Source organism: Rubritalea sp. (assembly GCF_051252225.1).
Lineage (GTDB): Bacteria > Verrucomicrobiota > Verrucomicrobiia > Verrucomicrobiales > Akkermansiaceae > Rubritalea.
In genome coordinates this window covers 171,663-228,415 of the sequence record NZ_JBPOGE010000002.1, presented here as the reverse complement: position 1 = coordinate 228,415, position 56,753 = coordinate 171,663, and the positions used below count along the sequence as shown (strand labels likewise).

Genomic DNA, 56,753 nt, shown 5'->3' with positions numbered 1-56,753 from the left:
GTTAGGGAATGCGAATCTTGTGGAAAGACGGTTGGGGTCGCCAGCGTAGATTCCGCTGACAAATGGACCTGCAGCCTTCTCTAAGATTTCTGGACCCAATCTACGACGCACGAAGTCAGCAAAACTTTCACTGCCAGATTCGGGTGTGCGTTTTTTCACAAAAGGTTCCTTGATAGCCCTCATTTTGGCCTTCATCGAAAATAGCGAGGAGCCGAGGAACTGTGCGGGTGAGCTGGGAAGTGAATGGAGCTTACGCTGGTGGATGATAAATCGCTTATTCGCGGAATCGTTTGCGACAACGACTTCTGGGCCGAGGCCTATCGTTTCAATTAACTCAGCGACTCTCTTGTCGTTCACCATGAGAGTGTTGGGTCCGTGTTCGTAGAGGTATCCATCCTTTTTACTGGTTTGGATGATACCTCCCACTCTGTCACTTTTTTCAAATATGACAGCACTGTGTCCAGCCTGCTGAAGGTAGTAGGCTGCACTAAGTCCAGTAATGCCCGCTCCAATAATGGCGACATTTTTGCGTTCCTGAGTTGGCACTGTCATAGAAAATAGGGAATCAGTGTGCACGCCCTAGCGGCTTTGTAAAGTAAAGGGGAGTTGTTTTGAGTTACCTATTTTTCTCATTGGAATAATGGGTAAATGAATGGCTGAAGTGAGTCTAGCTTGTTAGCTGAGGTGTAAGGTGATAATTAAGCTGAAGTGATCGAGAGAAACTATAAAGTTTGGTGTGAGAGTTTGGCTGATTCAACTCAAGTGATTGAAGCCTATTCGTTTCGCAAAGCGGCGGTAGCCTTTGTCGAGAATGAGGTGAGCGTGGAGGCACAAGACGTGGTTGTCGTTGAATTTGGTTCTGAGTCTCAGAAGTTTACTGCTTCTGAACTTGTTCTGAAGGATGGCTGGAAATTAGGTGAAATTGAGGAAGATTCAGCCGAAGAGGTAGAGCAAGGTGCGCTTCGAGCTTCGGCAGAAACTAATGGGGTCTCACTCGGGAGAAGCCTGTTACGTATGGAGTCTGCCTATTCTAGTATACGCGTAGCAATAAACATTCTTGCAGTGCTAGCTTATATTAGTGTGACAGTGACTTTGGTTATCAGCTTAGGAGGAGGGATCAAAATGGAGTCCATTGAACTTATGCTAATGGCTCTTTTTGGGGCTGTTGTGTCAGTGCTTTTGATTTATGTGCTTAAGCATCTTCTCCATGCTTTTTTAGACATAGCAGATGCCCATATTCGAAAATTAGATTAGACTGTCTTCGAGTGCTTTGCTTTGGACTTTGCGAGGTGGGCATCAAAGTGCATAGCTATATTGCGGATGAAGAGGGTGCCTTGTGGTGTGACTTGAAGAGAGTTCTCTGAGCTTTCTAACAACCCGTCAATTGCCATGTCGGCTAGTTGGTTGAGTTCATTCGAGAAGTGGTCTTTGAAGTCGATGCAGAGCTCGTTTGAGAGCTGTGTGAAGTCGAGTGAATGATCACACATGAGACGCATGATTGTGGTGCGGCGGATATGATCTTCAGGAGTTAAAATGTAGCCTTTTTCAACAGGGAGTTGGCCTATGATGAGTTTTTTCTCGTAGGCTTCGATGTCCTTGATGTTCTGCCGGTAGCTATTTTTTGTCTGAGAAATGGAAGAGATACCAAAGGCAGATATTTCGAGGTCTTTGAAAGTAGAATACCCTTGAAAATTACGTTGCATCGTTTTGTTACGCTGAGCGACGGCGAGGGAATCATCGACTTTGGCGAAGTGGTCCATGCCAATGTATTGGTAACCATTCGAGGTGAGTTCTTCGATGATCACTCCAAGCATTTGAATCTTTTGCTCCGCTTCAGGGAGTCCGTGGCGCTCAAGAATCTTCTGAGCGGGAGCCATCCAAGGGACGTGGGCATAGGAGAAGACTGCGAGGCGGTCGGGGCTGTATTCTAAGACCTGGTGAATCGTGTTTCGAATAGACTCTGGAGTCTGGTAGGGGAGGCCGTAGATGAGATCGATATTGAGTGAATCCATTCCAGCGGAGCGAGCCCATTGGATGGCATTAAGGTTTTGTTCATCGCTCTGCACACGGTTCACCGCTTTTTGGGTTTCGAGCTTGATGTCTTGGACGCCGAAGGAGACTCGGTTTACACCAAGTCTGCGGAATGCCTGAATATGTTCTTTCGTGAGGCGGCGTGGGTCGAGCTCGGCACTGATTTCGGCATTCGATGCAAAGTGAAAATTTTTGTGAAGTGTGCTTGAAAAATGGTCGATGAGGTCAGGGTCGAGGTAGTTGGGAGTGCCTCCACCGAAGTGTAGTTGCTGCACCTCACGGCCTGGCTGGATGTTCTCTCGGTAATGTCCGATTTCACGTTCGAGGAGCCTGATGTACTTTTCCGCTGGTTCGCGCTGGTTGCTGATGATTTTTGTGCAGCCACAAAACCAGCACATGGATTGGCAGAAAGGGATATGAAAATAGAGTGAGAGTGGGCCTGACTCATGGCTCGCCTCGAGGCGTAATTGCTCAATGTCTATTTGATCAGAAAACTGAGGAGCTGTCGGGTAGGAAGTGTAGCGTGGTCCTGGCTTATTGTACTTCTCGACGAGTCTGAGGTCGGGCTTGAGCATGTGGATATATTGCTCATCGAGCGAGTAAATCACTTTGCATATTCTGTAATCAGGATGACAAAATGCGCGCGTTTTGGGGTGTCAGTAGAAGTGGATATTTTTGTGAAATCATCTGACGTGGATAGTGAATGGAAACTTGTGGTAATAGAAAATGAGCGACTTACGGTAATCTCTCATGAAGTACTTGCTCACACTATTCCTGCTGATTCAGCCTTTGAGTGCCAAAGACACGTTTGCCATTCTCAAGGAAGGCGACAGAGTTCCACAAAACGTAATGGAGTTATGGGGGGATTTAGATTTGGAGTCTGAGCCTATTGAGAAGGAGGTAGTAAAGACCTATGAGGAAGATGGTATCGTGTGTGAGTATGTGCTCTATACCGTTGCGACGATCAAAGGAACCAAGTCGCGCATTGCTGCCTACTATACGTATCCAAAGGGCGGAAAAAATTTACCGGCATTCGTTTGGGCCCACGGTGGCGGGCAGCGAGCTGAAATGAAAAGGGGGCTGTATTTTGCGAAAAAGGGCTACGCGACTCTCGATATTAACTGGAATGGCCGTGAGCTCGACCCGGAGGTGGAACAGAATACGGACTGGGGAATGATAGACCCAACACAAGGAAAGCCTTATTACTCTAAGGCGCCCCGAGCAAAGAGACACACCGGGGTTGGACCTGACGAATTCACTATTGATGCGGTGGTTAGTCCGCGAAACCAGTACTGGTTCATGCTCGCCTATGCTGGACGTAGAGGAATTACTTTCCTAGAGCAGCAAGAGCAAGTGGATCCAGAGCGCATTGGTTTTACTGGATTTTCAATGGGTGGAAACATCACTTCTTACTGTGCTATCGATAAGCGTCTCAAAGCTGTTGCACCAATCGTGGGGGGCTCTGGTAGCCATTATGAGAAAATTGCTGGATACCCAAAAATTAGAAGCAATCCAGAGCATCATGAGTTGATAGACAATACGATCGCACCACAGGCATATTGGCCGCATGTGACCGCTCCAGTGATGTTTATCAGCGGGACGAACGATTTCCATGGTCGTCTTGATTTCTTGCAGCGTTGTGCAGATTCCTTACCTAAGAAAACTATTTGGACTATGTCTCAAACTATCCACAATAATCACGGGCCAGGTGCTAAGCAATTTCTAGCGCTGGAATATTGGTTCGATCATTTCCTTAAAGGGGACTCTAAGGCGGTGCCAGCGACTCCTCATTCCACATTTAATAAACTCTCAGAGGGCGGCTGGACGTTTGAGGTGATACCAGATGATCTCGAGAATGTGGACGCAGTGCATTTTTATTACAGCTGGGATACTGCCATCTCTAACAGATTCCATAAGCCCATAAAAGCGGAGCGCAATGGAGGTACTTGGGAAGCTGTGATTCCATCAGATGAGAGCCTGCCTGTTACTGCGTTTGCGAATGTTCTGTATAAATCTCACAGTGGGAAAGAGGAAGAATCACAGAGTGGCGAGACTTATGTGTTTGCCATTACTTCACGTTTTTACAGCGAGCAGCTTGAAGGGCTGAGTGATGACACGTTTACCAAAGAAGGACGCCAAGTGAAATTCGAACCTCAGTTTGCAGAATTCCCTAAGGATAACTTAATATGGGCTACTAAGGCGCGAGATAAGTCGATAGTCACTTATAAGTTTAATGACTATGCTCTCGAATTCCCTAAGGATAAGAAGTTAAAGTTTTTTGTAGATCCAGCGGGTGAAGAACTCACCTTGTCTGTGTCATTTGCATCTCAGAAGCACCTGATCAAAGATCAGAATGAATTTAAAGGGAATGTGACGATATCTAAGATCTTCAATGAGCCTGGTGATTTTACAATTTCGCTTGCTGAGCTAGTGAAAGAAGTCGAGGGAGAAGAGATTCAAAAAATAACTTCATGGCGTAATGTGTCTACCATGCAGGTGAGCCTCAGGAAGAATTCTTCGCGTGAGTATATCGATCTATTAGACGGGAAGTATCTCGAGCGTATCGAATGGGTAGACTAATAGAAACTGCTATTCCCCGCGCCAGATGTCAACGATGTGCTCGGGGTGGAAATTGAGCTCTGCACCAGGTGAGAGAATCTTGGTATAGCTAGGCTCGTTATCGAGGAAGCCTGTTAGGTAGTCTTTGTCAGTAGAGGTGATGACGACCCACATGTGTTCTGCATCGAACGACTTCCCTTGAACTTTGAGTGGTTTGGCGTAGTGAAAGATGAGTTTGACGATGTCACCCTCTTGGACATTGAATCGCTCATCGTCCGCTGGAACAGGGTGTTCCAGAAAGCCCTGATCCTGCCAATTATCTAGTTCGACAGGCTCGAGCTCGTAGCCCTCTTTTTCAAGAGATGCGTATGGGTATTCGTCTTCGCTCACAAGGGCTATTTGTAGTTGGTGATAGTCTCAACGAGAGCTGCCACATTCTCAGGTTTTGCGGAGGGAAGGATGCCGTGGCCTAGGTTGAATATGTGGCCATTACGTCCTTTCATGGAGTCTAACAGACGTGTTGCTTCAATAACTGTGCGCTCAGCAGTGCCATCAAGAATGGATGGGTCGAAGTTTCCTTGTACCGCGATCCCTTTAGGAAGCTCAGAGTGGAACTTCGGAAGGTCCACTGTCCAATCAACGGAAAGGGCTTTGGCTCCAGCTCCAATGAGTGCGGTGGAGTGGTGTGCCATTCCCTTTGCGTAGATAATCATCGGGTAGTTATCTGGCATGGCGTCAATCACACGGCGCATCCACTTGACGGACATTTCTTCGTAGTCGCAGGCTGAGCAGAATGCGCCTGCGGAGTCGAACATCTGAAGCGCATCCGCTCCGTGAGCGATCTGCATAAGGAAGAGGTCAATGAGAGCTGTAGAGATTTTCTCCATGAGCTTTTCGAAAAGTGGTCGATTTTCGTAGAAAAGGTGCTTGAGGCGTGAGCAATTTTTAAGCGAACCTCCTTCAGTCATGTAGGCAGCGAGGGTCCATGGAGAACCACCGAAACCTAGTAGAGCCTTTTCATGACCTATTTCCTTACGGATCGATTCAAGTGCATGGCCCATGTAAATGAGTTTTTCAGCGGTACCCATTTCATCGAGTGCGTCGATTTGAGCTTCAGTCTCGAGGATATAGTCCATGCCGATACCTCCGCCTTCACGGAAATGGTAGGGCTGCCCCATTGCTTCAGGGATGACGAGGATGTCAGAGAATAGGATCGCAGCATCGAGGTCATAGCGACGCAATGGCTGCATGGTGACTTCAGTCGCTAGCTCTGGAGATTTCACCATTTCAGTGAAGGAGTAGGATTCCTTTAGCTTGCGGTATTCTGGGAGGTAGCGGCCAGCTTGGCGCATGATCCATACGGGTGGACGCTCTAGTTCTCCGCAGTTGGCGGCGGTTAGGAATCGTTCTCTGCTGTTCATAATGGTGTTTAGAAAGGAAAAAGTGGTGAGGATAAAGGAAAAAGTAATTTCGAATTCCGAGATGTGAATTCGGAATGGGCTGAGTTGGGCGCTTTAAGGGTTCTTTAGGAGCTTCTTACTCCCAGATCATGTGTTCCATTTCGAGGGCGCGGGCGCGTTTTTGATAGGACTCAGTCTCTGGACCACCAGACGCTGCAATTTTTTTTGCGACTGCGACCGCGGCGCGGTAATCTTTATTTTTTTCTAACAATGCAATCGCTTTGAAACCGCATTGGTAGAACCATTTCCACTCTTGTTGACCGTCGGCAGCACCTAGGTTTTCTCGATTGATCACGATATAGTAGGAATCGAGAGCAGCGGCGTCATTCCCCATGCTTTCGAGGGTTTGTCCTTTCATGTAGTTAATTTGATTACTCCAAGATAGAGGTAGGCTGGGGTGTTTAAGTAGCTGGTCGTGGATGGCTACAGCTTTAGCATATTGTCCACTATCTTCGCTTCCTTGGGTGTGGAGCGCGGTTGCTAACAGGATGCCAATTTCTCTTTGTTGGGAGCTTGCTGATGCAGGGTCATACACTTCATGAAGAGAAATTTTAGCTTCTTCTGTGCGGTTGACGTCGAGTAGCAGGCGCGCTTGTTGAATACGAGCTTCAGTAGAGAGGGTGGACTTAAGACCGATTACTTTCTCGAAGAGGTCGATACTCTCTTTTAGAGCTTGGGGAGTCCCTTCTAGTCGGGCAGCAGTCCCGGCATAGTAGTAGCAGAATGGGACGAGCGGGCTATCTGGTTGGTCTAGTGCAATTTTTACAAGCAATTGACGTGCTTTGTTGTGCTCGCCATTTCGGTAAAGGGAGATGCCTTGTCGTAAGCGAAATTCTGCCGCGTCTTCATTAGTAGGATAAGTGTCTAAGAAGGATTGTGTAGCTTCAACCGCAGCCGGCCAATTTTGCTTAAGTTCAGCTAACTGGTACCTAGTGCGTGAGTATTCAGTGTATTGCTTCTCTGAAAGAGTGTCTCCTTTTACGGTGTCTAACAGGGCTGTACATAATACTGGGTCAAGAGGTGCTTGGGTGGCACAAATCGAAGCTAGGGAAATGCGTGCATCGACCGCTCGCTCGTGATTTGGATTTTTTAATAGGAAATTAGAGAGGGCTTCACGCGCATTTTGGTGTTTTTGGTGCGCCATCCAGAGAGCTTTCTCTACCTCGAGTTGAGTACGTATGTCTTTGTCTTTGATCTTTGTTTTTTGGGCATCAAAAGCAGCTAGGTTTGAACTGCGGAGTGCCGCGAGACCTGCATTGATGGTCGCATATTTAGCAACGTCGATATTGTTAGAGTGTGTTGCTAGTTCAAATGCATTGAGGGCATCGGCATAGTTTTCAGCCTCTACGCTTAGTAGGCCTGCGATGAAGCCGGCTTTAGTTTGAGCTACTGGGCTGAGTGTTACTTGTTGTTTTTTTACTAGGTAAGCAAGAGTGCGGAGTGTTTGCAGGGCTTGGAGCCGTTGCTGTAACTGAAGTTCGATCTTTGCTGTTTCTAGAATAGAGCTTCCAAATAGTGGGTGTAGAGGATATGCGAGCCTATATGTAGATAGGTCAAATTGCGCTTTAGCAAGCGCACCAGGGGTGTTGAGTCGGGCAGTGTGCTTGGCGTAGTAATAGAGAGCTGTAGATCTGAGGTTTTCACTTACAGATTGAAGAGTGGCAGCACTGGGTAGTGGTGGAACGATGAAATTTGAGTCCCTTTGTTGAGATAGGATTGAAGGGGCATCGAGATCTCTGCCTGCCCATCTCTCTAGTTGTTTATAGAAAGGGTCGGTTGCTGATAACTCGTTTGATGACCAGGCACTGAGACGTTCAAAAATAGGGAGTAGAATAGGTGTATCTTGGCGCTCACTGACAAAAGAGAGTAATTCTCCGATTGCTTCTTGATCTGAGCCTGCTGCGTGTTGGGCGTCAGCCAATCCTAGTAGAGCGAACTGATAGAGGCGAGGTGGAATGCCTTGCTCATTCTCGAAAAGCAGCGAATACTTAGCAATAGCGTCAGGAAAATCTTTCTTTGCAAAGGCTAGCTTGGCTTCAAGTAGAAGCTTAAGAATACTGGATTTTTCTCCATCAGGAACGCTCGCGATCATTTTCTGGGCATTCGCGAGCTCGTTTTTTCTAAGATAAACTTCTGAGAGCGTGGCCGTGGCTTTCAGCTTAGTGATGACATCCTTAGAGTTACGAGCCTTAAGGAAATTTTTAATAGATTCGTCTTCGAAACCCAATGCTAATTGGAGGCTAGCTAAGCTTAAAGTAGCCGCGTCTTGATAGATCGATTGGCTGTCTAATAGTTTGAAATACTCGATAGCCTCCATGTATTTTCCTTGTGCCGCATAGGCTTGAGCTAGCCAGAAATTTCGTTCTGGGTGATTCTCAAAGAACTTACTCTTGAGTGTTTTAAGGGCGGCTTCAGGTTGATTTGCGCGGACCTGAGCTTCTGTAAGTCGATAGAGAATTTCTCGGTTCTGAGCATCTTCTAGACCTTTGATAGCATAGGCATCTTGGAACCGGCTCACTGCTAGCTCTGGGAGCTGGTCTGCCATAGCTTGCAGGCCTTGTTGATAGGTCTTAATTTCTTCCATATTCGGGACCAAGACAGGAGCCGATTGCTTCTGTGCTGATGCAGGAAGAATTAGTATGAGAGTTGTTAATGCTATAGCTGACAAGCGCATGAGTGGCTAAGCTACCGCTGGAACTATAGCGGGTCAATGCTGGGGATCGTTTTCAGTTGTCAGTTGATTCAGTTTGCAAATGATAGGAGATATGGAGATTGAGCCAATTGCGAGAGTTGAAACATGCTATGTCGAAAAGTTTGGTGTGCCTCGTCAACCGGGACTGGTAAAACAGTCATGGGGGCGAATCATTTTTGAAGATAGCTACAGAGGTGAAAACTTTATTAGAGGTATAGATGGTTTTAGTCACCTATGGTTAGTATTTCATTTCCATTTGTCTATGCATCAAAAGGGGAAGGGGACAGTACGCCCCCCTCGACTAGGAGGGAATGAGCGCATGGGGGTGTTTGCTACTCGATCACCTTTTAGGCCAAATAATTTAGGATTATCAGTAGTGGAGTTAGTGCATGTCAATCTGGATCATCCAGAAGGGCCGGTGTTAGAGATCCGAGGTGCTGACCTCGTAAGCGGAACACCGATAATAGACATTAAGCCATATATACCGTTTTGTGACTCGGTGGCTGGAGCTGTGGGGGGCTTTGTCGATGGGGCACCCCCGAAATTGATCGTGGAATGGGAAGGTGAGTGTTCTTTGCCGAATGCGAGTAAGGAGCTAGTGGAACAGACTTTAGCTCTGGATCCTCGGCCCGCGTACCATCAAAATTCTGAGAGAGAGTACGGCTGTCAGATTGATAGTTATGAAGTCCGCTGGAGAGTAGTTGAAGGTGTGGTGTGTATTTTCTCTTGCGAGCGAACCTAAGGGGATTAGTATTTCGCCAATGAAAGCAGCAAAATGGATTGCAGTAGGTTTAGGAGCACTGGTGGCATGTCTAAGTACTTCATGTGGTAGTCTCCCAGAGACTGAGAAAAACCTTGGTCCCCAAAGTGAGTATAGTTCGATCCCTTGGAATCGCCAACTTCCAGGTGAAGGTAGTGCTGGCTTAGGTGGCTTTAGCGGTACTCAGTAATCTCTATAGCTAAAAACTTAGAGCAAGCTAACATGTATCAGTTGGCTTGCTCCAACATTGTTGTAGCGTTTGGCTCTAACTAGCTGTTATAGCCATGCGGGTTCTGGCTTTGCCATTTCCAAGCGCTTTCGACCATTTCATTAAGGCCAAGTTCTGCTTGCCAGCCGAGTTCAGTCTTAGCCTTCGCAGGGTTACCCGTGACTTCTGCAATGTCTCCTTCACGGCGAGGTCCAATTTCGTATGGGATTTTATGGCCGCAGGCTTCGCTGAAAGCCTTTACCATTTCCAACACTGAGTACCCTCTACCAGTACCAATGTTGTATATATGGATACCGCTACTGTTCGCTAGTTTTTCAAGCGATTTCACGTGCGCTTTTGCTAGGTCGGTGACGTGAATGTAGTCACGCACCCCTGTTCCGTCTGGAGTATCCCAGTCATCACCAAAGATGACGACTTTTTCACGGATACCGGCAGCGACTTGGCTTACAAATGGGAGCAAGTTGTTAGGGTAGTTTGGATCTTCGCCTATTTGGCCAGAATCATGCGCTCCGACAGGATTGAAGTATCTGAGAAGTGCTACACTCCAATCTTCAGCTTTGGCTGTATCCATGAGGATTTGCTCCATCATAGCCTTAGTGTGGCCGTAGGGATTAGTTGCGCGGATTGGTGCGTCTTCCTTCACTGGGATTTCATCCGGATCTCCGTAGACTGTAGCTGATGAGCTAAAGACAATTTTACGGACATCATGTTTTTTCATAGCTGAGTATAGATTGAGGGAGCCTGTGATATTATTGGTATAATAATCTAAAGGTTTCTCAACCGATTCTCCTACGGCTTTTAGAGCTGCAAAGTGAATGACGGAATCAATAGTAGGGTGCTGGACGAAAACGGAATCGAGGGCAGCAGAGTCTAGTAAGTCGACTTTAATAAAAGTGATAGACCGACCGGAGAGTTCTTGAACACGCTCTAGAGCCTCAGCGCTAGAGTTAATAAAGTTATCGATGAGTACTAGTTCGTGCTCTCCCTTAAGAAGCTCAATGTTAGTATGAGAGGCTATGTATCCAGCTCCACCGGTGATAAGGACTTTTTTCATGAATTTACGAGGGGTGATTAGAATCGATCAAACAGTTTGACCGCTTAGCTTTCTACTTTTTCTTCAAGCTTTTTCTGAAGTCGCTTGGAGAGGAATGGGCGGAGGAGTCCGTATACGAGGTAAAGTGTAAAGAGAAGGGTCGGGGTGTACCAGCGAGTCTGTTCATACATAATGAGCATTATAAAAATGGCTCCTAACACGACTCCCCAGAGTGAGCCTTTTGTGCGCCAATCGACTTTTTTAAAGCTTGGGTAACGTACGTTACTGAGCATCAGGGCTGACAGCCCAAGCATTACCGCGGCGAGGACGTAGTTCCATGCGCCGAGATTGAGATTATTCTGAGCATCTCCTCGATAGAGGTGAATAATTAGGAAAGTGATGGAAGCAATGAAACCGGCTGCCATTGGAATAGGAATACCTCTGAAGTCTAGGTTGTCGCCTGGTTTTTTTGGGAGATTAGCTAGGCAATTGAAGCGGGCTAGTCGCATTGCTCCACAAAGTAAGTAGATAAAGGCAATGGCCCAGCCTAGCTTAAAGTTTCCAAGTTGTTCTGATAGAGGGAAAAGTACTGCTTTTGATACGAGTAGTGCTGGAGCCATACCAAAAGAAACAACGTCAGCTATGGAGTCAAATTCTTGGCCAAATGGAGATTCCTGGCCACCGAGTCGTGCAAGTCGCCCATCTAAGAGGTCGAAAATACAGGAACCAAAAATAAGCATGATCGCTTGCTGGTAGAAAGTATAGGCTTCTTTAAATTCATCGTGCTGCATGCCTTTAAAGATTGTGAGTACCGCAAAGAAGCCGCAACAGAGGTTCCCAGCTGTCATTAAGTTAGGCAGTAGGTAGATCTTAGGTTCCTCGTAGGGATTATTCTGTTCCTCGTGGCTCATGTCAGCGCAACATAGCCACATTTGTTCGGGAAGAAACAGTGGAAAATGTGTGGGGATGTGATTAGCTTCTTTCTCATGGCTGAGGCAACGACATCAATGGTGGATTTATTAGCGGCATATCCAGGTGCGCGCAGAGCTCTTTTCTCGCGTTACCATATTGGGGGGTGTAGTTCATGCGCTTACCGTGATGACGAGACGCTGGCAGAAGTCTGTGAGCGCAATGAGATCGGTGTCAGCGAGGTTATCGCTCATGTCTTGCAAAGCCACGAGGTGGATAAAGGGATGTTAATATCACCTACTGAGGTCAAGGCTATGATAGACGATGGTAAATCCTTTGTCTTTATGGATACCCGTACTCGGGAGGAGCATGAAGCAGTCGCGATTTCAGGATCGGAGTTTATGACTCAAGAGCGGCAACAGGAGCTTTTTGGAACGTCTAAGGAGGACGATGTTATTGTGCTTTATGACCACACTGGTGGGCGAGTCCTTGATACTTGCGCGTGGTTTCAAGGGCACGGGTTGAAAGGGACTCGAGGGATGACTGGGGGGATTGATGCTTGGAGTAATGAAGTGGATAAAAAGATTCCGCGTTATCGACTAGAAATGGATTAGTGGGTCCAATCTGAGTTAATGAGTTCGTTGTAAATGACGATCTTTTCGGGATGCTGTTTTCTAAGGTTGTTACGATATTCCTCTATAGCGCTCTTGCGGCGTGTGGTTTCAAGAGCTGCGACAATTTCAGGTTTGAGTTGCTCGTAGTCCACCCGTTCTGTGGGGAGTTTATCGGTTATCTCGATAAGGTGCCATCCAGTTTCTGTTTCAATAATTTCTTTTCGATGGAGTGGAAGTGAGAATACTTGCTCAGCGAAGTTTTTTGGTAGGCGGTCACGTTGCATCCATTTGAGTTCTCCCCCTATCTTATTATTTCGCGCGTCGGCACTATACATTTCTGCGATGTGAGAGAATTTTTTAGTGGAGAGTTCTCGTTTAGCTTTCTCGAGTTTGGTGAGGGCTTGTTCTTCGGTGTGATTGAGTTTGGATAGGAAAATATGCCGAGCATTAATGCGCTCCGGAGTAGAGAGTTCTTTTATGTGGTCGTGGTACCAAGCATTTGCTTCGTCATCACTGACTGCAAGACCGGGCGCTATTTTACTAGCTATATATTTATTTTGTTGGATGCGGGCGGCTATCCGGTATTCGAGTTCCTTTGAGTCTTTAAAGCCGAAGCTCTTCAGTGTTTCAGCCATTTGCTCCGGGGTGGAGAAACGGCTAGAAAAGCGCTGAATGGCCGAAGTGATTTCAGCCTTGCTGACGGGGAATCGGTCGTCATTGAGAGAGACTTTCTCTCGTAGAATGGAGTGATCGATGAGCTCGTCGAGAACTTTCATCCGGAGTTCAGATCGCTCTTTTTTGGAAATGTCGATCCTACTACGACCACTGCGCCAGAGGAATTCATCTACTCCGTAGTCTACTTGAGAGAGGTAGATGGGAACGGTGAACACCCGAGCGACGATGCCACGCTCTTGATCTAACAGCATTTTACCCTCTTGGGAATTTTGAATTTTGTTTACTTGCTGTTTGAGTGGGCCGCTGAAGAAGACGAGGTCGCAAACTAGGTAGAGCATGAGTACTGACCACGCGAAGAGACGTACGACAAATTTTTTTCCCATTTTCATCTAAGGGAAATCTAGGTGGCTCGACACGAAAAAGCCACACAACTTTCGCTGTATGGCTATTTGCGAAATGTGTGAAATAAATGCTAGTTTACAGCTACTGCTTCTGCGCCAGTTTCTCCAGTACGGATACGGATAGCTTCGTCTACTGTGGAGAGGAATACTTTACCGTCACCGATCTTGCCGGTGTTAGCGCTCTTGACGATAGCTTCAGCAACAACTTGGGCTTGTTCGTCGTCAACTACGATGTCGATTTTAACCTTAGGAAGAAAGTCTACAGTGTACTCGGAACCACGGTAAATTTCAGTGTGACCTTTTTGTCGACCGAAGCCTTTGACTTCAGTCACTGTCATGCCCTGTACGCCTACTTCAGCGAGAGCTTCTTTCACTTCTTCGAGTTTGAACGGCTTGATGATTGCTTCGATTTTTTTCATAGCTTAAAAACGTTAGTCTTGGATTGTGGTTAGCAATTCTTGTGCCAACTTTTTTATAACTCAAGATTTCAGTTGAATACCTATAAGTTAGGGAAGAGAAGCTGTGCTTGCAAGAGTAGAAAACTAGATTGTGTAGAAGTAATCAGCGCAGGATGTAGCGGGCTCCTGGGAGTTGCTGTATGAGACGCTTCATTTCTAGTTTGAGAAGTGTTGAAATGACTGTGGATACTGGGAGTTGTGAATGCTCGACAAGTGTGTCGATGATAGATTCTTCTTTGCTTAAGAGTTGAAGGATTTGTCGTTCGGTTGAGTCTAAAAGTGAGCTAGGGGTGGAATCTGGCTGCACCTCTAAGTTTGGGTGGAGTGGTAGCGTCTCAAAATCTTCAAGAATATCATGAGCGGAACTCACTAAAGTCGCTCCATCTCGAATAAGTTGATTGCAGCCAGCCGAAGTCGGGCGATCAATGGGGCCTGGAATGGCGTAGATGGTCTTACCCATCTCAGCGCCGAGATTAGCGGTAATAATGCTTCCTGACCACTTTGGGCATTCACATACGAGGATTCCAGAGGACCATGCGGCTACTATTCTGTTTCTCATCGGGAAGGTTTTTTTGTCAGGAGCTGTGTGGAGTGGAAATTCGCTGATTACAGCACCATTGCCATTGGCTATTTTTTCAGCGAGTCCCATGTTTTGCGGTGGGTAGAGCTGGGCTAGTCCGGAGCCGAGTACGGCAATCGTGCGTCCTTTTGCTTTGAGTGCGCCTTCATGGGCGAATGTGTCGATCCCGCGAGCTAAACCTGAAATGATCGTGAAACCGCTGCGAGCGAGCTCTGATGAGAGTCGATCCGCTGCGCTTTGACCATAATGAGTGGTTCTGCGTGAGCCGACAACGGCGATGGCGTGTTTATCCTTAACCGTGATTTCTCCCCAAATGTATAGCGCGAGTGGAGGGTCATACATGTTTCTCAGTGTATCAGGATAGTCTTGTTGGTCTTGAGTAAGGATGGTGATTTTACGTTCCGCGCATTCATTGATCTCAGCTGTGAGGTCGATGTGGCTTTCCCATTGATTGATAATTTTTGCGGTCTCGGGGCCGATCCCTTGAGCTTGGGTGAGTTGGTTTGTATTGGCACGTAAGATAGCTTCCGCGGATCCGAGGTTTTCCAGTAATCTACGCACGCGTATAGGGCCGATTTTCGGTAGCATGTTCAGAGCGATGAGTGCTTCACGAGAGTTCATAAACGACAATAAAAGAGATTTTGTTAGAATAGGTTGATCTAATATTTGGGCAAGAAAAAGCCGCAGGCGAATCTACGCATGCGGCTTTCGAGAGTTTGTTTGAGCGAGTTTTACTTCTTGTAGACAGCGTCTGGGTCGAAGGTGAGTTCTTCGGTGAATGCAAGACCAGCTGGATCTTTGCCTGCTGTGAGGTCTACTTTGCGGTAAAAGCACGAGTTTCTGCCAGTGTGGCATGCTCCTGCGCCTTGTTGATCAACGTAGACGATGACTGCGTCTTGGTCGCAATCGGTACGAATTTCTACGACCTTTTGTGTATGGCCAGAAGTTGCTCCTTTGTGCCAAATTTCCTGACGGCTACGAGAGTAATAGACGACTTCACCGATCTCTAGAGTCATTTTTAGTGACTGCTCATTCATATAGGCCAGCATGAGCGGCTCTTTGGTTTGGGCATCCATTGCAACGCAAGGGATGAGCCCATTTTCATCGAACTTAGGAGCGAATACTGGCTTTTCTTCAACTGCTTTTTTGTCTTGGCGATCGCCAAATGTGATTGAATCAGACATTGAGTTGGTGATTTATGCAGCCGAAAGGGCGAGTCGTTCGTCAGATGCGAGAATCTCAGTGAGGCTGTCCCAGCCATTATCAGTCTGTAGATTGAATACACGAAGGTAAAGGCTGATGAGCTGAGGGTCGAACTTCTCAACGAGTGTGTCTACAGCAGCTTTGAGTTTGTCCGCATCAAGTGTCTCTGGGAGATCACCATCAACAGAGCCCTTGCCATCGTGTTCGATCTCCATCGCATCGCAGAATGCAACTAAGAGCTCTTGTTGACCCTGCATGAAGTACACCTGAAAGAGGTGTTCTCCAATCATGTTGCTGGACTTCAGCTTAAGAGTCTTGTGTACCCATGCAATTTGCTCAGCTACAGATTTTTTTTGAACGAATACAGGACGCAACTTGCGGTCATTAGCAAGAGTGGCAATGGTGTGTTTGTAGAGATCGCGCTCTTCATCACGCATCCACTGGAAAAGGTCGCTGATGATGGATGGCTTGATGGTTTGGTAAATTTCGTATGCTTGCATAATCGTGAAAAAATTCTGGAGCGCAGTGAAGTCAGCAGGGCTCGATCAGTCAAGGCAGTTATCGCCAGTTGGTGATGATGTCTGAAACAGTGTCATCTTCACCCTTGCTCCAAATTAAAACCCTCTTGCCGACAATATCTTCATCTTCATCGTCTAAACCGAGGCTCGGAGGTGAGATTGTGCTGTCGAAATTACTATCTAGGATGATTTCAAAATCTTGCTTGAAGGCATTTTTTAGATCATCCACATTGCCAGTAGAGTCGCGTAGAAGTCCGCCTCTGCCATTTTTACCTTCGGAAAAGCCTTCGAGAAAGTTAATGCCTTTGATGTTATAGTCTAGATTATCTTGAGACCCCTCAAGCTCTGATAAAAGAGTTATGACTTCGCTAGAGTCGAGTTCGGTCTCATCAGAAATTTCAATAGGGTAATAGCCATATTCCTCGTAAAACCTATCGATGCCTCTTTCTAGGGCCACTGTCATTTCACGGTTTTTTTCAAGGTTGCCACTTTTGACTACCTTATTAATTACTGGGAATGCTATGGCGGCTAGGCCAGCGATGATAGAAATGACGACGAGAATCTCTATAAGAGAGAACCCAGAGCGTGAGCTTGTAGTAGATAGCTTCATAGTTTTCATAGTGTGTCGCGTACACTAGAGAGTGGTTTTTCTGGCGTCCAAAACTTTTTTAGGGAAATCCACATAAAGCGACTTAGCTTGACTATTTAAGCGTGTGATTTACTTTGTAGATACAACTTTTCAGGTGGGTATAACTTATGTTTTTGAAAAAAGAGATTCCCACCTCTGCGTGAAACGACTAGCGTGTGCCGAAATACATGAAAATCCAAATAGATAACAAGCAAATTATACGGGGGTTCACTCTGGTGGAGCTGCTCGTAGTCCTTGTCATTATATCCGTTTTGATGGGGGTAGGAGCTTCTGTGATGAAGAGTGCTACTACTGCTCAAGGAGTAAGCACTGCTGTGCCGATTGCTGAGGGGGTCTTTAACGAAGCAAGAACCTTAGCGAAGAGTAGAGGCCTGCACACGCGGGTGGTGATCCCATTCGGAGCTGATCAGGATAATCACGATAAAAACTTTCGTTACCTAGGTATCGTGGAGCAAGAAGTGAATTCATCGGGTGAACCGCAATATAATGGAGACTCCGCAGTATTCAAAAACCGCTTGAGTTCTCGAGGTAAGTCATTGCCTGGTAAAACATTTTTTAATGCGAATCTTAGCTCTCCTATTAATCAGGAATCGTATCAAATTCCTGGTGAGAGTTCGGCAGTGCAATGCTACTACTATGAATTTAATGCGGAGGGCTATTTAGTTGATGCTGACTCTACGAGTGGTCCTTCGGGTTCTGTAGTCATTCAGTCAGGCCGCATGGCGCCGCATGATACACAACCCAAAGCTTTAAATTCAAATAGTCGAGACGCAGGAGGGTTCGCTATATGGAAACGTGGAAGTACTTCAATTTATCGCTCAGTGGATCAAATTCCAGAGCTTACAGGAAACCCAACTTTCTAGGGATTATGAAAATTACTAAGCATGTAAGTAAGGGCTTCTCATTAGTAGAAGTGGTAATCGCAATCGGGATCGTAGCTATTTTGCTTACGACCTTTATGGCGGTGTTCGGGCCAGCTCAGCAGAACATTAATCGCGCCATTGGTGTCTCAGATGCAAATCGTTTAGTCTCTACACTGGAAAATGAGATGGCGGTTCTGCGGCCGGGAGAGGAATCTGAATATGCGGTTGCTGGCAGTTATGGGTCAGCATTTGAAAAAGCATTTCAATGGATAAAGGATTCTAATGATCCAGCGAAGGCTCTTGTTATCTATCAGTATCAAGCTCAACCGGATGAGACAAATAGTGATGGGACGTTGGCGGCTATTGAGACCTCAGAAGCAAGTAATGATTCTCTCCTTCCAGGTAAGGATTATATAACTCAAACTATTGCCAGAAGAGTATCCAGTATCACGGGGAAATTTATTCAGGATGAATTACGTCCTGGCGTGGTAAAGGGGAATGTGTATGTAGCGCGTATGACCCAGTTGGTAGATTCTGGAGGAGAATTAAAAGTTGGTGCCCCGGGAGTGATTTCAAACACTGATGGCGGGGGAAATGCTTCAGATAGCTCTGATTATGATGACGCCCACATCACATTACAGGTCGAGTTTTTCCAGATGCCTAATAATTTGGCGACCTATGTGACAGGTGGAAGCTGGGATTTTGATCAACTAGGAAGTCCTGTCGCAGTCCATAATATAGCAGTAAGAAGATAATATTTTATGAAAGGATTACAAAAAACACGTAAGGGTTTCACCTTACTTGAGCTGATGGTCGCTGTGGCGATTACCACAGTGATTATTGCTGCACTTATTGGCATGACACGCATGTCAATGGATGCTTGGAAGGAAAGTTCTGATAGAGCACGGGCATCGAGACTGGCAAAGGAGAGTCTGGAGGTGATGGCGAAGGACTTTGAAGGTATGGTTTTACGATCTGGTAATGAGTATCAGTGGCTATACACTCAAATGGACTCAAATGTAGAGCGAGGTCCAAATAATGCTGAGATAGCAAACCCACTAGATCTAGCTTTTTTCACGGCAGCTACAGACCGTTACGATGGAGAAGTAGGTCCAAATAGTTCTAAAGATAATGGTGGAGATATTTCTACTGTGTTCTACCGACTCGTCTATAAAGACCAGCTTGGGGGGGATTTTGAGGTTTATTCACTTTATAGAATGTTAGTGAATCCGGATGACACTTTCCAAGAGTACTTAGCGCTGAAGAAATCAACCACTGATGCTAATGGTGAAGAAGAGGATGATGATACAGGTTTGGAGGATAATGCTCCTGATTCAGGTATTGTGACTGAGTCTGAGAACTTTTTGGCTGAGAATGTGTATAATATGACCGTTACTTATGTTTTCGAATATAAAGATGATATGGGTAATTCAGATGCTACTGATGACGAAATTAGACAAGTACGTGTGCCTATTACTCTCAATGGTGATGTCAAAAGCCTCAGTATTACTGGTAGCAGTGTGATACTGAATGGAAGTTCTTTACTGAAGGAGCAGATTATGACGGGTGATGAGATTGGTGATATCGCAAGCCTCGTCTCAGTTGAACTCGGAGTCTTGGTTCTCTCTGATTCAGCGATGAATACTCTCAAGCATAAGAGCTTTTCGTCGGACAAATTTAATGCCTTCGTGAAGGAGAATAGCCACTACTTTACGAAGTCAGTGATTTTACCTCGTCCATAAACGAGAGAGGAACATTTTATTCAGGAACGCTCAGCAGATCGCTGAGCGTTTTTTCGTTGAGATCTAGGCTTTGTGTGGCGCCGTCTAGTATGTTGTCAGCGAGAGTGTTTTTCTTAGCCTGCATTTGCTGGATACGTTCTTCTACGGTTCCTTCGCAGATTAGTTTATGAACCATAACTGCTTTGTTTTGACCGATTCTGTAGGCTCGATCTGTGGCTTGGTTCTCCGCTGCTGGATTCCACCACGGGTCGTAGTGAATGACGGTGTCTGCTCCAGTAAGTGTAAGGCCGGTTCCGCCAGCTTTAAGTGAGATGAGAAAGATTTCACCTTCTCCTCCTTGGAAACGTTCAACGAGGCTTTGTCGATCCTTCGTAGCACCTGTCAGTATGAGGTAAGAAATTTCCTGCTCAGTGAGATGTCGCTCGATGATTTCTAGCATCGAAGTGAATTGTGAAAAAATGAGAACGCGATGGTTTTCCTTTCGTAAGGTCTCGATCATTTCGATGAGGTAGAGCATTTTTGCGGACTGCGCTTGTGCTCTAGTTTGCATTTGGTCACTTTCAAAGTTAAGTAGAGACGGATGACAACAGATTTGCCTGAGCTTTAGTAATGCATCTAAGAATACGATTTGAGCCTCGCCTCCACGAGCAACAATTGCTTGCCTGACTTGTTTGTCCATAGCGGCGCGCACAGTTTCGTAGAGATCTTTTTGATCAGAACTAAGTGAAATGGTGTGGAGTATTTCAGTTTTTGGAGGAAGCTCTTTAGCGACATTATGTTTGGTGCGTCGCAAGATGAGTGGACCGACTTTTCGGTTGAGCGAGTCACGTTTGGCTTGGTTATTTTGCTTCTCGATTGGTGTTCGGTAATTCTCATTAAATGCGGATCGCTCGCCTAGCAGTCCTGGCATGAGAAAGGCGAAGAGGCTCCAGAGTTCCCCTAAATTATTTTCAATGGGGGTACCTGAGAGGCAAAGCCTGTGAGTAGAATGAAGCTGGCGAATCGCCGATGAGACCTGTGCGCCTGGGTTCTTGATGTGTTGTGCTTCGTCCAGAGCGATGAGGTGGTAATGCTGGGCTAGGTGGTGCTCAATGTCTCGGTGAATCAATGCATAGGACGTGAGCACAATGTCATACTCAGGGATGCGAATAAAGTCTCTGTGACGATTACTCCCTTGGAGTATGAGTACAGTAAGAGATGGGGCGAATTTTGCTGCTTCACGCTGCCAATTAACGACAACTGAAGTCGGAGCTAGAACGAGTGTGGGCTTATTACTGGAGCGACCACTTTCTTTTTCAGTGAGTATATGTGTTAGAGCCTGTAAGGTTTTTCCTAAGCCCATGTCGTCTGCAAGGATTCCTCCAAAGTTGTTTTTGGTGAGAAACTGCATCCAGTAGAATCCGTGTAGTTGATATTCTCGTAGGGTGGCTTGGAGGCTCTCAGGGACTGCGACTGGTTCTATTTTTTCTGGCTGTTGGATTTGTTCCGCAATTTTCTGAATGTCATCAGGGACAAGGAGGGGTATGTCTTCATCATCAGTGAGTAAAGCGGCTTCGAGTGTGCTCACTTTAATGGGGCCGTCAGTGAATTTGTAGTCTAATAAATGACCTAGAGTTTTGAGCATATGTCGGAAACGACCGACGGGAAGGGCTAAGCCCCGGGCATCGGGCAGAAAGATCATGAATTCTTGGCCCTTGGGTAAACCTTCGGTTACTTCGAGGAAATTGTTTGCTAGTAATGCGGCTAGTATGGGCTGAATCTCGAAGGTTTCCCCATCGATTTCAAATCCAGCAGAGAGGTTGAACCAGCCCTTCGCTTCTTCTACCATTTCAGCTTTCCAAGTTTCAGCGCGGAAGATGAGCGGCTTTAATCCCACATGTACAGAGTACTGTACTTCCCAGTCTCTTGCTTCTAGCGCAGGTGTGGCTTCATGCCTGAAACGTTGCCAGTAAAAGTCTGGATGCGGCCATTGCTTATTATCTGGGGTCCATATCTTCCCTGTATTTTCAACCGATAATCCCTCTTTCATCCACTTGGGTGTGCTATCCCATTTGTTTTGTTTTGGCGGCTTGGGTGGATCTTTAGGGAGTAGGTCGAGCGCGTAGAGACTCTGGAGCGCTGTCATTTCAGACTCTCTGTTACGTGCGATTTTGCCTTCTGCTGTGACTATGGGAATAAGAAGACCTGATGGTTCTAAAGGTACTTTGTGATTACCATAGATGGCATAAGCATGAGCATGGATTTCTTGAGCGCTTGTTTGTCCTGTGGATTTTTTTCGTTCAATACGAAGAAGGAAAGTAGGTTGAGGGCGTTCGGCATGAGAATTACCGAGAGATGTTTCCTTTTTACCAGTTAGAGCTGGAGGTGTGCTAAGGCTTTTGCCCTGCTCAACTGCTTCCATGTGTGGCGTCTCACCTAATGCTATGGCTAGCCTCTCGCCTTTTTCTAGATGACGGAGAGTCGCGGCATTGTGTTCACAGTTTGATTGGACTGCGCATGAGCAGGAGGCATCTATTTGAATGGCCTCATCCTCTATCCACAGAGCAATAATGCTTTCATGCTGGTGGCCATCTGGTGCTTGGACATAGCTGACAATTTCAAGGTCACCAGTTTCTAAGGTCTGAGCTGAAACTTGGCTCACTTTTCGCGAGCGTGAGAGTTTGCTGCCAGTTTGAATGCTCGCTGAACTGAAAATTGGAAGCCATTGCTCAGTTGTTAAAAAGAGTGCAATGGATTCAAGCGACAGTGGCGAGCTCATGTCTAAAGTGTTTAAGTGAACTTAGCCAAATAGCAATCTGAAGCTGGTCTTTGACGCAAAAGAGCGGCAGATTCGCATCTGCCGCTCTCACACCTACGATCCCAATCGCTATGGATTGTTATATTATTTAAGCTTCAACTAAGCCGTCCTGAGACAACTTTGGTATTGGCTTGTCTATTTTTCTCAAACTTTTGCGCATCTTGGCAAGCGCAACATTTTGTAATTGGCGAATTCTTTCGCGAGTAACGCCAAATTCGAGGCCGACTTCTTCTAAAGTTTTTGGTTTTTGACCATCAAGACCGAATCGAGCATCGATGATACGCTGCTCTCGTTCGTCGAGTATGTCGAGCAAGCCGTCTAATTGGCCGTGCATATTTTTTCCTTCGAGTGCGAGAGCTGGATCAATTGCGCTTTCGTCTCCAATAAGTTCACCGTATTCGCTGGTTTCACCTTCGTGGACAGGAGCGTCGAGCGATGCTGGGCGCTGAGCCGCTTGTTTAAGCATTGCTAGTTTTTTACGAGGAATACCGAGTACTTCTGAAAGTTCGCTATCAGTTGGGTCACGTCCATATTCTTCAGCAAGCATGTTTGTAATGCGGCGCATCTTGGAAATTTTATCGACCATGTGGACGGGGAGGCGGATAGTCTTGCTCTGGTTCGCTAGTGCTCGCTTGATGGATTGCTTGATCCACCATGAAGCATAGGTGCTGAGTTTGCCTCCTTTTTCCGGGTCAAAGCGTTCTACAGCTTTCATAAGGCCTATATTGCCTTCAGAGATTAGATCAGAAAGTGGTAGGCCATAATTGGAATAATCCTGCGCAATTTTCACCACAAGACGGAGGTTCGCCTTGATCATGTGTGTGCGTGCCTTTTTGTCCCCTAATTTGATTTTTTCAGCAAGTTCGACCTCTTGTTTAGGGGTGAGGAGATCTGTTTTAGAGATTTCCCTGAGGTAGATCTTGAGTGAGTTCTCGCTGTCGTTTCCTTTCATGGCCTTATTTTTTCTATTGGTTGCAATTCCTAGCAGGTGTCGGTTAATCGTTTTAGTTGTCGACTATTTGCTATGGGTTGCTGGTTCATTGGGTTAAGCGGAGCATCTGGACTAATTTGTTTAAAAAAATCAAATTGTCATTTTAATTCCGGTTTCTGTAGATAAGAGGGGTGAAGTGCAAATTTTGTTCTCAGTTTTTTGCATTTTTTATAAAACAGTCGTATATTTCTGGTTTTACTCATTGATAGTTAGGTTTATGTTCGGGGTGTTTTTTAGAATAAATTGTGGATTGCGTACGTGCGGCTAAGATGGGTTGAGTTGTTCTAACCAGTGATGAATGAAAAATTTCTTTTCGTTAAAGTGGAAGAGGTCATCAGAGTTTCCAATAATGGGTCTGAGTGTTGTGGGTAGTTGGAGTGTGACGAGAGTGAATACGATCATCCAGACCTTCAGGTGATGGGTTGATTTTATGCCGAGGTGGAGAGCTGCTTTGGTGATTAGTTTGAAGCTAAAGCTTAGGCAGATGAGCCATAGCGCTAGGCAGAGGAATCCGAAAAAGGCGATGGAGTCACTCGATGTAGAGAAGAGCCAGGCCACGGGAGCAAAGCCAGTGAGTAGAAGGCTTAATAGAGCTATGGCACAAAGTAGGAGCCCTAGAATAGTTTGGAAATTTGCTCTGATGCCTGATAGGCAGCTAAAAATATAGAGGCTAGGGAGGCAGATGAGTGCCCCAAAGCCCAATCCGAGTACTATTTTCAATGGAGCCGCCCAAAATTGCGTACCACCACTAAATGCTCCGACGACTAGCCCAAATATGAGCAGGCAAAGTGTACTGAGTGCCATGAGTGGTTTCCATGGGAGAGAGTGGTTCTCTTCCATGGTGGCTAAGAGGTCGAGAGGTCTTTTGAGGAGAGCGCTAACTATGAGTGAGAAGTTGAGTGGCTCGGTAATGATCTCGATATTTTCAATATCCTGGATTTGGGGTGATGCTTGTTGGTCATAATCTGACGCTGTCTGAGGAGTTGGGTTTTCATTGTTAGTTTCCATGATGAGTAGGTTGTGGTTATTAAAAAAAGTGGAGAAAGCTGTGCCAGACGGTTTCGTAGAATGTGCCTCGGAAAGGGTCATCTCTGAGAAAAGCAACTTCTAGGTTAGGGCTGCCGAAAAATGGGCGAAGTACCCATGATAGCTGCGCTCCAACAAATAGATTTCCAGCGATCCATGCGAGAAATGTGGTATGCGCCGATTTCTGGGTTTTGCAGAAGTGTTTGAGAAAGCCTAATAAGCTGAGGTGAGCAACGATGCCCGTATAGGCGATGATGAGTGTGTGGCTGAGCAAAATTGCAGCGTGAAAGTCTTCAGCTGCTAGATCGCTTGTAGCTGGGGCGTGGGCAGCCATTGCTATGGTAATAGGGCTCAAGGAACCAAGAATGATGGACATCGTTGCAAAGCCAGTGAGTAAGAACTGAACGCTTTGACGCATACTTATTCCGCTGTTGAGTACTTGAGCTAATAGTCCATTAATCAGACCATTAACGGCAAGGGTGCAAAAAATCAGCAAGGGGAGTTTAAGTGCCACATAGCTAGCCATGCCCCAGCCGTGCCAGAAGCCCATTGAGAATCCATAGAGCCCACAGCCTACGATGATGCTAGGGATGGTGATGGCTAATAGTTTAGTAGGCTGATTTATTAGTAAGTTAGTAAGTAGCCTATGATCCCCTCTACATAGTGATGGGAGTACTTCTTTGAGCGCATGGATAGATGTATGGCAATTCCTCATTTCTTACTGCCTCGACTCTATCGGGGGATTGTGAAAGTTTGATGAAGCCTGTGTGAATTTTTCCGTTAGAAATAAAAAAGCCGCAACGGAAGTCCGCTGCGGCTTTTTTTGAAGTTGCTTGAAGCTCTTAGTTACTTGATCTCGGATTTTCCGAAGTAAGGAACAAGAGCTGGTGGGATAGTAATGGAGCCGTCCGCGTTCTGGTATTGCTCGATGAGCGCTACGTAGAGGCGTGGGAGTGCAGTGCCAGATCCATTGAGGGTGTGACAGAAGTGGTTTTTTCCTTCAGCATCCTTGAAACGGAGGCGGAGGCGGCGGGCTTGGAAATCGCCAAAACTAGAACAGCTAGAGACTTCTAGGAATTTATCTTGGCCAGGAGACCATACTTCAATGTCGTAGGTTTTAGTGGCTGAAAATCCGATGTCTCCAGTGCATAGCTCGATAGTGCGGTAATGTAGACCGAGCTTTTGGAGTGCTGCTTCAGCGTGTGCTGTGAGCTCTTCAAGTACCTCGGCGGATTTGTCTGGGTGGACGGCTTGAACGAGTTCGATTTTGTCGAACTGGTGCATACGGATGATGCCTCGGTTGTCACGACCAGCAGATCCAGCTTCACGGCGGAAACATGGGGTGTGAGCTGTCATTTTGATCGGGAGTTCGCTTTCTTGAAGGAGTGTTTCGCGAACGAGGTTAGTTACAGGGACTTCAGCTGTAGGTGCGAGGAACATAGCTCCGTCTTCGAGACCGTACATGTCGTCTTCGAATTTTGGTAGCTGGCCCGTACCTTCCATACAGTGCCGGCGGATGATATGAGGCACGTTGACTTCAGTATAACCGTGCTCTTCGGTTTGTAGGTCGAGCAGAAAATTGATGAGCGCGCGTTCGAGCTTAGCTCCTGAGCCGCGATACACCGCGAATCCTGAACCTGAAATTTTCGCGGCAGCATCGAAATCGATGAGTCCGTGATTTTCAGCTAGAGCTACGTGGTCGAGAGGTTCGGCGATGTTAGGTTTTTCTCCCCAGACTCTAACCTCTGGGTTGTCTGCTTCATCTTTACCGATTGGGCAATCAGCGTAGGGCAGATTAGGAATATGCATTAAGAGGTGGTTTAGGCGCTCAGAAACAGTGTCCGCTTCCGAGTCGAGAACTTTGATTTTTTCTCCAATGACTTTTACCGCTTCCTTTGCGGTTTCCGCTTCCTCATTTTTACCTTGGCCCATGAGTGCCCCGATTGCTTTCGACGAGATTTTACGCTCAGCCTGAAGGTGCTGCTTTTGAGTCTCTACGGCACGACGGCGTTCGTCGCATGCGAGGACTTCGTTAATGAGGTCTTGAGCGTCACCACCTCTGCTTGTGAGGCGTGCTTTAACTTCTTCTGCGTTGTTGCGTATTTCTCGGATGTCGAGCATGGTGCTCATTTACATGCTGATCGCTAATCGGTCAATCGTATGCTACTGGGCGTCTGCATTTAAAAATGATTGCTTAGATAGCTCCGCGTATTTTCCGCCTAGAGCGCAGAGCTCATCGTGGGTTCCTGACTCGATGATTCGGCCGTGGTCGAGAACGTGGATGATGTCCGCGTTCTTGATTGTAGAAAGTCGATGAGCGATGACAAAGGCGGTGCGTGTGTTCATCAAGTTGTCTAAAGCTGATTGGATGAGCTTTTCGGTCTTACTGTCGACGCTAGCAGTTGCTTCATCTAGAATTAGAATGGGTTGGTTTTTTAATAAGGCGCGAGCAATCGAGAGGCGTTGTTTTTCACCGCCGGAGAGTTTGATTCCACGCTCACCCACATTGGTGTCGAGTTGCTTTGGTAATACTTTAATAAATGCTGTGGCGTTGGCTGAATCAAGCGCTAGCCAGAGCTCTTTATCGCTAGCGTCACGTTTACCTAAGAGAAGGTTTTCTCGGACAGAGCCGTTGAACAGGAAAGAGTCTTGAGTAACGTAGGCGATATTTGAACGGAGTGCTGGCTTATTGAGAGTGTTGAGCTCATGACCATCAATGGTGATGGAGCCGTTGTCGTATTCGTAGAAACGAGTGAGAAGGTTGACCAAGGTAGATTTACCCGCACCAGTAGAGCCAACGAGAGCAATCGTCTGGCCTGGAGTTGCTGTGAGAGAAATGTTGTGGAGAGTAGGGATGTCATCATAACTGAAGGAGACATTCTTATAGTTGACTTCACCTCTAACAGGGGTGGGGAGGAATACACCTTCATCGGCGTGAAGTTCGTCTTCTGTGTCTAGGATCTCGAATACCCTTTCCGCAGCAGCTTTGGATGATAGAGCCATTTGGTTTAGACCGTGGAGCTTGGTGATTGGCTCGTAAAGCGCCCACATGATAGTGAAGAAATAGAGATAAATTTCTGTTCCAATACTAGGGTCTGAAATGATTCTCCAACCTCCGACTCCGAGTACGAGGGTGTAGCCAATGGAGTTGGCGAAGCTCATGCTAGGAGAGTAAATTGCCCAGTAGCGCATTACTTTGAGTGTGGCGGTGCGGACCTTATTAGAAAGTTTGTTGAAACGGATGAGCTCATCTGCTTCGGCCGCGTAGGATTTGATTTGGCTGACGCCAGCGATGTTATCGGAAAGGAGAGAGTTCATTTCTCCAGTGTAGCGTTTGACATCACGATGGCGGTCGCGTGCATTTCTAGAATAAATAGTGGCGCCGACAATTAGGAAGGGGATGGGAGCTAGAGCCGTGAGTCCGAGGATAGGATCTTTCCAGATAAGGAAAGCGCTGATGCCTACAATTTGTAGGATGGCAATGAGGCCTTGTTCTACACCGTCAATGAGTAGCCGCTCCATAGATGGAACGTCTTCCGCAACGCGAGTCATGATGTCGCCGGTTCGGCGTGAGTCGAACCATTTAATAGGGAGGCGCTGGAGTTTTGAGTAAAGCTCAGAGCGGAGGTCAAAAATGGCTTTTTGCTCAAAGACGTTGTTGATGAGGATGCGGAAGAAGTTAAAGAGATCGCGAGCGAAAAATGAAGCAAGGGCAATTAGTGTATAGATGATAACTTTGTGAATGCTTTCATCTTTATATTGTTGGGATTTTAGGTCACGTTGTTGGGTGCGTATAGCGTCAGCTGCGGCTATTCCCGATTTCTTTTCTACTTTGTCAGCTAAATCAGAGAGTTTCTGTTCATCTGCATATTCCGCAATGACTTCTTTGTAGACCCGGCCAGACATTTCCGAAAATATCGGGAGCATGACGGTCATGAGAATGGCGCAAAGGAGCTGAGTAAAGGCTAGTTTTGGGTAGCGACCGTAGTACGAAAAAATGCGGCGAATTGTTTTCATCAAGAAGATGCAAATGTGGCCAGAGATTGCAAAAAAGTAAAGCTAAGCGAGAAATCAGTGAATTTTAGAGTTGTCGAGTGACGGTAATGCCAACTAGTGTCCGAAGTCTTACATAAATCCTACTTACAAAAACCGCACAAAAAACACCTATGGAAAAAATCTTTGGAATACTGACGGCAGTCGTCTTGGTACTTTCAGTTTGGATTGGCTATAAAAATAGTTCCAAGCTAGATGATCAGAAAGAAGCTCTTCAAAGTGAAGAAGCTCGCATGACTAATAATGAGACTGAGCAAAAAGATGTAAAAGCTAAGATTAAGGGCGAGCAGTCTGAGATTGAGTCACTAGAAGCTCAAAATCAAACAGCGAATACTGAGCTGACATCACTCCAAGGTGATATTGATGAGCTCAAGTCACAAGTCACTGCCAAGAAAGCTGAGCTTCAAACTGTAGATGGTAAACTAGCAGCTTCTAAAGAGCTTCGTGAGCAGATTTCAGATTCCGAAGACCTTATCCAGCAAGTACAGTCTAACCAAAATAAGATCGCTCAACTGAAAGCGGACATTGAGACTGAAAAGTCTAGTCTTGAAAATGTTGTTCAAAGTGCTGAGCAAGCCGAATCAGTGCTCTCAGCCAAGACCGAGATTGTTGAACACCGAGCTTCAGGGAAGTCCTCTCCAAGTCTGAGCACCACTGTTCGTGGCGTCTATGGTACATGGGGCTTCGTGACACTCAATGGCGGTAATGCTCAAGGTGTGACTCCTGGTTCTATTTTAGATGTGCTTCGCAATGGTGAAGTGGTGGCCAAGCTTAAGGTGACAACTGTAGAGCGAAATCGCTCCGCAGCAGATGTCATCCAAGGTGATTATGGTGCTAGCGTAGCTCTTAGGTCTGGAGACCGAGTTGTAGCTGAGAAAGCAGCTCAGTAAGGGGGAATACGAACCGAAACGAATAACCGAATCGAATTATGAAAACACCTTTATACGCCGTCGCTGTCGTCGGCATCGCTGCATACGGAATTTACGCTTGGACTGGAATTGCAAAGCACCAAGACGTTGTCGATCAAACCAATGGCATGGATAAAGATAATATCCGTCTTGAAAATCAAATTGATCGTCTCATTGCAAATTACAAAGACGAACAAAGTAAAAAAGTCGCAGCTAACGGATCCTTAGAGGCTACAAAGGCTCAAATTGATGCAAGATCTGCAGAGCAAAAAAATGTAGCCAAAGAGCTCTCAACTCTTGATTCTTCTCTTGCTTCCAAACTCGAGCAAATCGCTGAGATGGACAATGTGATCGCAGAAGCAAAAGCAAAACTAGGAGATGTGGATGTCAATAATCTACCTACTTTTATTCAGGGGCTTAATGATAGTAAGAAGACTTTAAACCGTGAATACGAGGAACTCCTGATTGCTGCTGAAGAGGCCCAGGCAAAGCGTGATATGGCACAAACCAAGATTCAAGAGATCATCAAAAAGGAATCTGAGCGCGATGCTAGTCTTGCTCAAAATAGTATGTCTTCCCTAATTACTGCAGTGAACCCTGATTGGGGTTTCGTCGTGATTAAACCTCATCCACAGGTGGAAATCTCTTCTAATTCACAGCTTATGGTAGTGCGTGGTACACGTCCATTAGCTCGTCTCAACATTAGTGCTATTGAAGCTAATCGAGTGATAGCGGATATCGATTTAGGTAGCCTTGTTGAAGGTGCTCGACTTCGTGCTGGCGATCGCGTGATTCTAGCTAGGCCTAATATGCGTTAGTATCAAAAATCATTTTCTAACGCGCCATCCTCATGAGGTTGGCGCGTTTTTTTTCTAGAAAATCTGAGAGCTTGGCTGTCTACCAGGTGTTATGCTATACCTGTTTTGAAAAGATATGGATGAAGTACTAATTAAGCAAGGTGGGGAACCCGTGATGCAGTTCTCGGTAATGCTTCAAAATCGGGCCGGAGCATTGGGGTCATTAGTCCGTTTGGTGAGAAGTGCGAAAGTTGAGATTATTGGGATCAGTATTCAAGATTCCAAGGATGCGACAATCGTTCGGATGTTAGTGACTGATCCAGATACGATCTGTTGTCTTTTTGCCGAGAAAGGTATCGCGTACGCTACTTGTGATATGGTGGTGATTGCACTACGTGAATCAGGGATTGGACTGGGTGCTTGCTTGGAGGCTTTGATGGCAGCGGAAACCAATGTCGATTTTGCATATTCGTTAATGGCGCACCCTGACAGGCAGAGTCTAGTTGCCTTGCATTTGGAAGATTATTCTTTTGGTATTGAGGTGCTAAATAACGCAGGTTTCAAGGTGCTTTACCAAGAAGACTTGTCGCGTTAGATCCTCACTATGCAGTGTGTTTTATCGAGTGAATGCGCCATTCGGTATAAGAGATTACGTCACCAAAGATGAGGAAGCCTTACTTAGGTTGAATTACGCAGAGTTCTGGCGAAATTGTTGCTTGTCTGGTGCGTTGACTTAGTGAATGGTCGCACTTGTCTATGAATGAACAAATTTTACAGTCCGCAGCTGCTCAAGCTCGCGGGTTAGCGATTGATGCAGTTCACGCGTGTTCCTCAGGTCATTTGGGTCTTCCACTTGGCTGTGCGGAAATCGGTGCAGTACTTTTTGGTGATAGCCTTAACTTTAATCCAGCTGCTCCTAAGTGGCTGAACCGTGATCGCTTCATCCTTTCCGCCGGTCATGGTTCCATGTTTATCTACACGTGGCTTCACCTCAGTGGTTACGCAGTTTCTCTGGAAGAAGTGAAAAACTTCCGCCAGCTTCACAGCATTACACCTGGTCACCCAGAGTTTGATGAAACACCAGGCGTAGAAGCAACGACTGGACCACTTGGTCAGGGTATTGCCAATGCAGTTGGTTACGCTCTCTCAGGGAAGCGTGCTGCAGCTCGCTATAACACAGCTGAACACACTCTCTTCGATCACAATGTCGTAGCCCTCGCTGGTGACGGCTGTATCCAAGAAGGTATCGCACGTGAAGCGATCGAGTTTGCGGGTCACAACGGACTCGATAACTTGGTTCTTATTTACGATAGCAACGATGTAACTCTCGATGCGATGGCTGACGTTTCTCAGGGAACTCAAGCTGAAGCGTACTTTAAGTCACAAAACTGGAATGCGATAACTATCGATGGTCATGACCTTACTGCAGTGAAAAGTGCAGTGGATGCAGCAAAAGCGAATTCTAACGGTAACCCGTCTGTGATTATTGCGAAGACTGAGATTGGTCGCGGTATCCCACAGGTTGCAGGAACTCAAAAGGCACACGGTGAAGGTGGTGCTGGTTTTGCCGCTGAAGCGCGTGCTGGGCTAGGTCTACCTGAAGAAACATTTTTCGTTTCGGACGAAGTGCGTGCATTTTTTGCAGCAAAAGCAGAAGAGTCCGCAGTAGCTTTGTCTGAATGGCAGGCAACATACGATGCATGGGCATCAGCTAATCCAGAGCTAGCTGAAGAGCTCAGCAATGGTGTGGCTAAAGCAGTTCCTTCTGATCTTCTCGAGCGTATTCCTGCATTTGGAGCAGACTATAAAGGTGCCACTCGTGCAACAGGTAGTGATGTGATCAACATCGTTGCTAAAGAAGTTCCTCAGCTCCTTACTGGTTCAGCTGACCTTTTTGGCTCAACTAAGAATTACATCAATGACGGTGGCGACTTCTCCGCGAAGAATGCAGCTGGTCGTAACATTTGGTTCGGTATTCGTGAGCACGCAATGGGGGGAATCCTCAATGGTATAGCTTACGATGGTCTTTTCCGTGCTTCTGGCGCGACATTCTGTGTCTTCGCAGATTATCTTCGCCCATCTATTCGTATCGCAGCGCTAGCTAAGCTTCCTGTGACATACATCTTCACACACGACTCTGTGGGTGTTGGTGAAGATGGTCCTACTCACCAGCCTGTGGAAACAGTATCTGGCCTGCGCGTGATCCCTAATCTTGATGTTGTACGCCCTGGTGATCCAGAGGAAGTTGCTGCAGCGTATGCTGGGGCACTTGCTCGCGTTGACGGCCCTACAGCTCTTATTTTCACTCGTCAGGGAATTCCTAATAACAGCGATGTACCTGTAGAGATTCGCCGTGAGGGTGCTCTCAAGGGCGGCTATGTTCTTAAGAAAGAAACTGGCGACTTGAAGCTTATCCTTATGGCTTCAGGTTCTGAAGTTGGACACATCGTCGAGGCTGCTAAAGAGCTAGGCGAAGGTGTTCGCGTAGTTTCTATGCCATGTGTTGAGCGTTTCGAGCGCCAGAGCTGTGAGTACAAGAAGAGCGTTCTGCCTTGTGAGTGCGTTAGCCGCATCGCTATCGAAGCGGGTGTTTCAGGTCTCTGGCATAAATACACCGGCTTTGAAGGTAAGGTTTTAGGTATCGATCGTTTTGGTATCTCCGCACCTGGAGACGTGGTTATGAAAGAGCTCGGTATGACTGCTGGTCACGTTGTGGCAGCAGCTAAAGAGCTTCTTGGTTAAGCATATTATCCACAGTTTTTAGTTGGCTCGCTCTTCTCGAAGGGCGAGCCATTTTTTATCTGCAACTTTTCTAAAGTTGCGGGTTTTACTCTATGAAAGGGGCGCATGAGATGCGCTATCAAATAGTTATGAAGATTTCTCACACAGTTCTTATTTTAGGTATATTGTCCTCAACAGTTGTATGTAGCCAAGAGTTAGAGGATGGTGAAAAACGGCCTAGGAATGACGTGGATTTTATAGAGCGATTTGACACTGATGGTGATGGCCTAGTCTCAGCTACAGAGCGTGAAGCTGCTGGTGAGAAGAGAAACGGCAAGCGTCCACCTAAAAAGGGAGAGAAAAAGGGGCCTCCACCAAGGGGGGCAAAGGATGAGGAGCGTCATGAGCACATGCTTGAACGTTTTGATGAAGATGGCGATGGTGAGCTTTCTGAAAAAGAACGTGAGGCGGCAAAGGAAAGTTTGCTTTCTAAGTGGGGAGATCGAGGGGAGCGGAAGCGCCAACATTTACTCGAAAAATATGACGCTGATGGTGATGGCGAGCTTTCCGATGAAGAGCGTGCCAAAGCCCGAAAATCTTTCGAGAAGCGTCGCTTGCTGACCAATGAATATCTAAAGAAGGCGAAAGAAAAGTTCATGGCTGATTTTGATTCTGACCTTGATGGGGAGTTTAATGCAGAAGAAATGCAGGAAGCCAAGAAGCGTTTTTCTGAAAAGTCGCAAGAACTTCGTAACGAATTAGTTACGAAGTATGACAAGGACGGAGATGGAAAGTTATCTGAGAAGGAACGTGGAGATGCGCACGCTGCCGAAAAGCACGAGTTGCTAGAACGGTTTGATGTCAATGGTGATGGAGATCTCAGTGGTGAAGAGCGGAGAGCTGCGTTTGATGCGATGTTGGAGGATGAGCCTTATCGACTCCTGCATATGATGATTGGTAATATGCGTAAAGAGAATGACGAGGGGCGAGAAGGACCGCCTAGACGAGACGGTCCACCACGTCAACGTGGACCTCAGCCCAAGCCTGATCAATAATCTAAAAAGTTAAGGAGCTCTCTGCGGACTCCTTTTTGGATAATGTGCTGATAAATAGAGAAAAAGCACGGAAGCACTCATTTGACGGTTGCGTTTTATCTGAACATAAGGAAAGTCCGTGTGAGCCAATTTTCCAATTCTAAAAATCACATGTAGTTATGAGCGATTCCAGATACCGCATTGCTATCGGCGCCGACCACGGCGGAGTAGAACTTAAAGACGCCATTGCGCGCCAATTAATGGCCCAAGGGCATGAAGTCGCAGACTTCGGTACACATTCTAACGATTCTGTAGATTATGCAGACTACGCGAATGAAGTAGCGATCGAAGTGAGCCAAGAGCAATTCGATTGCGGAATCCTCTGCTGCACCTCAGGTGTTGGCGTGAGTATGGCTGCAAATCGATTTATCGGTGTGCGTGCAGTCAATGTGCAGTCAGTCGAAGACACGAAAGTGGCGCGCGAGCACAATGATGCGAACATCTTATGCCTCGGTCAGAAGCATGTGGATGAAGTAACAGCTCTCGCTATGGTAGAAGCTTTCCTCGACACAGAGTTTGAAGGCGGCCGCCATGAAGCACGCCTTATTAAGGCATCCGGCTCAGCCATCGCGGCTAGTGATCCGGATATTTTCGCTGCCATTCACGAGGAAGGCCTTCGTCAGCGCAACAATATTGAACTCATTGCTTCCGAGAACTTCACATCTCGCGCTGTGCAAGAAGCTCAAGGTGGGCTACTCACAAACAAGTACGCAGAAGGCTATCCAGGCCGCCGCTGGTATGGTGGTTGTGAAAACGTAGACGTTGTCGAGAGGATCGCTGTTGATCGTCTCAAGGAACTTTTTGGAGCTGATCATGCTAATGTGCAGCCGCACTCTGGTTCACAGGCAAATACAGCGGTTTATTTCTCCGTACTTAAGCCAGGTGATAAGATTCTTACTATGGATCTAGCACACGGTGGCCACCTTACACATGGCCATAAGGCAAACTTCTCAGGTAAGTTCTACGATGTCACTCACTATGGTGTGAGTGAGCAAGATGAACGCATTGATTATGATGCACTTGAGAAAGCAGCAGAAGAGCTCAAGCCTGCACTTATTACCACTGGAGCATCAGCATATCCTCGTGAAATTGACTTCGAGCGCATGGGGCAGATTGCTAAGAAAGTTGGCGCATACCTTTTCGTAGACATGGCTCACATTGCTGGCCTTGTAGCAGCTGGGGTTCACAATAACCCTGTGCCTCATGCTGATTTCGTGACTTCTACAACTCACAAGTCCCTTCGTGGTCCTCGTGGTGGTGTGATTCTTTGTAAAGAAGAGCACGCTAAGAAAATCGATTCTACAGTTTTCCCAGGTATTCAAGGTGGCCCACTGATGCACGTCATCGCAGCTAAGGCAATTTGCTTTGGTGAAGCACTTCTTCCTGAGTTTAAAGATTACTCAGTGCAAGTAGTGAAGAATGCTCAAGCCATGGCAGCTCGTTTGAGTGAGCTCGGTTATCGCATTGTATCTGGTGGTACAGACAACCACCTCATGCTAGTGGACCTTCGTCCTAGTGGTATTGATGGCTCTATCGCTTCTACTGCTCTAGATGAAGCGGGTATTACAGTGAACAAGAACTCCATCCCGTTTGATACAGCGGGTCCATTCAAGCCTTCAGGCATCCGTATTGGTACTCCAGCTGTCACTACACGTGGAATGAAAGAAGATGACGCAGTCAAAGTAGCTGACTTTATCCACGCAGCGATCGAAAATCGCGAGGATGAAGCAAAGCTCGAAGAAATTCGCGAAGAGGTATACGCATTTAATCGCGCATTCCCGCTTCCGCGTTAATTTCTAAGGTATAGTATTTTTGAAGCCCTCAGCTAAGTAATTGGCTGAGGGCTTTTTGTTGTTTCAGTTAATAAAAAACACCTTGTCTTAGCAGAGAGAGAGGAAGTGTTTACTGAAATAAAGATGAAACAACTGTTTACTCAGAGGGTGGATTTTCTTCCACTACTTCATTTTGCTCTTCTACGACGACGACTTCTTCTGTGCGAGTGTCTGAGGTTTCTGTAATGACGATTTCCTCTTCTTCTGGTGAGACCAGTTCGTGGAGCTGTTTTACCCATTTTAGGGTATTATTGTGTCCGACATTTGCCTTGATATGACTCAGCATGCGACTGGCTGCGCCGAGCTCGTCTCCGGCATCAAAGACATCGAGTTCCATTTGCCAGAGGAGATTGGGCTTTTGTATTTCTATAAATTTAGTGTAGGCTTGAGACATCATATCGCTCTTCATGCCTATGCGTTTGTTGTTCTTGTCTTCCTTGTCTTTAGACCAGTGTTCTAGCATGAGTTCCTCATACATAATACGTTGCTTCCATGCTGCTCGAAGCTTGTCAGCTTGTTTATTCTCTCTGTACGAGGGGAAAATTATTTTCTCGTAGACGTCAGCTACATCGAGAGGCGTAGTTGGCCAGTCTTTGACCGTGTAGGTGCCAAATCCGTAGGTTTTTGCGAAGATCGAGCTTTTCACGTCTTTTTGGAGCAGGTCCTCAAAACCATCTAAGGTTTTAGCATCTGCATAGATGTTATCGATCGCGGCTTTCGCTTTTGAGGCTAGAGCAGCGACAGGTTTCTCCTGTTGTTCTAGCTGTGCAGCTTCTATAGTAAGAGTGAGCCAGTTGAGCTGGTGACGGAGTGCGCAGCGAAAGCCAGAATCGGAAAAACGTTCTTTATTTTTGTCGCTAGATTTCCAGTTGCGAAAGTCGCTATAACTTTTTCCATTGTCTGTGAAATTTACTTTTTCATAACATTTCAAATAGAAAGCAAGAGCATCGCTATCAGAGCTCATGGCGGCTCGGTAGGCTTGATAGGCGGCGGATTGGCGCTGAGTCATAGCCTCTTTACCTCTATGAATCATGAAATCAAGCTGCTCAGTGAGCGCTTCACGGTCAGTTTCACTGAGAGTATCGGCGTGGGTGGTGAGTGTTAGTGTGCACACGGCCACCAACACGCTCGGGATGAATAGGTGTTTGAGCATGGGTTGGGATCAATTTATCGGCTTACTGCCAGTAGGAGGTTGGCAGTAGTCCAAGCTATCGATGCCGAATAAAGCTGGCGAGGCAAAAATTAGGCAAGCTGTTGTAAGCTAGCGCGTATGCGATAGCCTTGGCGCTCTGGGCGGGTGCCTACTTTTGCTAGCCAGTCGATGATATCCGCTTCTAGCTCTTTGCATTCCTCATTCCAGTTATTAGCTTGTTTGAGGATGCAGACACATTCTTCAACATTGCTAAAATAGACATCTATAGCACCTGTTTTTTTGAGTTCAAAGAGCTCGTCTTGGAGTTCCTTGAAGAACGCGAGTTCGTAGCCGTCGCCAGCATTGCGGGCTGCCCGCTCGAGTGAAATAGTTACGGGTGGTGCCATTGGTGTAATAGCTTTGGCAATTTGCTCATAACCAATACGACCGAGCATATGCGAAATACGCTTGTAGAGGTCTTCTATTTTGAGGACTCGGAGGCTACATTTATTTTCAAGATAGTGAATAACGCCTTCATAAATATCTTCGGTAAAGGCGAAGTCGTCTTGGTGGGCGCGCTCGGCCGCTTGAGCAATGGCTTTACGAATCCATTGAGTAGAATAGCCTGTGACTTGGTAGCGCCCGACTTGAAGAACGGGTAGGTTGCCGACGATGCAGATCATAATTGAGGTGGGTTAGTCTTTGAATAGGGGGCGTTGCAGAGCATTGCTGTGGGAGCGATTCTCAAGCTTCTGGATTTCTCTGATAAATTCTCCAACGTCTTCGAACTGTCGGTAGACAGAGACGTAACGGACGTAGGCAACGGGATCGATGTCATGGAGTTTATCCATGACCTTCACGCCGATAATGTTCGATGGGCATTCTGAGAGATGGTCTTTGTGCAGTTCGGCGAGGATTTCTTCTACTGCTCGGTCGAGCCTGTCCATTGAGACTGGGCGTTTTTCACATGCTTTTACTAGACCGCGCAGGAGTTTTTCGCGGTTGAGTGTTTGGCGAGTCCCGTCGCGTTTTACTACGCGCAGCTCGGTGCGCTCAATTTGTTCGTAGGTAGTGTAGCGGTAATGGCACTGCAGGCACTGACGACGTCGGCGCGTAGTCGTCCCGTCCTTCGACATACGAGAGTCGATGACTTTGTCTTCGAGGGAACCACATTGAATACAGCGCATAGTGAAAAGAATGATTGCTGTCGGCTATGGGGCACTAATTAGCGCTTGTCTATGTCAAAAATGACGAAAAAAATCATGTTTGTTTCATAGTTAACTTACCTAAATTAAAAGTTTTAAAAGGAATGGATATGTCCACACCTTATTCACAAAAAATAGCTGAAAATTGCAAAATAATCAGTCTTGGCAAAAGTTAGCGGAGGTGCATAGTGCCGGCGCAATGAGCGAGCAGCCGACTAAATTGATTGAGAAATCTGAAACAGTTTCCATGCGTCAGGATCTGATGGTGTTGACAAAAGTTCGCTTGAATATTTTTGTCTTAATTACTGCCTTATTCGGCTTTTTACTCGCCTCTAAATCCATCGCTGGTGGCTTTAGTTTCGGGACGCTGGATTACTGGAAACTTTTCCACACATTGCTGGGTACTGCCGCCGCGGCCTTTGGAGCAGCGGCTTTTAATCAGCTGATGGAGATCGAGCAGGATAAGCAAATGGGTCGTACTAAAAATCGTCCACTTCCAGCTGAACGTATGAGTGTGACGACGGCCTTTGTGATTGGCTGGTTGCTTTCAGCCTTCGGGGTGATTCACCTGGGAAATACAGTCAACGTGGAGTCAGCCTACATTGCTGCTGCTACTATAGCTATTTACGTTTTTGCCTACACTCCTATGAAGCGCCAGCATTCAGCAAACACCTTGGTGGGTGCTATTCCTGGCGCGACTCCACCAATGATTGGTTGGGCAGCGGCAGGTGGAACATGGTACGGGTGGGAGTCATGGTACCTTTTTGCGATTCTCTTCTTTTGGCAGCTTCCACACTTTGTTGCTATCAACTGGTTTTGCCGTGAGCAATACGAAGATGCGGGTTATAAGATGTGGTCCAATGGTGACGTGAGTGGAAAGAAGACCGCTAAGCTTGCGCTGATTTATAGTTTCGTCCTAGCGTTATTGGCACCGGTGGCCTGTCTTCCGGGTGTCGATATGGCGACTTGGCCATGGGGGATTGGTGGATTTCTTGCAGGCATCTACATGTGTAAGCTCTCGGTTGATTTCGGGAGGATTGGAGACCGTAAGTCGTCCCGTAAACTGTTCTTTTTCACACTTCTTTATTTACCACTGGCTTTGACTCTTCTGACTCTGAGCTGGAACTAACACATTCTAATTTTATCTGATTGATGACTCCAATTTCCCAACTTGAACCTGCAGATCGTGACCCTAAAGCGATTCGCCGCACTGTTCTCATTTTAATAGGTCTAATGATTGCTGGTGGTGTAATCATTTGGAATAAGTATATGGACCAACAGAAGCGTGACCAAGAAGAGGTCATCGCTGGTCGCTCACCTCGTATTTCACGACTCACTAAGAATTTCGCGGCGGTCTGTCAGGACGGTGAAAGCCGTGGTCTTGACGATCTTGATGGAAAAGTCTGGGTGGTTGCACCAGTTGTTCCCAATCGACCAGAAGAGAATAAGATTCAGCTAGCGAAGATGCAGGATCTTGCTGAGCACTATAAGGATAGGGATGACTTCCACCTCGTGTGTATTTCTGTAGCAGACCCTAATCAACACGGGTTTGAAGAACTCGCTAAGATGGCCGAGTCGGTGAATGCTGATATTGATCAATGGTGGTTTATGGCTGCGGAAGAAAAGGCTGTGATCGGCTTTCTAAAAGACCATTTAAAAATGGCGCATATCAAGGAACGCACCGGTGAAGATGCAGAGAAACTTGGAAAGCACGACATACCCGCGCAGCTTCGTGTGGTTGACCAAAGCCGCCGAGTGCGTGGCGAGCACCAACACTTTGATTTCGATTTTGCGCATTTTAAGACTGAGCAAACTAAGAAGGAAATCGAAGATAACCCTAAGCTACTGGACGACCAAGCCGCCGCAATCGCTGCTGATCTATATCTCAACATGGACGAGCTATGGACTAAAAGGATGTACAAAGTGATCGATTACACCTTCGAGGAAACTGAAGTGGATGAAGATCCCAACTACATTAATGCAATTATAGTCGTGGGGGTAATTGTCGGATTCATTGTGATTATGGTTGTCCGCTTGCGTGTCCGCAAAAATGGGTAATAGTCCGAGTAATCAATTTATATCATGAAAGACAAAACTAAAATTATCCTTATTTATGTGAGTGTCGGAGTTCTCTCAGTGGTGCTCATTAGCCTATTTATGTGGATAGGGGCGCAGCGAAATGCTCAGGCAGAGCAGAGCGAAGCGAAGCGAAATGCGATTGTTATCGAAGATGTGGTGAAACCACTCACGCAGCTCGATAAACAACTCACTGAAGATCTCAAGGGAGTGAACCAAGACGGTGAGGAAGTGAGCCTTTTCGACCTCAAAGGGAAAGCTGTAGTTTTTGCTCAGTTCTATAGCCGCTGTAACATGTGTCTTGGCCACAATAAGACTATTATGCAGCAGCTTCATAATGATCTCAAAGATAACCCAAATGTTCACTTCGTGACCGTTACTTTAGACCCAGATTTTGATTCACCGGAGAAGCTTGCTGAAGCGGCCAAGGTATGGGGAGCGGATAGTGACTCGTGGTGGATGCTGAATGTGTCAAAAGAGCAACTTACTAAGTACTGTCGCGAACAGCTTTGGTACATTGATTATGCTGACAATGAGGATAAGACGGGTGCAGCGGATGCGATCACCCACGATATGGGGATTGCGGTGATAGACCCAGATTCTAAGCTGCGCGCTAAGGTGAATCTCTATGAATTGAAATCAAGCGGTCAAGACGAACTCTACGAGGCGAAAAAAAGTCAGCTGTTAGAGGTTGTTGATATTGCTAGCGGTAAGGGGGAATAAGAAATGAACGATTATAAATCCTATATTCAGCGCACACCGAATGAAGCGCTTGGTAAGAAGCTCAAAATCACGGCTTGGATACTCACTGCTGCAGTGCTTGTTCTAGTCGGACTAATGCGTAGACCTGAATTACGCATTCAGCTTCCTGAAGGTTTCAGCTTCAGCTTTCTGCCGCCAGTACATGCTATTCTTAATACTGTCGTGTCGATTTCATTAGTCGTCGCCTTGTTAGCTATTAAGAAAAAAAACATCCAGCTGCACACGCGAGCGATCAGCGTGGCGATGATGACTTCGGTACTCTTTTTGCTCTGTTATGTTTGCTACCATTTCACGACTGAGGAGGTGCGTTACGGAGGTGAGGGCGCTATGCGCTCAGTGTATTTCTTCTTCTTGATCACTCATATTGTACTCGCAGGCGTAAGCTTACCATTTATTCTCTTCACGTGGATTAATGGTTTTACTAATCAGTTTGCGAAACATAAGAGGCTTGCGCGCTGGGTATTTCCTATGTGGCTTTACGTAGCTGTGACAGGGCCGATTTGTTACCTTTTGCTCAAACCTTACTACTAGCCGTTGCCAGTTTGAGCTGTCTCATTTATGGCTAATAATTTAATCACTCAATAACCTAACAACACTTCGAGTTACCTACCTGCTTGTTTATAGAAAGCAGGTTTTTCAGTAGTAAGAGGTACCTGCAATTAGAGATATGAAAATCATCCGATACCAAGATGCTGAATATGCTGATTTTGTTCAGCAGTTAGATCGCCAAGCTATTCCTAGTACTGAGCTCTATGAAACTGTAGCTGGAATAGTGGATGCGGTGAAGCAACGTGGAAATGCCGCAGTGTTCGAATTCACTGAGCGTTTTGATAAGCTATCACTCACTGATGAGACCCTTTTTGTGACGGAGCAAGAACTCACCGAGGCAGAAGCTCAGGTGGAAGATTCTGTGAAAGAAGCGATTGCGGCATCGAAGAAAAACGTGCACGCATTTGCTAAGCAGAGCATGCGTAAAGATTGGAGTTTTACCAATACCGAAGGTGCTGAAGTAGGGGAACGATTTGTCCCTTATGACCGAGTAGGAGTCTATGTTCCAGGTGGTAAGGCGCCTCTGGTCTCTACGGCGCTGATGACTGCCGCTATCGGGCAGGCTGTCGGAGTGACTGATATTTTAGCAGCGACTCCAGCTGGAGCGAATGGTAAAGTGAATCCTTCCTTACTCTACGCTCTTAAGGAGTCTGGAGCGACACAGATCATCAAGGTCGGTGGAGCTCAAGCGATTGCTGCTATGGCTCTGGGAACTGAGACTGTGAAGCCTGTGGAGAAAATTTTTGGGCCGGGTAATAGTTTTGTGGTCGAAGCGAAACGTCAGCTTGTTGGCGCTGTTTCGATCGATCTACTTCCTGGACCGAGCGAGGTGCTTATCATCGCTGATAACTCAGCGAATCCAGCATTCGTAGCTGCTGACTTACTCGCGCAAGCTGAGCACGGTGGCGACAGTGTGGTTGGTTTTGCTACCACCTCTGTTGAACTACTTGCGAAGGTTGAGGTTGAGGTCGAGCGTCAGATCAAGTCGCTCACTCGTGCCGAGTATATCCGCAAGGTGCTCGATGTTGGGACTTTCGCTCTAGTTGTAGAAAACCTAGATGAAGCGATTCGTATCTGTAATGTCTTCGCTCCTGAGCACCTTTCGCTGATCGTGGAAGACGAGGATAAATGGCTAGATCAAGTGAAGACTGCAGGAGCTATCTACGTGGGGAATTTCGCCGCTGTAGCAGTGGGGGATTTCCTCGCTGGACCAAGTCACACGCTACCGACAGGAGGCTCTGGGAAGTCATTCTCAGGGATTCGCGCTGACCAATTCCAACGCCGTACGAGTATCGTACGTATGGATCAAGCCAGTGTGCAGCGCTCAGAGAAGTATGTTGCTGAATTCGCTCGTGTAGAAGGGCTAGATGCCCATGGAGCTTCTGTAAGCATTCGCGCGAACGCTAAATAAGCTGAAAAGCACTTCACAGAGCTTCGTTCAGGCTTTATGCACGCAAGTATGGAATTTAACAACGTAACAGCAAAACCTCTCGCGAATATTTACTTCGACGGCAAGGTTGTCTCTCACGGAGTAACTCTAGAAGATGGTACGACTAAGACATTTGGCGTCGCATTTGAAGGTAGTTACCACTTCGGTACTGTAGCAGCTGAGCGCATGGATGTGATCGACGGTACTTGCAAAGTGACTATAGACGGCTCAGATGAAACCGCGACCTATGCAGCCGGTGAGCACTTCAATATCGAAGCGAACTCAGGCTTCACCATGGAAGTAGTAGGCGAGTCAGCACAGTATGTGTGCTCCTACATTCAGGATTAATTTTTCAACCGACTTGAAATGAAAAAAGCTCAGGCTGAAAGGCCTGAGCTTTTTTATTAGGTGAGTTTAAAGCTAATTAATTCTAGTCAGAGGTACTAATAATAGCGTTGATTTGAATATTATCAAGAATTCTGAAATCACTGTAAACTTTCGGCAGAAATTCAGAGTCGAATGGAGTCATCTCGTATATGATAGCAACGTAGTCACCTGGAGGTAGCGTTGAGATAGCTAGAATCATGGTGTTGTCTACTGGGTATGCAGTGTAAATTGCTTGGAGATTTGTTTCCTTAATCAGCTCTCCAGCAGAGGAAGAAATTGTTCAAACCAAGGCGCTAATATCTTCTAAATTTCCTTCATATAGACGTAATTGAGTAATACTGGAAGGATATGTGTCCTCAACGAGACCTAGTATTTTAGGGGGGGCTGAGTATTCGGTGGTTGCTCCCACGGGGCTTAGTTCATATCTAGTGGCTCGTCACTGACGAACGAAGGAAAATTGCTCATCGATGCAGCCTGTACACGCTCCGACATCAGCTTCCTCCACCGATCTCAAACTGCTGGGGGAAGCCAGAGAGAAGACCGAAGATATCGTCGACAGCCTTCACGCCGCCTCCATCGGTGAGCGCAAAGCCCATACGCATTCAATTAAGAGTAAGTCGTTGTAAGTAAATGGATAAAAAGATTTTAAAAGTGAGTGCGCCGGCATGCTCGGTATGTCTAACTCTTTACATGCCCGCGACTCGCCAATCAATTTATTGGATTTAGAAGCACTAACCAAGAACACATCCTTCATCTCACGAATAACTCTGGGGTTTTCAGCCCGTTCTATCATCATCGCCCTGTTAAAATATGTGCAAAAAGGCGATGCCTCGTTCGATCACTTGGCTTTGTAGTTTTAGGTATCTCAATGCATCATCGATCTCCAAAAGCAGAGGGTTGGAGCTCCTCTTGTGTCTTTTCTTGAACTTGTCATATCCTAGCTTTTGAGGTTGCAGATATACAAAGGATTCGACCTCAAAACAGCCTATCGAGCAACAATCCGTATTTTGGCTTATCAGATTACCTTCCTTAGTCGAGATCAAGTTAAGTACTGGAGGTACGTTGGAAAAGAAGTTGCGATCACGTAAAAACAAACTTTATTGATCAGACGGTAAGCATTGGCAAAGAAAGTGGGTTTGAAGCGCGTCTTGCACGTGTCCGAGCCAACGACCAGCTTGCCGCATAGAGGAGGAGGCGGCGAAAGTCAGGAGCTGAGAACTTTGGGAATCAACCCAAGCATCAATCACTTGAGAGAGATGGATGGCATTTGATATTGACCAATATTGACGGGACAGTGAGTGCTGGGGCGCTCTTTGAGCTCAACACGTCCCGTTGGAATATTGAAGCGAGCGTTGATCCACCAATTACAGGCCAACCATATCTTTCATGAAATCACAGGAACTACGGCGCGAATTATCAGCCACGAAAAACTAAGTGAAGCTATATCCTTACATAAGCGGCCTTACGCTAAGCAACGTAGATGGGGATATTTGACTCTTTTGGAGACAAATTGAAAAAGCTCTAAATTACAGGCCAAGGAAACGGCATGGCTATTGCTCCCCTAAAGAAAAACATCAACAATTAACCAACGAAGAAAAAGTTGCGCTAGTTAGTTGAATTCAAGAACTAAAAAAAAGTCCAAGAAATTAATTTCTTGGACCTTGTAAATATAGTTGCTGTGAGCTATCGTTATTCGGATGAGTTTATATTACCGTTGATGCTGATAGTTGGATCGTAGACGAAGGTGACGTCACTGAGGTTGTCAATCCCTATTCCCGTACTCTGAATAAGTTGGATAGTGATTGTACTGATTCCAATTTGCTCAACTCTATTTTTAATAAGAGTCATATTTGCACTGTTATTCACGAGGTCGCTAAGTAAGCTCTCTGAGCCGTTTGCTACACTAGTGACATTATTAGAGTTAACAAATGCCAGATCAGGGTCTGGGTTTGGAGCTCCAGCGTAGCAAAGAAGGGCGCACTGGGGGCTGTTAAGCCCTAAAGCAGCCGCAGCGCTACCTCCACCAGGGTAACGATTATACACATCAAATGTGATTGTTGGAATCTCATGGTATTCCTCTCCAGCGTTGATGCCATGGATCGCTCCATTCGGTAATGGATAAACTAGAATCTTCTTTTCATCGATGATCGTAGTATCTGGGAAACCGTAATCAGGGAGAGCTTGCACAGAGAAGACTTCTTCACCAAAGAAGTCGGAGTTTCCTGCGTCTACTTGTGAGTAATAGTCTAGCAAGTAGTCGTGATCACCTTCTGCTGTGTATTCTCTCGTCGGATCAACAGGAGTGACGACTGAGGCGTCTGCAATAGAGGTGCTGCCAGGTCCGTAGGTCACTGTGCTATGGTAGAAATCTACTTGTTTAGCTGCTTGTTGAAATTCATCTCCATCAAGGAGGTCATCTACGGTAACCGTGACACTGTATTCATAATCTAAGCGTGTGCGGGCCACGGATCCGACATAATCAACTGCATTAATGGTGATGTTAGCTGTAGGAATATAAGTACCTAACACGACAGAGTCTAGCGGATGCTCGATAGTAGTGCCTTCTAGTGTTGTTTCAAAGGCTGTTAAGTAGACGCGTGTAGATTCACCTTCAATGGGCACAAGGTTAGTCGTGCCTTCAAGTGATCCTCCTGAGACTAGTGGGTAGGATTGAACCTCACCGTTCACATCAGTATATTCTTGGGTTATGTATGCAGTGTACTCTGAATCCGCATGGAGTGTGTAGCTTAGAGCGGTACAGGCAAGTGCTGTAGTTAAAATGTTTTTCATAGATAGGCGAGTGGTTTAAATGTTTAGAGAGTTTATCACATAGAGACTGTAACTTCTTTCTGGACAGAGCTAGAGGAAACCCCAATCGGATTATCACCTAGCACAGCTACAATGATTTTGCCTCTGTTTGACATTACTTTGAAACGCTCATAATTAATAGGGCTTGAGCCTTTAGCCGTAGCAATGTCAATTTTTTCTTTACTTAACCATGCTGGATTCATCGCAGAAAAATCTTTCCAGCTAATTAATTTTCCGCGAGGTGAGGTAACCACTTTGGAGCGAAGGTTCTCAGGGACATGGAGCAATGCATTTTTAGGAACTAGAGTCCAATACTTGCCATTAGAGAGAATTGCAGAGCTTTCAAGGAGGCTTTTCTTTTTAGCCTTTTTGAACTGTGAAATACTCGGCTCTGCTATCGTTTGTTTGTCAGCAGAGCTTTTTTGTAAGGCTAGGAGCTCAGCACTGCTCATCGCATTAGCAGATCCATAAAGTGTGAGGAAACTATAGAAACCCGCGAGAAGTACTGGCTTAAGGTTGCGGCTTGTTAACATAGAGCGATATCCTTTTGATTATTGGTTAACGAGCTCGTATGAGACATAGACAATAAGATCCTGGAGATCGTAGCCTGCGTCGCTCGTATTTGTGTGTGTAAGTTCACACACATAGATCATATCCATGAGGCCAATTTTTAGGCTGTTATCGTCATTTAGTATTGGCTTGAGGAAATCCTCAGCGGATTTAACGGCATCATCAGCAGTTTTGTTTGTTGGTATGGCGTCGGTTTTGTAGAGAACAAGGATGTCATCAGAGTTACTGGTAGAGCGGAAGCTCTTCCAACTCCCATTCTTATATGCAGCCTTGAATTGGAGTTCTTCGCCTTCCCTTACTATGGTCTCATAGACAATCACACCAGGTTCGACAGCGTCTTCGTTCCCATTGTGGACCGTGACCCAGTCGTTCGATCCCACCTTTAGCATGCCTTTAGTCTGGTATGAGGTATAGCTACCATCTCTGTTCGAGCTGGTAACTCCTGTGCCAAGAATCGTGATTCGTGCGTATAAATCTTGTTTAGCTACAGGATTGTTTCCAGGAGTTAGGAAGTCAGTGATCGTATTCTCAGCGAGATTAACATTCCAGCTTATCTCAGGTGTCGCGTCCTCTCGGAAATGGGTGCTTGGTGTGGTAATCTCTCCTGACGAGACTGAAGTGATTGTTTCTGTCCCAGTGATGATTTGTGTCTCTTCAGCGTTTGTAGTGGAGAGCGAGAGTAAGCAGGTGCCGAGAGTTGTGAAGACTTGTTTTTTCATGTTTTTTGGTATTGTGTTTAATGTGGGAAATTTTTTGTGATATTCGTCGATACATATTTATAACTAGCGTAGTAGAGGGACTTTGTAAATTGTATATTTTTGCTATCTCCTAACCTAAGAATTTGTTTGGGTCGTGTGCATTACGTATCTATAAGTATCTCATGTTCTAGATTTGTGATGTTTTTTTTTTGAATATTCCTGCTTTTTTTTTAAAATGTGCTCACTTGAGTATAGTTAATGCTTAAGGAATGTGTTATAAAATGAAAAATGCCCAGCGGGAGAATCCATTGGGCATTATTCTATGAATAAGTATTTTTGGAGGGTTCTTAGTCAAATTCTTCTAGTGTTTCACGCCAGATCTCACGAGCCTCTTCGATGAGCTTTTCGCGTTCACGGTCGGATATTTCGTCGTCTGACTTAGCGCTATCTTCGTCTGACTCGAGTGAATCGAGTTTTCTGCGGATAGAGCTCAACTCGCCAGTGCTAAGGTCTCCATTTTCTTCACCAAAGCGAATAGCTTCCTCGATGTGGAACTGCATACGATTCAGTCTAGGAGTGAGGGCATCCGCGGGGACTTTTTCTTCGGTCTTGCTACGAATATCTTGTTTGAGTGCTTCTAGCTTCTGGGATGCTTCAGCCGTATCTGGTGATGCGAGGTGAAGCTCACCAATGGTAAGTAATTCATCGATAGCTTCACGGGCTTCTTCCTCGGTGAGTCGGTCTTCAAGGGTGACGTGTTGGATTTTTTCGTAAATAGTCACATGCTCTTTGCGGAGTTCACCATCGCTCTTATCGTAGTATTTTGCTCCACCATTAGTAAGGCGCTGGTAGGCTGTGAATTTGTCTTGAAGGGCTCCAAAGTCAGAGGCGTCGCCATTTAGCACGCGTTGTGCTGGGCTGCTGGAGACGCCTTGGTTAAAACCTCTAGGACCGGGTTTCGCTAGGATGCTTGTGGAGCTAATGGATAGGATGCTGAGTGCTGCGAGTGTGGTTAGAGTGTTTTTCATAGTTTTGGAGTGTCTAGTTCTGAGGCATGAAACAGAGGGGTAGGAGGGAAGTTGCAAAAATAATGAAAGCTCTTCGAGCTCTTGATGATTTGGGGAAGTTGTGCTTTAGATGATCACATGGCTAAGCAAACGACACCTGAGCACTATGTTTTTAAAGTGATGCTGTACCAGATTGAACCGACAATCTGGCGTGAAGTCTCTATCCCATCTACAGCTACTTTTTTTGAATTACATAAAGTGATACAGGCTGCGATGGGCTGGAAAGATAAGCATCTTCACGAGTTTCGACACGGTAAAGGAAAGCGTCTGACTAGTGTGATAGCTTCTATCGATGAGGATATAGTCCAAGGGGATGACTTTCGTGATGAAAGTCTGACGACCCTCAAAGAAGTGTTTGCAAGGAAGAGGTTTCCATCACGTATGCTCTATCGCTACGATTTCAGAGAAGACTGGATTCACGAGGTGGCTTTTACCGATAAAGTTGAATCTGATGAGACTGTCGCGAAGCTGCTCGGCGGAGAGAGGAACTGTCCGCCAGAAGACGCAGGTGGGGCGCATGGTTACCAAGCCTGCATGGATGGTGACCTAGATTGGTTAGACGATACTTATGATCCTGGGGAATTTGACCGTAAAGCGACTACGACTCGTCTAAAAAAGGTGAAAATCTCTTAGACAAAGTAGTCGTCTAACAGAGTGTTCAGCGCTTTACGGAAAGGGCTAGGCATGGGGAGCTCGCCTAAGCTGTCGAGTGTGTGCCAGGCTTCGTCTGTCGCTGCTTTCATTTTTTGAGGAGCCAGAAAGATAGACAGATTCACTTTATGGTGGGTAATGGCATAGCTAGTCTTGAGTAGTAGTTCTTGGGACTCCAGCTCATGGCTCTCTCGCTCAGGGAGCTGCCACATGCCTGAGCGCCGAGCTGTGTCGGATGCTTTGTGGAGCAGGATCTGACCATCGCGGATGGCAAGCATGCAGAGTTCGTCGACGAGCACAGTTTTTTTGCGCGCCTTTTTGATAGGAAGCTCTTCTGGTTTCGTGGTGCAGCACCATTGCTTGATAGGGCAGAGAAGGCATTTTGGTGACTTGTTAGAACAGACTTGTTGGCCTAGCTCCATTAGGGCTGAGTTGTAAAGGCGAGGCTTGTCATGTGAGACGAGTTGCTCAGCCCAGAGCCATAACTGCTTTGTTCCAGCAGTGCTGTCGACACGCTCTTGGTAGTCAAAAATTCTTGAGAAAATACGCGCAACGTTAGCATCAACAAGTGCTTTGGCGTCATTGTAGGCAAAAGATGCTACAGCTCCGGCTGTGTATTGGCCGATACCTGGAAGGTCGAGAATCTCTGAGTGCGCTCTGGGAAAGCTTCCATCATGGTGCTCGCAAATAGCTTGGGCTGCTTTTTGTAGATTTCGAACACGGCGGTAGTAGCCAAGCCCTTCCCAAGCGCTGAGGATATCTTGTTCGGGTGCGTTTGCAATAGAAGCGGGGGTGGGGTATTTCTCAATGAAACGCGTGAAGAAGCCTTTGCCTAGTACTGTAGCTACCTGAGTTTGCTGAAGCATCACTTCGGATACTAAGATGTGCCAAGGGTCAGTCGTTTGCCGCCAAGGGTAATCTTTCGCAACCGCTTCGTACCAAGTGATCAGGGCGCGCTGAAATGCCGCAGGGTCGTTCGTTGCTAGCATTTAAGCGAGAGTGGGCTAGAGCTAATGGTGGTGCCGAGGGTGTGTGCTTGGTTTGCTTTGAGCAGATAAACATCTTTTAGAGCATTAGCTGCTTCCACGCAGATAAATTGCTCATACTCGTCATTAGCTAGGTCTCCCATAGTAGCTGATTTATCAATCCATGGATTCCAGACAACCGTGGAAGTACTGCCAGATTTATGGACAGTTATTTCGCGTTTGAGCAGCGGATCATGGATTATCACACTCGCTTCTGTCTGCTGGTAGATGTTGTCAGTTTCAGCGGTGACGCTGAGTGCCGTGTCTTTGGTTATTTGAGTCTGGGAAACGGTATCTAGATAGCTCACATTCTCGAGTCCGCTTAGAGTGATTTCTTTTATATCTCCAACATGGAGGTAGGTGTGGAGGGCTCCTCCAATGGTGATGTCCGAGTCGCTCATGTTTGTGGTTGTAAGATCAAGTTTGAGCTCCTTCCCGATAAAAATAGTGAGAGTAAGCTGAGTAGCGTGAGGCCAGAGCTCTAACTCCTTAGTGTTGAACTGGAGTGTGACTTTAGTCCCCCCAGAAGTGCTCTCGGTGGAGATGAGTTGCCAGAACTGGCTGCGAGCAAATCCATGTGAAGGCATAGAGCTGTCACTAGGATGGGCATTGAACCATGGCCAACAGATAGGAATGCCGCCACGTATGGCCTTTGTCTCTTTAAAGACAGCCTCGCGGCTAGTGAAAATAACAGGGGCTTGGTCACGCGGTATGTATTCGATCACATGGGCGCCGTGGAGGGCGATGGTCGCGGAGGCTAACTTGTTGTTGATGCGGATAACTGGGTAGTCAGGTGCAATTTCTTCAAACCAGAGTTCTGAAGGTAGCAAGTGCGATGGATCAAGCGTGGGTGCCATGTCGGTAGGTTTACCTTGCTGGGCGAAGAGTCAACGATTGTTTTACATCCTAGCTTGCCTCTGTGAATTTGCGTGAAATACTCATGGGGATGGACGTACATAAGCTCATTGAGGATTTTAATCTGGCTCTATGTCGCGCTGGTGCTCGTCGTCAGTTGCTTACCGAGGTGGAGGGGTACGCGTTGTCTGCATATGAGCTTATACGACCAAATGCTGAACGCGTGGTTTACGTGTCATCTGGGATGCATGGTGATGAACCTGCAGGACCTCTGGCTTTATTAGAGTTGATTGATGAGGGGATATTAAATGAGCAAGTTTCGTGGGTGATCTGTCCAGTGATTAATCCTACAGGTCTTGCAGCTAACTGCCGGGATAATTTTCAAGGTCTAGATTTAAACCGGGATTACTTTAAAAAAGAGAGTAAAGAAATAACAGCGCATGCTAGCTGGCTAGACGGATTGAATGTCGACTTTGCTATCTCTCTCCACGAAGATTGGGAATCTACGGGGTTTTATTTTTATGAGATAAATCAAACTGAAGATAGACCACAAAGGTATGAGAGGATGGTGCGGGCTATCTCACCAATTATGCCGATGGAGAAAGAGCTTGTGATAGATGATCATGTTGTGCGGGAGCGAGGGTGGATTTATCATGAAAATAAGCCTGATGAACCTAAGTTGTGGCCTGAAGCTATTTACTTAGCAATGCAGGGGTGTCCGCTGTCGTTTACGTTTGAGACTCCAAGTAGTTTGCCGCTAAGTAAGCGGGTCGAAGCGCATAAGGAGGCTGTTAGGTCAGCCCTTCGTATGCCTTTATGAGATCGTTATTGCTATTTAAAGTCAGTCGTTTAGAGCTTGTTGCGTTTCCCTCGGCAGGATAAATTTATAATTAACAGGGATTATGGCAGGAACCGAAGATAAAGAGTGGTTTTACATGTCACTTGGTCACCGTCGTGGGCCAGTGACACGGGAAAATCTCAGTAAAATGCTACTCAGTGAAGAGCTCTTTGTTGAGTCTACTCAGGTGTGGCGTGACGGGATGAAAGAGTGGGAAGGCCTAGCTGACTGTAAAGCTTTCGCTTCCACATTAAAAAAAGTCCGTGAGACGGCACAAAAAACAGAAGCTAATGTAAGGCACACAAGATCCTCTGAGGCGGGCGATGAGGACCTTACTTGCAGAGGTGCTTCGAGAGCGCTGTTTAATTTATTTTTCTATATTGGTTGGGTGATTCCTATTTTAATAGGTGTGATTATTCTAACTGAGTTACAAGTGCACCAGTTGTTAGATCCCAAGACGGTGATTCACAATGACCTCCAATATATTATTCCTATTGGCTTACTTCTACTCGTGTCGTGTCAAATTGCTGTGAGCCGTATGCGACACGCTGGATATCCCGCATGGTTGGGGGCTACCATTTTTATTCCTGTCTGGAATTTATTTGTTCTGTTTATTTGTCTCTTGGCTCCAAGAAATTTCAGGATACAGAAAAAATTGGGAAAGGCTGCTATAGGATACCTCGTGTTGTTACTCGTAATGTTTGCCTTACCGTTTTCAGGCTTGCTTACAGGTGTGACTCCTCAGAGCGCAAATATTTTTTCACTTACAGACGGAATATCAGATAGTTACAAGTATCAGACGTCTTATAGTGCTCGTATAAATAAGAATCAAAGTAAGTCTGCCGATGCTGAAGCGCGTCGTAAAGCTATGGAAGAATCTCATGAAAATGAGGGGCGTGAAGGGGCTCTTCGTAAACGTACTAATCAGCAGTAGTACGCTACATTTCACTGGCTTCGAGCAGTCGATTATACCGCGTGATCTTAGTAGCCTTGCCGGTCTCCGGATCGATATCAACGATGGCGCCACAGAGCCTAACAGGGCCTTTGGCTACTGGAAAACGTGTCGGAAGTGAGGACTTAAATCGGTAAATGATACTCTCTACACTTCTTCCTAATACCGAAGTTTCAGGACCACACATTCCCGCGTCAGTGAGCGCTGCTGTGCCATTTTCTAGAATGCGCTCATCAGCGGTTTGTACGTGAGTGTGCGTTCCGACAACAGCTGAGACTTTCCCGTCGAGATAGTAACTCATGGCGATAGTCTCGCTGGTGGTTTCTGCGTGGAAATCGAGGAAGATCATTCTAACATCTTGTTGACGCAGTCGGTTGACTTCTGCTTCAGTAATAAGGAAAGGATTTTCTAGAGCTTGTCCCATGAATGTTCGGCCTTGAGCGTTAAGGATAGCTACTTTTCCCGCAGGGGTGTCTACGACGATGGAGCCGTTGCCGGGGACTCCTTTTGGGTAATTAATAGGACGAAGGATGCGAGATTCGGTGGTTAGATGCTCAGCGAGTTCTTTTTGATCCCAGACATGGTCCCCTGTAGTGATTACATCTACACCTTCCTTAAATAGTTCATTGGCTATCTTAGGGGTGATGCCTCGACCACCAGCAGAATTTTCACCATTGACGACAGTAAAGTCTATGGAGTGTTCTTTTTGAATACTTTTGAGGAATTTAAGTACGGACTTTCTGCCGGGTTCACCGACGATATCACCTAAAAAAAGAATGCGCATTGAGTAACTTGGTCTTCGTTTCGCTGGAAGAGCTATGTACAATCCCCCCGAGCTCAAGAGACCAAACCACACAGAGTGGTCGGTTACCAGCCCGAACCCAAAAACATGGCCCGTAAAAATATAGCCTTAGAGACAAGCCTCGTTGTCGCCGTACTGATTGCTGCGTTCGTCATGCAGTCTGTCATTTCTCAGACGGAACCACCTGAATTACCAGACTCTGTGAAAGAGGAGGCGGTAGTTAAGTTGGCCGCTGTCCAAGAGGAGGTAGTGCTGGATGCTGCTTTAGTGGAAAGGCCAAGTCTCATAATCCCTGCAGCGTATGACCCAGCCCTTGCAGATCTCGGGATTGAGCCTAATTGGCTCACGCTTGATGATTACCAATACACGCTTAGTAAGGACGAGTTTCAGCGATTACTCACGGATGTATTTACCGTCGGAGATTATTGGGAAGATTGGTTTAATTTTGAAGATGAGCATGTTGTGATTAGAACCCATGCCGCTGACCCTGATCGAGTGTATCGATTAGCATTTAAAAATGACATTGTCGAAAAGGAGGCTGAACCTTATTGGAGAGGGCGTGATAAAATAATTGAGCGTACTGAGACGAGCCCTTTGTTAGGCCTAAAGATTGTCATTGATCCTGGGCATATTGGTGGGAATTATGCGCAGCTGGAGGAGCGTCAGTTTGTATTAGCGGAAGGTGCTCCGCCGATTCAAGAGGGGAATATGACCCTGATCGTGGCCTCACAATTAATGGAGCAGTTAGAGGCTTTGGGAGCTTCGGTCACATTGTTACGAGTTGAAAATGAGCCCGTGAATCCATTTCGACCAGATGATTATTTGGCCTATGCCAAAAGTAAATTAGAGCAGAAGAATGCGGTGGTTTCTGAAGCGACCGTGCAGCGAGAGGCTGCCAAGTTGTTTTACCGCAATGGAGAGATTCGAGCTCGTGCGCTGCTGGTAAATAAGCAAATTCAGCCGGACTTAGTTCTATGTATTCATTTTAATGCGGGGCCCCAAGAAGATCCTGAGAAACCAAGTTTGTTAGAAAATGAGCATTTCCACATGATTCTAAATGGGGCGTACACGGAAGGTGAAATTACGCACGATGACGAGCGCTTTAAAATGGTGCTGAAAATGGTGCAGGGAGTGCATCAGGAAGAAGTTGGTTTGGCGCAATCTGCTGCGTTGAGTTTTGCTGCTGAGGCTCAGTTATCTGCATATCAATATGCTCCAAATTCAAGTCGAGCCGTGAATGTGGTTAATGATCCTTATTTGTGGGCGAGGAATCTCTTGGCAAATAGGCTCTATGACTGCCCGGTAGTTTTCTATGAGCCCTATCTTATGAATGGCAAAGATTCGTACACTCGCATGCAGGTTGGTGATTATACGGGGTTGCGCTATATCAATCAGCAACTTCGTCCTTCGATCTATCATGAGTATGTGACAGCGGTGACGAAGGGCTTAGTGGATTATTACACTTCTCTACCTGAAGTTCAGGAAGAAGAGGACGTAGTGGAGTTAGAAGTAGAACAAGACCAGATAGAATGAATCATTTATTATTAGTAGGAAATGGCTTTGTCGGTAAAGTGACCGTTAAGTTGTTTCGAAAAAATGGGTGGGAAGTCACCGCAGTGAGTCGCTGTGGTGAGTCAGATGAGCATGCAGATGTGTCATCTAAGGAGTCCATGCTTGATCTCAAACAGCGAATTTCAGCACCCACCCATATTGTACATTGCGCCAGTGCTTCTGGTGGTGGGGCTGAGGTATACAGGCAAGTCTATCAAGAAGGGTGTCAAAATCTAGTGGAGGTATTTCCCGGTGTGCCTATTTTGTTTACTTCAAGTACTTCGGTTTACCCACAGACTGATGGTTTACTGGTCGACGAAAATTCTCCTACTGAGTTAGATCGTCTGACTGGGCAAATATTACTCGCGTCTGAGGCATCTATTCTAGCGTCTGGTGGGGTAGTGGCTCGTCTCGCGGGCGTGTACGGCAATGGACGCTCATATTTATTGAGGCGTTTTCTCTCAGGTGAGGCGACTATGGAAGAAAAGGGTGAGCGCATTCTCAACCATACACATAATGAAGACGCTGCTTCGGCGATATTTCATCTACTGAACAACTGTCATGCCAGAGGGCAAATCTACAATGTTTGCGACTCTCAGCCTAAATCGCAGAGCGACACTTACCATGAGCTTTCTAAGATGTTCGGTCGGTCGGTGCCGGCTTCTGCTCCTCGTAATCTAAATAGTAAGCGAGGATGGTCACATAAAGCGGTCTCGAATGCTAAAATAGTAAATTCAGGTTGGCAGCCAACATACCCATCATTCACTGAGGTGGCTGAGGATATCTGTTTAACTCTTTAAAAAATCAGAGGGAAGCGAGCCTTTGACTTCTTGAAATGCTTTTGAGAAGTGTGAGAGTGAATTATAGCCAACTTCCATGGCGGCTTCAGTGACGTTGTAGTCGCCATCAAGTAGTAGATTTGCAGCGTGATCAATACGTAGCTCTCGGTGTTTTTGCTTAAGAGTCATACCTGTGTGCTTTTTGAATTGGCGACTGAGGTAGTGTGGTGCGCAGCCTGCATGAGTTGCAATTACTTTGAGGTCGAGAGCGCTGTCTAGATTATCACTCAGCCAACTGACGGCTTTATCTATGCGCTCGCTCTGTTGCCGCTGAATTTGAGTACAGAATGGTTCAGAATTATTGAGCGAGTTTGTGCTGAAGAGGTGCAGAGTTAGGATTTCTAAAATCTTTGCAGGATACCAAAATATTTGAGCTTCATTTGATACAGGAGGGGAGACTAATTCGTTGGCGATTTCTTTTTCACGTAGGCTCATACTACGTACTTTGCCGATTGTTTCTGAGGCTTTAGGATTTTTTAATAGGAGAGACTGGATGGATGGGTGGAGAGCGGCTTCACGTGAGCCAAAGTTTTTTTGTATCCAGAGCTTTGTGACGCTCAGTATGACATAGTTGTCTTGCTCCCCTGTATCGAGTCTTGTCGCGATGATTCTGTCATCTGTGGCGTAATGAAAAACGGCAAGGGTGTTAGCTACTAGGTTTATGCGTAGTAGCTGGCTCATCCATACACCCATACCTTCTAAATTGAGTACAAAATGTAAGGCGCCCTTGGCTAATTCAACGGGCTCTCTGCTACTGCAATGCTGTAGTAATAGGCCGTCTGAATCTATATTACCATAGAGGATACGCGTCATTGCGTGGATGTATTCATTGTTGAGACTCAATATCAATAATAAAATGGAGTGATGTCTCAGTGGGTGATAGCGGTGTGTTGCCTGTAGCTAACGGTGGAATGCGGTTATGAGCCGTAATGAATGTTTCTGCGCTAAGAATACACAAGCGA

General features: G+C 46.3%; 56 protein-coding genes (1 of these 56 only partly in view). 26 read left to right on the top strand and 30 right to left on the bottom strand.

Annotated features, from left to right (window positions below; all coding sequences use genetic code 11):
• Positions 1-552, bottom strand: the 5' portion of a protein-coding gene (gene hemG / locus ACSHX2_RS03445; protein WP_435690597.1) for a protoporphyrinogen oxidase. The gene continues 858 nt to the left of window position 1, outside the view; 552 of the gene's 1,410 nt are visible here — the first part of the coding sequence; the start codon lies at positions 550-552; its stop codon lies beyond the left edge, outside the window.
• A 192-nt stretch (positions 553-744) separates the two neighbouring features.
• Between hemG and ACSHX2_RS03440 the strand changes: the two genes are divergently transcribed.
• Entirely contained in the window at positions 745-1,254 is a 510-nt protein-coding gene (locus tag ACSHX2_RS03440) for a hypothetical protein (protein ID WP_435690596.1), read from the top strand.
• On the opposite strand, the gene hemN is transcribed toward ACSHX2_RS03440, so the two are convergent.
• A complete protein-coding gene (gene hemN, locus ACSHX2_RS03435; protein WP_435690594.1) occupies positions 1,251-2,606 on the bottom strand; it encodes an oxygen-independent coproporphyrinogen III oxidase in 1,356 nt (451 codons plus the stop codon). The genes ACSHX2_RS03440 and hemN overlap by 4 nt on opposite strands.
• A 175-nt stretch (positions 2,607-2,781) precedes the next feature.
• Here hemN and ACSHX2_RS03430 point away from each other — a divergent pair, with 175 nt between their 5' ends.
• Entirely contained in the window at positions 2,782-4,611 is a 1,830-nt protein-coding gene (locus ACSHX2_RS03430) for an alpha/beta hydrolase family protein (RefSeq protein WP_435690592.1), read from the top strand.
• A gap of 9 nt (positions 4,612-4,620) precedes the next feature.
• Here ACSHX2_RS03430 and ACSHX2_RS03425 read toward each other — a convergent pair whose 3' ends face one another.
• From ACSHX2_RS03425 to ACSHX2_RS03415, 3 genes are all read right to left on the bottom strand, one after another.
• Complete coding sequence (locus ACSHX2_RS03425; RefSeq protein WP_435690590.1) at positions 4,621-4,980, bottom strand: DUF2314 domain-containing protein; 360 nt, start codon at positions 4,978-4,980, stop codon at positions 4,621-4,623.
• Positions 4,981-4,985: 5 nt separating this feature from the next.
• Positions 4,986-6,011, bottom strand: coding sequence for a uroporphyrinogen decarboxylase (hemE, locus tag ACSHX2_RS03420; protein WP_435690588.1), 1,026 nt, complete (start codon positions 6,009-6,011; stop codon positions 4,986-4,988).
• A 115-nt stretch (positions 6,012-6,126) separates the two neighbouring features.
• A complete protein-coding gene (locus ACSHX2_RS03415) occupies positions 6,127-8,724 on the bottom strand; it encodes a tetratricopeptide repeat protein (RefSeq protein ID WP_435690586.1) in 2,598 nt (865 codons plus the stop codon).
• A 79-nt stretch (positions 8,725-8,803) separates the two neighbouring features.
• Here ACSHX2_RS03415 and tsaA point away from each other — a divergent pair, with 79 nt between their 5' ends.
• Entirely contained in the window at positions 8,804-9,484 is a 681-nt protein-coding gene (gene tsaA / locus ACSHX2_RS03410; RefSeq protein ID WP_435690584.1) for a tRNA (N6-threonylcarbamoyladenosine(37)-N6)-methyltransferase TrmO, read from the top strand.
• A gap of 19 nt (positions 9,485-9,503) precedes the next feature.
• Positions 9,504-9,692: a hypothetical protein gene (locus ACSHX2_RS03405; RefSeq protein ID WP_435690582.1), complete on the top strand. Its 189-nt coding sequence runs from the start codon at positions 9,504-9,506 to the stop codon at positions 9,690-9,692.
• Positions 9,693-9,771: 79 nt separating this feature from the next.
• Here the strand turns inward: ACSHX2_RS03405 and galE are convergent, their stop codons facing one another.
• Both galE and pssA read right to left on the bottom strand, forming a co-directional pair.
• Positions 9,772-10,785 carry a UDP-glucose 4-epimerase GalE gene (galE, locus tag ACSHX2_RS03400; protein WP_435690580.1) on the bottom strand — a complete coding sequence of 338 codons (1,014 nt, stop codon included), beginning with the start codon at positions 10,783-10,785 and terminating at the stop codon, positions 9,772-9,774.
• Positions 10,786-10,829: 44 nt separating this feature from the next.
• On the bottom strand, positions 10,830-11,675 hold the full coding sequence (gene pssA, locus ACSHX2_RS03395; protein WP_435690578.1) for a CDP-diacylglycerol--serine O-phosphatidyltransferase: 846 nt from the start codon (positions 11,673-11,675) through the stop codon (positions 10,830-10,832).
• A gap of 75 nt (positions 11,676-11,750) precedes the next feature.
• Between pssA and ACSHX2_RS03390 the strand changes: the two genes are divergently transcribed.
• Positions 11,751-12,287 (top strand): rhodanese-like domain-containing protein, encoded by a 537-nt coding sequence (locus tag ACSHX2_RS03390; protein WP_435690576.1) that lies wholly within the window; start codon positions 11,751-11,753, stop codon positions 12,285-12,287.
• On the opposite strand, the gene ACSHX2_RS03385 is transcribed toward ACSHX2_RS03390, so the two are convergent.
• From ACSHX2_RS03385 to ACSHX2_RS03360, 6 genes are all read right to left on the bottom strand, one after another.
• Entirely contained in the window at positions 12,284-13,345 is a 1,062-nt protein-coding gene (locus ACSHX2_RS03385) for a peptidylprolyl isomerase (protein ID WP_435690574.1), read from the bottom strand. The two genes, ACSHX2_RS03390 and ACSHX2_RS03385, sit on opposite strands and share 4 nt — an antisense overlap.
• A gap of 89 nt (positions 13,346-13,434) precedes the next feature.
• Positions 13,435-13,782, bottom strand: a complete 348-nt coding sequence (locus tag ACSHX2_RS03380) for a P-II family nitrogen regulator (protein ID WP_435690573.1) — start codon at positions 13,780-13,782, stop codon at positions 13,435-13,437.
• A 142-nt stretch (positions 13,783-13,924) separates the two neighbouring features.
• Positions 13,925-15,022 (bottom strand): DNA-processing protein DprA, encoded by a 1,098-nt coding sequence (gene dprA / locus ACSHX2_RS03375; protein WP_435690571.1) that lies wholly within the window; start codon positions 15,020-15,022, stop codon positions 13,925-13,927.
• Positions 15,023-15,132: 110 nt separating this feature from the next.
• A complete protein-coding gene (gene hisI / locus ACSHX2_RS03370; protein ID WP_435690569.1) occupies positions 15,133-15,585 on the bottom strand; it encodes a phosphoribosyl-AMP cyclohydrolase in 453 nt (150 codons plus the stop codon).
• 12 nt (positions 15,586-15,597) lie between these two features.
• A complete protein-coding gene (locus ACSHX2_RS03365) occupies positions 15,598-16,104 on the bottom strand; it encodes a hypothetical protein (protein WP_435690567.1) in 507 nt (168 codons plus the stop codon).
• Between the two features lie 58 nt (positions 16,105-16,162).
• Positions 16,163-16,732, bottom strand: coding sequence for a type II secretion system protein (locus ACSHX2_RS03360; RefSeq protein WP_435690565.1), 570 nt, complete (start codon positions 16,730-16,732; stop codon positions 16,163-16,165).
• A 206-nt stretch (positions 16,733-16,938) separates the two neighbouring features.
• Here ACSHX2_RS03360 and ACSHX2_RS03355 point away from each other — a divergent pair, with 206 nt between their 5' ends.
• Genes ACSHX2_RS03355 through ACSHX2_RS03345 form a run of 3 tightly spaced genes read left to right on the top strand, consistent with a single transcriptional unit; the run spans position 16,939 to position 19,376 of the window.
• Entirely contained in the window at positions 16,939-17,634 is a 696-nt protein-coding gene (locus ACSHX2_RS03355) for a prepilin-type N-terminal cleavage/methylation domain-containing protein (RefSeq protein WP_435690563.1), read from the top strand.
• 5 nt (positions 17,635-17,639) lie between these two features.
• Positions 17,640-18,389, top strand: coding sequence for a type IV pilus modification PilV family protein (locus ACSHX2_RS03350; protein WP_435690561.1), 750 nt, complete (start codon positions 17,640-17,642; stop codon positions 18,387-18,389).
• A gap of 6 nt (positions 18,390-18,395) precedes the next feature.
• Positions 18,396-19,376 carry a PulJ/GspJ family protein gene (locus tag ACSHX2_RS03345; protein WP_435690559.1) on the top strand — a complete coding sequence of 327 codons (981 nt, stop codon included), beginning with the start codon at positions 18,396-18,398 and terminating at the stop codon, positions 19,374-19,376.
• Between the two features lie 16 nt (positions 19,377-19,392).
• On the opposite strand, the gene ACSHX2_RS03340 is transcribed toward ACSHX2_RS03345, so the two are convergent.
• The 6 genes from ACSHX2_RS03340 to ACSHX2_RS03315 all read right to left on the bottom strand — a co-directional run bounded on the left by ACSHX2_RS03340 (position 19,393) and on the right by ACSHX2_RS03315 (position 28,207).
• Complete coding sequence (locus tag ACSHX2_RS03340; RefSeq protein ID WP_435690557.1) at positions 19,393-22,134, bottom strand: DEAD/DEAH box helicase; 2,742 nt, start codon at positions 22,132-22,134, stop codon at positions 19,393-19,395.
• 127 nt (positions 22,135-22,261) lie between these two features.
• A complete protein-coding gene (locus ACSHX2_RS03335) occupies positions 22,262-23,125 on the bottom strand; it encodes a sigma-70 family RNA polymerase sigma factor (protein ID WP_435690555.1) in 864 nt (287 codons plus the stop codon).
• Positions 23,126-23,428: 303 nt separating this feature from the next.
• Entirely contained in the window at positions 23,429-24,172 is a 744-nt protein-coding gene (locus ACSHX2_RS03330) for a hypothetical protein (RefSeq protein WP_435690553.1), read from the bottom strand.
• 19 nt (positions 24,173-24,191) lie between these two features.
• The gene (locus tag ACSHX2_RS03325) at positions 24,192-24,905 is read right to left on the bottom strand and encodes a hypothetical protein (RefSeq protein ID WP_435690551.1); all 714 of its coding nucleotides are present in this window, start codon (positions 24,903-24,905) and stop codon (positions 24,192-24,194) included.
• Positions 24,906-25,036: 131 nt separating this feature from the next.
• Positions 25,037-26,311 (bottom strand): serine--tRNA ligase, encoded by a 1,275-nt coding sequence (gene serS, locus ACSHX2_RS03320; protein WP_435690840.1) that lies wholly within the window; start codon positions 26,309-26,311, stop codon positions 25,037-25,039.
• Positions 26,312-26,353: 42 nt separating this feature from the next.
• The gene (locus tag ACSHX2_RS03315; protein ID WP_435690549.1) at positions 26,354-28,207 is read right to left on the bottom strand and encodes an ABC transporter ATP-binding protein; all 1,854 of its coding nucleotides are present in this window, start codon (positions 28,205-28,207) and stop codon (positions 26,354-26,356) included.
• 149 nt (positions 28,208-28,356) lie between these two features.
• Here ACSHX2_RS03315 and ACSHX2_RS03310 point away from each other — a divergent pair, with 149 nt between their 5' ends.
• The 6 genes from ACSHX2_RS03310 to rpiB all read left to right on the top strand — a co-directional run bounded on the left by ACSHX2_RS03310 (position 28,357) and on the right by rpiB (position 35,556).
• On the top strand, positions 28,357-29,133 hold the full coding sequence (locus tag ACSHX2_RS03310; RefSeq protein WP_435690547.1) for a hypothetical protein: 777 nt from the start codon (positions 28,357-28,359) through the stop codon (positions 29,131-29,133).
• A gap of 38 nt (positions 29,134-29,171) precedes the next feature.
• Positions 29,172-29,969 (top strand): hypothetical protein, encoded by a 798-nt coding sequence (locus ACSHX2_RS03305; protein WP_435690545.1) that lies wholly within the window; start codon positions 29,172-29,174, stop codon positions 29,967-29,969.
• A 115-nt stretch (positions 29,970-30,084) separates the two neighbouring features.
• On the top strand, positions 30,085-30,543 hold the full coding sequence (locus ACSHX2_RS03300; RefSeq protein ID WP_435690543.1) for a hypothetical protein: 459 nt from the start codon (positions 30,085-30,087) through the stop codon (positions 30,541-30,543).
• A 161-nt stretch (positions 30,544-30,704) separates the two neighbouring features.
• A complete protein-coding gene (gene tkt / locus ACSHX2_RS03295; RefSeq protein ID WP_435690541.1) occupies positions 30,705-32,690 on the top strand; it encodes a transketolase in 1,986 nt (661 codons plus the stop codon).
• A gap of 128 nt (positions 32,691-32,818) precedes the next feature.
• A complete protein-coding gene (locus ACSHX2_RS03290) occupies positions 32,819-33,724 on the top strand; it encodes a hypothetical protein (RefSeq protein ID WP_435690540.1) in 906 nt (301 codons plus the stop codon).
• Positions 33,725-33,882: 158 nt separating this feature from the next.
• A complete protein-coding gene (rpiB, locus tag ACSHX2_RS03285; protein WP_435690538.1) occupies positions 33,883-35,556 on the top strand; it encodes a ribose 5-phosphate isomerase B in 1,674 nt (557 codons plus the stop codon).
• 136 nt (positions 35,557-35,692) lie between these two features.
• Here the strand turns inward: rpiB and ACSHX2_RS03280 are convergent, their stop codons facing one another.
• The 3 genes from ACSHX2_RS03280 to nrdR form a co-directional block, all read right to left on the bottom strand.
• On the bottom strand, positions 35,693-36,748 hold the full coding sequence (locus ACSHX2_RS03280) for a hypothetical protein (RefSeq protein WP_435690536.1): 1,056 nt from the start codon (positions 36,746-36,748) through the stop codon (positions 35,693-35,695).
• A gap of 89 nt (positions 36,749-36,837) precedes the next feature.
• Positions 36,838-37,410: a hypothetical protein gene (locus tag ACSHX2_RS03275; RefSeq protein WP_435690534.1), complete on the bottom strand. Its 573-nt coding sequence runs from the start codon at positions 37,408-37,410 to the stop codon at positions 36,838-36,840.
• A gap of 12 nt (positions 37,411-37,422) precedes the next feature.
• The gene (gene nrdR, locus ACSHX2_RS03270) at positions 37,423-37,914 is read right to left on the bottom strand and encodes a transcriptional regulator NrdR (RefSeq protein WP_435690532.1); all 492 of its coding nucleotides are present in this window, start codon (positions 37,912-37,914) and stop codon (positions 37,423-37,425) included.
• A gap of 163 nt (positions 37,915-38,077) precedes the next feature.
• Between nrdR and cyoE the strand changes: the two genes are divergently transcribed.
• The 7 genes from cyoE (at position 38,078) to ACSHX2_RS03235 (ending at position 43,761) form a co-directional block, all read left to right on the top strand.
• Complete coding sequence (gene cyoE / locus ACSHX2_RS03265) at positions 38,078-39,061, top strand: heme o synthase (protein ID WP_435690530.1); 984 nt, start codon at positions 38,078-38,080, stop codon at positions 39,059-39,061.
• A 23-nt stretch (positions 39,062-39,084) separates the two neighbouring features.
• Complete coding sequence (locus ACSHX2_RS03260) at positions 39,085-39,990, top strand: hypothetical protein (protein WP_435690528.1); 906 nt, start codon at positions 39,085-39,087, stop codon at positions 39,988-39,990.
• A 24-nt stretch (positions 39,991-40,014) separates the two neighbouring features.
• Positions 40,015-40,731, top strand: coding sequence for an SCO family protein (locus ACSHX2_RS03255; RefSeq protein ID WP_435690526.1), 717 nt, complete (start codon positions 40,015-40,017; stop codon positions 40,729-40,731).
• A gap of 3 nt (positions 40,732-40,734) precedes the next feature.
• Positions 40,735-41,301: a DUF420 domain-containing protein gene (locus ACSHX2_RS03250; RefSeq protein ID WP_435690525.1), complete on the top strand. Its 567-nt coding sequence runs from the start codon at positions 40,735-40,737 to the stop codon at positions 41,299-41,301.
• A gap of 136 nt (positions 41,302-41,437) precedes the next feature.
• Complete coding sequence (gene hisD / locus ACSHX2_RS03245) at positions 41,438-42,730, top strand: histidinol dehydrogenase (protein ID WP_435690523.1); 1,293 nt, start codon at positions 41,438-41,440, stop codon at positions 42,728-42,730.
• 36 nt (positions 42,731-42,766) lie between these two features.
• On the top strand, positions 42,767-43,096 hold the full coding sequence (locus ACSHX2_RS03240; protein ID WP_435690521.1) for a pyrimidine/purine nucleoside phosphorylase: 330 nt from the start codon (positions 42,767-42,769) through the stop codon (positions 43,094-43,096).
• 506 nt (positions 43,097-43,602) lie between these two features.
• Positions 43,603-43,761 (top strand): hypothetical protein, encoded by a 159-nt coding sequence (locus ACSHX2_RS03235; RefSeq protein WP_435690519.1) that lies wholly within the window; start codon positions 43,603-43,605, stop codon positions 43,759-43,761.
• A 1,063-nt stretch (positions 43,762-44,824) separates the two neighbouring features.
• On the opposite strand, the gene ACSHX2_RS03230 is transcribed toward ACSHX2_RS03235, so the two are convergent.
• The 4 genes from ACSHX2_RS03230 to ACSHX2_RS03215 form a co-directional block, all read right to left on the bottom strand.
• Positions 44,825-45,925, bottom strand: coding sequence for a hypothetical protein (locus ACSHX2_RS03230; protein WP_435690517.1), 1,101 nt, complete (start codon positions 45,923-45,925; stop codon positions 44,825-44,827).
• A 35-nt stretch (positions 45,926-45,960) separates the two neighbouring features.
• Positions 45,961-46,476: a hypothetical protein gene (locus ACSHX2_RS03225; RefSeq protein WP_435690515.1), complete on the bottom strand. Its 516-nt coding sequence runs from the start codon at positions 46,474-46,476 to the stop codon at positions 45,961-45,963.
• Between the two features lie 18 nt (positions 46,477-46,494).
• On the bottom strand, positions 46,495-47,232 hold the full coding sequence (locus ACSHX2_RS03220; protein ID WP_435690513.1) for a hypothetical protein: 738 nt from the start codon (positions 47,230-47,232) through the stop codon (positions 46,495-46,497).
• A gap of 326 nt (positions 47,233-47,558) precedes the next feature.
• A complete protein-coding gene (locus ACSHX2_RS03215) occupies positions 47,559-48,239 on the bottom strand; it encodes a hypothetical protein (RefSeq protein ID WP_435690512.1) in 681 nt (226 codons plus the stop codon).
• A gap of 117 nt (positions 48,240-48,356) precedes the next feature.
• Here ACSHX2_RS03215 and ACSHX2_RS03210 point away from each other — a divergent pair, with 117 nt between their 5' ends.
• The gene (locus ACSHX2_RS03210) at positions 48,357-48,911 is read left to right on the top strand and encodes a plasmid pRiA4b ORF-3 family protein (RefSeq protein WP_435690510.1); all 555 of its coding nucleotides are present in this window, start codon (positions 48,357-48,359) and stop codon (positions 48,909-48,911) included.
• Here ACSHX2_RS03210 and ACSHX2_RS03205 read toward each other — a convergent pair.
• Complete coding sequence (locus ACSHX2_RS03205) at positions 48,908-49,918, bottom strand: A/G-specific adenine glycosylase (RefSeq protein ID WP_435690508.1); 1,011 nt, start codon at positions 49,916-49,918, stop codon at positions 48,908-48,910. The two genes, ACSHX2_RS03210 and ACSHX2_RS03205, sit on opposite strands and share 4 nt — an antisense overlap.
• The gene (locus ACSHX2_RS03200; RefSeq protein ID WP_435690507.1) at positions 49,912-50,811 is read right to left on the bottom strand and encodes a D-hexose-6-phosphate mutarotase; all 900 of its coding nucleotides are present in this window, start codon (positions 50,809-50,811) and stop codon (positions 49,912-49,914) included. Before ACSHX2_RS03200 ends, ACSHX2_RS03205 begins: the two co-directional genes overlap by 7 nt.
• Before the next feature lie 62 nt (positions 50,812-50,873).
• Here ACSHX2_RS03200 and ACSHX2_RS03195 point away from each other — a divergent pair, with 62 nt between their 5' ends.
• Positions 50,874-51,629 carry a M14 family metallopeptidase gene (locus tag ACSHX2_RS03195; protein ID WP_435690505.1) on the top strand — a complete coding sequence of 252 codons (756 nt, stop codon included), beginning with the start codon at positions 50,874-50,876 and terminating at the stop codon, positions 51,627-51,629.
• 82 nt (positions 51,630-51,711) lie between these two features.
• Positions 51,712-52,581 carry a GYF domain-containing protein gene (locus ACSHX2_RS03190; RefSeq protein ID WP_435690503.1) on the top strand — a complete coding sequence of 290 codons (870 nt, stop codon included), beginning with the start codon at positions 51,712-51,714 and terminating at the stop codon, positions 52,579-52,581.
• Positions 52,582-52,585: 4 nt separating this feature from the next.
• On the opposite strand, the gene ACSHX2_RS03185 is transcribed toward ACSHX2_RS03190, so the two are convergent.
• Positions 52,586-53,383: a TIGR00282 family metallophosphoesterase gene (locus tag ACSHX2_RS03185; RefSeq protein WP_435690501.1), complete on the bottom strand. Its 798-nt coding sequence runs from the start codon at positions 53,381-53,383 to the stop codon at positions 52,586-52,588.
• 105 nt (positions 53,384-53,488) lie between these two features.
• On the opposite strand from ACSHX2_RS03185, the gene ACSHX2_RS03180 reads away from it, so the two are divergent.
• Together ACSHX2_RS03180 and ACSHX2_RS03175 are read left to right on the top strand one after the other, a co-directional pair.
• Positions 53,489-54,934, top strand: a complete 1,446-nt coding sequence (locus ACSHX2_RS03180; RefSeq protein ID WP_435690499.1) for a hypothetical protein — start codon at positions 53,489-53,491, stop codon at positions 54,932-54,934.
• Entirely contained in the window at positions 54,931-55,752 is an 822-nt protein-coding gene (locus ACSHX2_RS03175) for an NAD-dependent epimerase/dehydratase family protein (RefSeq protein WP_435690497.1), read from the top strand. The genes ACSHX2_RS03180 and ACSHX2_RS03175 overlap by 4 nt, the downstream gene beginning before the upstream one ends.
• On the opposite strand, the gene ACSHX2_RS03170 is transcribed toward ACSHX2_RS03175, so the two are convergent.
• Positions 55,741-56,604 carry a helix-turn-helix transcriptional regulator gene (locus tag ACSHX2_RS03170; RefSeq protein WP_435690493.1) on the bottom strand — a complete coding sequence of 288 codons (864 nt, stop codon included), beginning with the start codon at positions 56,602-56,604 and terminating at the stop codon, positions 55,741-55,743. The genes ACSHX2_RS03175 and ACSHX2_RS03170 overlap by 12 nt on opposite strands.
• Between the last annotated feature and the right edge of the window lie 149 nt (positions 56,605-56,753).

Coding starts and splice junctions, on each gene's coding strand:
- hemN (WP_435690594.1), bottom strand. CDS start 2,606: ATGCTCAAGCCCGACCTCAGACTCGTCGAGAAGTACAATAAGCCAGGA.
- ACSHX2_RS03430 (WP_435690592.1), top strand. CDS start 2,782: ATGAAGTACTTGCTCACACTATTCCTGCTGATTCAGCCTTTGAGTGCC.
- hemE (WP_435690588.1), bottom strand. CDS start 6,011: ATGAACAGCAGAGAACGATTCCTAACCGCCGCCAACTGCGGAGAACTA.
- ACSHX2_RS03415 (WP_435690586.1), bottom strand. CDS start 8,724: ATGCGCTTGTCAGCTATAGCATTAACAACTCTCATACTAATTCTTCCT.
- tsaA (WP_435690584.1), top strand. CDS start 8,804: ATGATAGGAGATATGGAGATTGAGCCAATTGCGAGAGTTGAAACATGC.
- ACSHX2_RS03405 (WP_435690582.1), top strand. CDS start 9,504: ATGAAAGCAGCAAAATGGATTGCAGTAGGTTTAGGAGCACTGGTGGCA.
- galE (WP_435690580.1), bottom strand. CDS start 10,785: ATGAAAAAAGTCCTTATCACCGGTGGAGCTGGATACATAGCCTCTCAT.
- pssA (WP_435690578.1), bottom strand. CDS start 11,675: ATGAGCCACGAGGAACAGAATAATCCCTACGAGGAACCTAAGATCTAC.
- ACSHX2_RS03390 (WP_435690576.1), top strand. CDS start 11,751: ATGGCTGAGGCAACGACATCAATGGTGGATTTATTAGCGGCATATCCA.
- ACSHX2_RS03385 (WP_435690574.1), bottom strand. CDS start 13,345: ATGGGAAAAAAATTTGTCGTACGTCTCTTCGCGTGGTCAGTACTCATG.
- ACSHX2_RS03380 (WP_435690573.1), bottom strand. CDS start 13,782: ATGAAAAAAATCGAAGCAATCATCAAGCCGTTCAAACTCGAAGAAGTG.
- dprA (WP_435690571.1), bottom strand. CDS start 15,022: ATGAACTCTCGTGAAGCACTCATCGCTCTGAACATGCTACCGAAAATC.
- hisI (WP_435690569.1), bottom strand. CDS start 15,585: ATGTCTGATTCAATCACATTTGGCGATCGCCAAGACAAAAAAGCAGTT.
- ACSHX2_RS03365 (WP_435690567.1), bottom strand. CDS start 16,104: ATGCAAGCATACGAAATTTACCAAACCATCAAGCCATCCATCATCAGC.
- ACSHX2_RS03360 (WP_435690565.1), bottom strand. CDS start 16,732: ATGAAGCTATCTACTACAAGCTCACGCTCTGGGTTCTCTCTTATAGAG.
- ACSHX2_RS03355 (WP_435690563.1), top strand. CDS start 16,939: ATGAAAATCCAAATAGATAACAAGCAAATTATACGGGGGTTCACTCTG.
- ACSHX2_RS03350 (WP_435690561.1), top strand. CDS start 17,640: ATGAAAATTACTAAGCATGTAAGTAAGGGCTTCTCATTAGTAGAAGTG.
- ACSHX2_RS03345 (WP_435690559.1), top strand. CDS start 18,396: ATGAAAGGATTACAAAAAACACGTAAGGGTTTCACCTTACTTGAGCTG.
- ACSHX2_RS03340 (WP_435690557.1), bottom strand. CDS start 22,134: ATGAGCTCGCCACTGTCGCTTGAATCCATTGCACTCTTTTTAACAACT.
- ACSHX2_RS03335 (WP_435690555.1), bottom strand. CDS start 23,125: ATGAAAGGAAACGACAGCGAGAACTCACTCAAGATCTACCTCAGGGAA.
- ACSHX2_RS03330 (WP_435690553.1), bottom strand. CDS start 24,172: ATGGAAACTAACAATGAAAACCCAACTCCTCAGACAGCGTCAGATTAT.
- ACSHX2_RS03325 (WP_435690551.1), bottom strand. CDS start 24,905: ATGAGGAATTGCCATACATCTATCCATGCGCTCAAAGAAGTACTCCCA.
- serS (WP_435690840.1), bottom strand. CDS start 26,311: ATGCTCGACATCCGAGAAATACGCAACAACGCAGAAGAAGTTAAAGCA.
- ACSHX2_RS03315 (WP_435690549.1), bottom strand. CDS start 28,207: ATGAAAACAATTCGCCGCATTTTTTCGTACTACGGTCGCTACCCAAAA.
- ACSHX2_RS03310 (WP_435690547.1), top strand. CDS start 28,357: ATGGAAAAAATCTTTGGAATACTGACGGCAGTCGTCTTGGTACTTTCA.
- ACSHX2_RS03305 (WP_435690545.1), top strand. CDS start 29,172: ATGAAAACACCTTTATACGCCGTCGCTGTCGTCGGCATCGCTGCATAC.
- ACSHX2_RS03300 (WP_435690543.1), top strand. CDS start 30,085: ATGGATGAAGTACTAATTAAGCAAGGTGGGGAACCCGTGATGCAGTTC.
- tkt (WP_435690541.1), top strand. CDS start 30,705: ATGAATGAACAAATTTTACAGTCCGCAGCTGCTCAAGCTCGCGGGTTA.
- ACSHX2_RS03290 (WP_435690540.1), top strand. CDS start 32,819: ATGAAGATTTCTCACACAGTTCTTATTTTAGGTATATTGTCCTCAACA.
- rpiB (WP_435690538.1), top strand. CDS start 33,883: ATGAGCGATTCCAGATACCGCATTGCTATCGGCGCCGACCACGGCGGA.
- ACSHX2_RS03280 (WP_435690536.1), bottom strand. CDS start 36,748: ATGCTCAAACACCTATTCATCCCGAGCGTGTTGGTGGCCGTGTGCACA.
- ACSHX2_RS03275 (WP_435690534.1), bottom strand. CDS start 37,410: ATGATCTGCATCGTCGGCAACCTACCCGTTCTTCAAGTCGGGCGCTAC.
- nrdR (WP_435690532.1), bottom strand. CDS start 37,914: ATGCGCTGTATTCAATGTGGTTCCCTCGAAGACAAAGTCATCGACTCT.
- ACSHX2_RS03260 (WP_435690528.1), top strand. CDS start 39,085: ATGACTCCAATTTCCCAACTTGAACCTGCAGATCGTGACCCTAAAGCG.
- ACSHX2_RS03255 (WP_435690526.1), top strand. CDS start 40,015: ATGAAAGACAAAACTAAAATTATCCTTATTTATGTGAGTGTCGGAGTT.
- ACSHX2_RS03250 (WP_435690525.1), top strand. CDS start 40,735: ATGAACGATTATAAATCCTATATTCAGCGCACACCGAATGAAGCGCTT.
- hisD (WP_435690523.1), top strand. CDS start 41,438: ATGAAAATCATCCGATACCAAGATGCTGAATATGCTGATTTTGTTCAG.
- ACSHX2_RS03240 (WP_435690521.1), top strand. CDS start 42,767: ATGCACGCAAGTATGGAATTTAACAACGTAACAGCAAAACCTCTCGCG.
- ACSHX2_RS03235 (WP_435690519.1), top strand. CDS start 43,603: ATGCAGCCTGTACACGCTCCGACATCAGCTTCCTCCACCGATCTCAAA.
- ACSHX2_RS03230 (WP_435690517.1), bottom strand. CDS start 45,925: ATGAAAAACATTTTAACTACAGCACTTGCCTGTACCGCTCTAAGCTAC.
- ACSHX2_RS03225 (WP_435690515.1), bottom strand. CDS start 46,476: ATGTTAACAAGCCGCAACCTTAAGCCAGTACTTCTCGCGGGTTTCTAT.
- ACSHX2_RS03220 (WP_435690513.1), bottom strand. CDS start 47,232: ATGAAAAAACAAGTCTTCACAACTCTCGGCACCTGCTTACTCTCGCTC.
- ACSHX2_RS03215 (WP_435690512.1), bottom strand. CDS start 48,239: ATGAAAAACACTCTAACCACACTCGCAGCACTCAGCATCCTATCCATT.
- ACSHX2_RS03210 (WP_435690510.1), top strand. CDS start 48,357: ATGGCTAAGCAAACGACACCTGAGCACTATGTTTTTAAAGTGATGCTG.
- ACSHX2_RS03205 (WP_435690508.1), bottom strand. CDS start 49,918: ATGCTAGCAACGAACGACCCTGCGGCATTTCAGCGCGCCCTGATCACT.
- ACSHX2_RS03200 (WP_435690507.1), bottom strand. CDS start 50,811: ATGGCACCCACGCTTGATCCATCGCACTTGCTACCTTCAGAACTCTGG.
- ACSHX2_RS03190 (WP_435690503.1), top strand. CDS start 51,712: ATGGCAGGAACCGAAGATAAAGAGTGGTTTTACATGTCACTTGGTCAC.
- ACSHX2_RS03185 (WP_435690501.1), bottom strand. CDS start 53,383: ATGCGCATTCTTTTTTTAGGTGATATCGTCGGTGAACCCGGCAGAAAG.
- ACSHX2_RS03180 (WP_435690499.1), top strand. CDS start 53,489: ATGGCCCGTAAAAATATAGCCTTAGAGACAAGCCTCGTTGTCGCCGTA.
- ACSHX2_RS03175 (WP_435690497.1), top strand. CDS start 54,931: ATGAATCATTTATTATTAGTAGGAAATGGCTTTGTCGGTAAAGTGACC.
- ACSHX2_RS03170 (WP_435690493.1), bottom strand. CDS start 56,604: ATGACGCGTATCCTCTATGGTAATATAGATTCAGACGGCCTATTACTA.